The following is a 57,671-nucleotide window of genomic DNA, read 5'->3' as shown; positions in this document are numbered from 1 at the left end:
AATCAGAACGCAATACAGTCATGTTATTGATATTTTGCCCACAACGCTTGATATTCTTGGAGTTAAAGCGCCAGAATCCATTAGGGAAATTAAGCAGGATACTATTCAGGGATTTTCCTTTTACAATTCTTTGAATGATGCAAAGGTAGCTTCGTCTCATAAAATTCAGCATTATTACATTTTTGGAGCAAGAGCTATTTACAACGATGGCTGGAAAGCAGCTGCGGCTCATCATCCAAATTCGATTGAAGTAAAAGAGGCCATAAACGACAAAACAAAATCGGGTCTTTTAAATGCTGATTTCGACAAAGACGTTTGGGAATTATACAACATCAATGAAGATTTTAATGAAAGAAAAGATTTGGCTAAAAAACATCCTGAAAAACTAGCCGAACTAAAAAAACTATTTGATGAACAGGCCAGAAAAAACAACCTGTATCCACTCATTGACTGGTCTGATGTATATCAAAGAAAAATACACCAGACAAAAGCTACCGAAGGACAGTCTGCAACAGAATTGTTATATAAAGCAAATAAGTAAAATCATCCTTTTTGAAATCAAAGAAAAATGAAATTAGTATGGACTGTTATTTATCTGGTACCCTTGTGGATTTTGATGGGTATTTTTTCTATAATTCGTTTCTTAAAAAAAACAGATCAATAAGCCTGTAAAGAATAAAATAAATAATAGTTATTGCTAATTCCTGACTTTATAATTCGTATAAAAACTACAATAATAAATTATACCAAATACATAGAAGTAAAAGAATATTTAATAAAATCTTTTAAAATATAAAAAAATGAAAAAATTTAAGAATTACAGTAGAATCAAAAGTCCAACAAGAGGGCTTTTGATTACAGCATTGCTGGCTGCTCAGTTTGGCTTTGCACAGGAGAATCAAAATACAGAATTTAAAGGGGTTGTTGGTAAAACATTAGCAGATTCAAAAGAATATTGGCCTGATCCTGTAAAAGCACCAAAAGGCGCTCCCAATGTAGTCTGGATTTTACTGGATGATGTGGGATTTGGTGCTTCCAGTGCTTTTGGCGGATTAATAGAAACGCCAACTTTTGATGCTTTGGCAAATAACGGATTACGTTATACTAATTTTCATACAACTGCTATTTGTGCTCCTACCCGTGCCGCTTTATTGACGGGAAGAAATTCAGGAAGAGTTCACGTTAGCGGCTTTTCTCACACGATTTTATCTGCAGGTTTCCCGGGTTGGGATGGTAGAATTCCATCTGATAAAGGAACAGTTGCTGAGATTTTACGTGAAAACGGTTACAACACTTTTGCAGTAGGGAAATATGGTGTAACTCCGGATGAAGATGCTACGGATGCAGGTCCGTTTGACAGATGGCCAACAGGAAAAGGTTTCGATCATTTCTATGGCTTCTTAGGATCACAAACCGATCAGTACAACCCTGATTTGGTAGAAGATCAGACGCATATAAAAGGAGACGGACGCCATCTGAACGAATTAATTACAGATAAGGCAATCAGTTATATTCAGAAACAACAAAAAGCGGCTCCCGGAAAACCGTTCTTTTTATACTATGCACCCGGAGCAGCTCATGCACCTCATCAGGTAGCAAGGGAATGGAGTGATAAATACAAAGGAAAATTCGACGAAGGCTGGGATGTTTATCGTGAAAGAGTTTTGGCTAACCAAAAGAAACTGGGTGTAATTCCTGTCAATGCCGTTTTACCAGAACGTAATCCGCTAATTGGGGAATGGAAAAAATTAACTCCGGATCAAAAGAAGGTATATGCCAGATTCATGGAAGTGTATGCAGGATTCCTAACGTATACCGATGCTGAAATTGGAAGAGTTGTAAAGTATCTTAAAGAAACCAATCAATTTGACAACACTGTAATTTTTGTGGCAATTGGTGATAACGGAGCCAGTAAAGAAGGCAGTCTGGTGGGTACTATCAACCAAAGCCTTTTTGCTCAGGGTACATCTGACGAAAAAAATCTTCAGGATAATTTGGCCAACATCGGCGAGATTGGAACTCCTCAGGGACGTAATACCAATTACCCTTTAGGCTGGGCGCAAGCAACTAATGCACCGTTTAAAAACTGGAAACAGGATGCTCAGTCAGAAGGTGGAACCCGTAATCCTTTGATTATTCACTATCCAAACGGAATTAAAGATAAGGGCGGAATCAGAAATCAATACAGCCATGTAAACGATATTCTACCTACTACGCTTGATATTGCAGGAATTAAAGCTCCGGAATATATCAAAGGAATTAAGCAGGATGTAATTCAGGGTTCTTCCTTATATACTTCTTTAGATAATGCTAAGGCCGAATCGTTACACAAGGTACAGTACTACTATATTTTTGGAAACAGAGCCATATACAAAGATGGATGGAAAGCAGCCGCGGCACATCCGGATCCGTTTACCTTATTGAAAACTGCAGGTAAAAATCAGACCGCTGCAGCAAACAGTTTTGATAATGATGTTTGGGAATTATACAACTTAAACGAAGATTTTAACGAACGTAATAACCTGGCTAAAAAGTATCCTGAAAAATTAGAGGAACTTAAAAAACTGTTTGATGAACAAGCCAAAGAAAATAATGTGTATCCGTTAATTGACTGGCAGGATGTACTGGGCAGAAAAATTCACAATAGCGGAGCTGACAAAGGCAAAAACCTTCAGGAGTTGATTAAAGAAGCTACAAAAGGAGGAAGTGGCAGTTCGCATTAGTAAAAGTAGGATTTAGGTCTTTACTACCAAATAAAGACCTGAATTTTCAAAAGGTAAACAATGAAAAACTTTTGATATAACAGAAAAGTAAAACAAACATTCTGCTGTCTGGCTGAGTCCATTCGACTTCGCTCCGGATAAACTTAATCGAAGCCTTTCATTAAAAAATTCAATAAAATAAAATTCTACTAAATCCATAGAATTATTAGTTTTATTTTTAAATTTATCATTCTGATTTTCAAGGAAATTAATCCCAATTTATAAAACATAATAAAGTATTAAACAAAAAAAATTGAAACACATGAAACTAGTAGATTATCAAATTATAGGTAAAAAGATTGTCGTTGGGGCGATTCTTTTTTTGATTCCGCTTGTGATTTTGGCAGGTGGCTTAACATTAATCAATCAATTTTTAAAATAAGAAATCATGGCAACAGTTCAAAATTCAAACAAAAATCTGACAAGAGATTTAAGTATCAGTCTTTTTATTTACACGCTGCCTGTGTTGGCAATTTATCTGTATTTTAAATTGAGTAACAACATTGTAAGCGAATCGCACATTGCGTTACCGGCTTTTCTGGAATTTGCAAAACCTGCTTTCGAAAACATCAGAACCTGGGGATTAACCGTTTTTATGATTGTGTTGGGAGTTATCGAATTTACGGCAGGTTTATACGATGATGAATGGACAGGCGAAGAACGCAAAATTGACATCGTAAGTTTCCTTGCTCCAAAATTAATTTTACCTGCGGTTATTTCCTTTTTCAGCCTACAGGTTTTACCGGTTTTGATTCCCAATCTTGAAAACGCACTTTCGTGGGTTCCGTTTTGGGGAGGCTTTTTCTTAATCGCTGTTGCGGATGATTTAACGCAGTACTGGTACCACCGTTTACACCATCAGGTTCCCTTTTTATGGCGTTTTCACAGAACGCATCATTCAGCTCCGTACATGGGAATGGCGATGCTTTCGAGACAAAACTTTATTTACACGATCTTTTTCTCTCAGATTTACTTAACAGCCACTTTAACCTTCTTAGGTTTAGGGCTTCCTGCTTTGTTTGTATTGGTTATAAAAAGCATCATCACATTAACGGCACACTCCAGTATTGCCTGGGACAAACCGTTTTACAAATACAAAGTTTTACATCCGATTGCATGGGTTTTAGAACGTTTAATTTCGACTCCGGCTACACACCACGCGCATCATGCAGATACAAGCGGAGACGGTGTTGGTCATTTTAAAGGCAACTTCGGAAACATGTTTTTTATCTGGGATGTCATCTTCGGAACAGGTTTAATTACCAGACAATTTCCAAAATCGTACGGAATCAAATCCTACAAGCAGGAAGAATGGTACGCACAGTTTCTTTGGCCGATATTCAAATCTAAAAAAGAAGGAAGCGCACTGGCAGAGGGAGTTCTTTCTGTACCCTTAAAACATACTCCGGTTGTTGAAAATCAGCCTGTACTAGAAACCGTTCAATCCTGATATCATGAAAAATAAAATATTTAAAAACAGCATCTCTGCCCTAACCCTTTTTGTAACAATTATTGGTTTTGCACAAAATAAAAGTTCAAATACAATCTCGCTGGATGTTTATTACAGTAAAATTCAAAATGAGAAGAACCCACAGATAATTGATGCAAGAGGGCCTGAAGAATTTGCCCTGAACCACATTAACGGAGCGGTAAATTTCAATCTGGAATCAAAAGATTATGCCAAGCAAATAGCAAAATTAGATAAAACAAGACCCGTATTTACCTATTCTATCGGAGCCGGAAGAAGTGTGTGGCTTGCAGATGATTTATTAAAAAAAGGGTTTAAGGAAGCGTATAGTTTAGAAGGTGGAATTGCCAACTGGATTGGCAACGGAAATCCTTTTTATGTTAACTCCAAAAGCAAATTAACACTGGATGAATACAATAAAATCATCGCCGATAATAATACCGTTTTGGTGGATATCGGTTCTAAATATTGTGCTCCGTGCAAAAAAGTAAAACCTGTTCTGGAAACCATCAAAGCTGAATACGGAGAGAAGGTAAAAATTGTCGAAATCGAACTGGAAGAAAGTCCGCAGGTAATTGCCGATCTAAAAACTGTAAAAGTATTCCCTACCCTGATTTTATATCAAAACGGTCAGATTATTTTCAAAAAAGAGGGATTCTCAGATTTGAAAAAAGATGTTGATGTCATTTTGGCTCAGAATAATTAATAAAAAAGAAAGAAACCAGAGATGAATGTCAACCTGAACAGAGTCGAAAGCTTTTTAGTTGTAAAGGGCTTCGACTAAGTTTATCCTGAGCGAAGTCGAATGGACTCAGGCTGACAATTGTTTTAATTCATTAACAACATAAGGTAATGAAGTTTGTTTGTTTGTTTGTTTTTTTGCTATCCTGCAGGGTGTCCCAACCCTGCAGGTTTATCAATTTAAAACTTTCAAAAACTGCTATATAAAAAACCCTTCCTGTTTTAAATACCACAATATGGCAATATCCAAAAAAACTAAAAAAATCGTTTTTCCCTTTTTGATTCTACTCCTTATTGCTTCCGTTTTTTTGTTTTGGCCCATCAACACAGACGAAACACTGATTAAGCCTGATGAAAAATTAGCTGAAGGAAAAACTGCATTTCTGTCTCAAAAAGACACTTCCAAAACTTCAGAAAAAAAACCAAACATTATCATTCTCCTTGCTGATGATTTGGGCAAATATGACATTTCACTGTACAGAGGAAAATCAACCCCGACACCTCAAATAGATTCTTTGGCTGCATCGGGAGTGACATTTACAGACGGTTATGTTTCCTCATCCATTTGTTCTCCTTCGAGAGCCGGTTTACTTACAGGCCGTTATCAGGAACGATTTGGACATGAATATCAACCCGGAGACCGATATCCTAAAAACAATCTGGAATATTATGCCTTCAAATATCTGATTAATACCGATAGCTGGAGATTAAACCCAAAAATTGAATATCCAAATGATACTTCAATCGCTACCCAGGGTTTGCCCCAGTCTGAAATTACCTTTGCTAATCTGGCTAAAAAACAAGGTTATAATACTGGTATTATCGGAAAATGGCACTTGGGGCATACCAAAGGTTTTTTTCCACTGGACAGAGGTTTCGACTATCATTACGGGTTCTATCAGGCGTTTTCGCTTTTTGCTCCCGAAGATGACAATCCGGATATTATCAATCATCATCATAAGGATTTTACCGATAAAGTAATTTGGGGAAAGGGCCGTGTCGGAATTGGAAAAATTCGCAGGGATACTACCATTGTTGAGGAAAAAACTTATTTGACTGAAAAATTTGCGGATGAAGCCGAAGCTTTCATTGAAAAAAATAAAACAAAACCATTTTTATTATATGTGCCGTTTAATGCACCACACACACCTTTTCAGGTCCGCAAGAAATATTACGACCGTTTTCCGAATGTAAAAGACGAAAACAAACGGGTGTATTTTGCCATGATCAGCGCTTTGGATGATGCCATTGGAAGAATCAGGGCCAAAGTAAAAAAAGAAGGTCTGGAAGAAAATACCCTGATTATTTTCGCCAGCGACAACGGAGGTGCCGATTATACATTTGCTACTACAAACGCACCATTAAAAGGAGGGAAATTTTCTCATTTCGAAGGCGGAATCAATGTTCCGTTTGCACTTTCGTGGAAAGGAAAAATCAAACCACACACCGTTTACAAAACACCGGTGAGCTCATTGGATATTTTCAGCACCATTGCAGCAGTAACGCATTCTGGTTTGCCAAAAGACAGGGTTTATGACGGGGTCGATTTAATTAATATAGTCAATAACAATAAAATTGCGCACCAAAATTTATACTGGCGTTCCGGTGATGCCAAAGCCATCAGAAGCGGAGACTGGAAACTGATCATCAGCGGAAAAACACATGAAAAATGGCTTTATGACTTATCAAAAGACAAATCTGAAACTACTGACCTGGCACAAAAAAATCCGGCAAAAGTAAAAGAACTTCAGACTGCTTTAAAAGACTGGGAAAAAGAACTCATAAAGCCCTTATGGCCTAATTTAACTTACTATGAATTCAATTTTGGCTCTCAAAAATACTTTGTCGATTTGTAAAGTTTAAATACATAGAAGCATACTCTTTAAATGTAAAAAAGTCGTTTTACCTGTTTAAAAAAACACAAACAAGCCTCAACTCAACCAAATCTTAAAAAACAATTCAATTCATTAAAACCAATGTTAATTAAAACAAAACAACTTAGCCTTCATGAAGACTGGACAGTCGTACTTTTAGGTTTCTTAATCATCGGAATTTCGCTGTTTGTATTTCTTCCTGAAGTCCCGGTATTCAAATGGTCCAATGGTTCCGACTTACTGGCAGATGTATTTGCTGTCGGAAATCTGCAAGTTCTGTTGGTTCAGTTTATTTACCTGACTGCTATCGGAAGTATTGCTGCTTTTTTAATTGGTAAATCCGTAAAAAACTTTTTATTAGTTTTCCCAATCGTCTATCTGTTAACTGTTTTAGCTTTGATTGTAGCAGGAAATACTTTTATAAAAGGACTCAATTTAGAAGCCGTAATTTTTAGTTTGGTTATTGGTCTTACAATCGGCAATTTTTTCAAACTGCCGGAATGGTTTCGTTCTGCACTTTCTACAGAAGTTTTTGTAAAAATCGGATTGGTTTTATTGGGAACCAGCGTCATTTTTTCGGATATTCTGAAAGCAGGTTCTTTAGGATTAATTCAGGCTTTAATTGTGGTATTATCCGTTTGGTATTTTGCTTTCTGGTTATGTAAAAAATTAAAAGTAGATGATGAATTGACCATGATGATTTCAAGTGCCGTTTCTATCTGCGGTGTTTCAGCAGCTATTGCAACTTCGGGAGCTATTAAAGGAGACTCTAAAAAACTCTCGTATGTAATTTCGATGGTATTGGTAACGGCCATCCCGATGATGATTTTCATGCCGATTATTGCTCAATATTTTAATTTCCCTGAAGAGGTTACCGGAGCATGGCTGGGAGGAAGTATCGATACATCAGGAGCTGTTGTAGCATCGGGAACACTGGTTGGAGAAACGGCACTGAAGATCAGTACGATTGTCAAATTCTCCCAAAATGTTTTATTGGGATTAGCTGCTTTTGCCATCTCCGTATATTGGACATACACTCATAATAAATCTGCTGAGGCTGTTGCTTCAAAACCAACCTTAGGCGTTATTTGGGAACGTTTTCCAAAGTTTGTAATTGGTTTTGTTTTGGCTTCAGTCGTATTCTCTTTCCTGCTTACTTCTGAAACAAGAGATACTGTAAAAGACAGTCTGAAAAATATTCAGGGAATTTGGTTTGCCCTTGCTTTTACAAGTATCGGTTTAGAAACTAACTTTAAGGATTTATTCAGTAACAATAGTAAAAAGCCTTTGTATGCTTTTTTAATTGCTCAGTTTTTTAATGTGATCATCACGCTAATTATTGCTTTTTTATTGTTTGGAAAATAATTAAGAACTATAAAAATTTCCTTTTCAATGATTTATTAATAGTTTAAAAACTACAGAAAGAAGAGCGTCTAATACTTAAATCGGTATTGTACGCTCTTTTTTATTTCAAAAAAACAAAACAATCTATTTAAAATCAATGATTTAAAATCATATTTACATTTCTATCATTCGCTTCTTCTCCACTATTTCAAAAAAAAAAAATAAAAAAACTTTTGGATATCATTATATTAAATTTAACTTTGTCTATAGGATTACTAGAGTTATGAATTTTATCGAAAAAACAATTATATTTTGAAAACAACAGTTAGCCCAAACCATTATATTCTTCTTAAAAAATGCACTTATAATACTTCCTGTTGTATGTGCAAATGTTGCTAAATCTTCACGATTTCACATCTAACCAATTGTTATTTCTAATTGGATTTAACATGGAATCATTACCATCAAAAGTTTTTATTGTAAATACCACGCTGTTTGCTTCAATTTTACAAGCAAAAAAGCATGTTGAAATATATTCAAAAATAAATTTTAAACTAAAATAACATGAAAAAAATGTACAGCAACTGCTAAGAACAAAATATTTCTGCGGCAACGGAAATACCAGGATTAAAGAAAATTTATCGCTAAATCAAAGGATTAACAGAGAGTTTAAAAACAAACTTTCAGGATTCCTTTTATAATTACCAAAACTACGTAATGAAAAAAAATATTAACATCCTTTTATGGATTAGCATTTTATTGATTTCAGCCGGAATTAATGCCCAAAATACCCAAGCCACTATTAACTCTACACTCAACGGAACTGTTATCGATCAGGTTACCAATCAGCCAATTCCGGGAGTTAACATTCAGATTAAAGGAACCACACACTCAGCAGTAACCGATTTAGACGGAAAGTTCTATTTCCAGACCGGTCAAAAATTTCCATACATACTGATTGTAAGCTATATTGGTTATGTTACTGCAGAACACACTGCAAATACTGATTTTGTTCAGATATCCTTAAAAGAAGACCGTAAAGAACTTGATGAGCTTGTTGTCATCGGTTACGGAAGTACGACCAAAAAAGATTATACAGGTGCTGCCGAAACCGTTTCTTCTACAGCATTAAAAGCAACCCAAAGAACACTCGAAAGTTCGCTTCAGGGATCTGTAGCGGGTGTAAATGTAACCCAGACTTCGGGTCAGCCGGGTGCCAGTTTAAGTATCAGAATTCGCGGAGGAAGTTCAATCCAGGGAGGAAATGAGCCTCTTTATGTAGTGGACGGTTTCCCTCTTTACAATTCAGATTTTACAGCTGGAGTACTGAGTGGTACGCCAACCAACCCGTTATCTTCCATAAACCCTGCAGATATTGAGTCGATTACGGTTTTAAAAGATGCTTCTTCTACAGCTATTTACGGATCAAGAGGCGCTAACGGAGTTGTAATCATTACCACTAAAAAAGGTTCTTCAAATGCTATGACAGTAAATTATGATTTTACACTTGGCCAGCAGGAAGTACGCAATAAAGTGGATGTTCTGGATGCAAAGGGTTTCGCCCGACTTAGAAATGCTGCTCTTTATGATACAAATCCAGCTTTAGGACAAAACCAATATTTAAGTGAGGCGCAAATTGCCGCATTAGGAAAAGGAGTTGACTGGCAGGAAGAAGCATTTCAAAAAGGACTTGTACAAAACCACCAGTTAAGCATTTCCGGCGGTAACAACCAAACCAAATATGCTGTTTCCGGAAATTATTACAATCAGGAAGGAATTATAAAAAATACCGGTTTTGAAAGGCTGAGCGGAAGAGTCAATTTGACTTCAAAAATAAGCAGTAAAGCAAGATTTGGTTTGAATCTTACTATTGCAGAAACAAAATCAAAAGTTGCTCCGGCAGGTTTGATCACTTCTTTACTAAGCATGCCTCCTACTGCCACTATTTATGAGCCGGATGGAAGCTACACTTTGCGTAATCCGTTTGAAAATATCTTTGCAAACCCAATTGCAACCTTAAACGAACGCAAGAATGAGGCAATTACAGATCGTATCCTGGGAACTATTTACGGAGAATATGACATTTTGAAGAATTTGGTTTTCAAAGTATCTTTTGGAACGGACCTTATTTTCAACAAAGAGAAAAGTTACCTTCCTTCCTCTATTTATGAAGGTTTGATTACCAATGGAGAAGGAAAAATCGGTACAGCAGATTCTAAAACCTGGCTAAACGAAAACACATTGACCTACTCTAAAGTTTTTGCAGAAAAACACAGTCTGAATGTTCTGGCAGGTTATACACAGCAAAATTCGGTAAGGGAATTTGTGACGGCAGGATCACAGCAATTTGTAAACGATGTGACCTATTATTACAGTCTGCAAAGTGGAAATGTAGCGTTAATGCCTACTTCCGGAGAAAGTACCTGGGCTTTAAATTCGTATTTATCAAGGGTTAACTACAACTATAATTCAAAATATTTCCTAACGGCAAGTTTAAGAGCCGATGGTTCCTCTAGATTTGGAAAAAACAATAAATGGGGTTACTTCCCTTCTTTTGCAGCAGCATGGCAAATTAGCAACGAGGATTTCTTTTCTCCCGTAAAAGATGTTATTAACAGCTTAAAAATCAGAAGCAGTTACGGAGCAACCGGAAATCAGGAAATTGGGGAATACCAGTCGCTTTCAACATTAAGCAGCGTAAAATACCTATTCGGAGATCAAATCTTTACCGGTTTTACACCAACGAGAATCTCAAATGACGATTTAGGATGGGAACTGACCAATCAATTTGATGCAGGTGTTGACGTTGGTTTTTTTGATGATAAATTAAACCTGACTGTTGATGTTTACCGCAAAACAACGAAAGATTTACTATTGGCTGTTCAGATTCCGTACACCACCGGATTTACATCTTCTCTGCAAAACTTTGGTACCGTACAAAATCAGGGTATTGAGTTAGGAATCAATACAGCTCTTGGAAATACAGCGTTTTCATGGACTTCGAATTTTAATATTTCATTCAACAGCAATAAAATTATAGCTTTAGGAAATGATGCTGAATTCTACACTTTCGGAAATTATATCCTGAGAAAAGGAGAATCATTAGGAACTTTTTACGGAGCTGTAACCGATGGGATATTGCAGACAGCGGATGTTGGCACAAAAGGAGTTTTTACAGGAAATGCAACTCCTAAAGCAGGTGATCGTTTGTACAAAGATATAAATGGCGACGGCGCCTTTACAACCGCTGCAGACAGAACCAGTATTGGAGATGCACAGCCTGATTTTATATTTGGTTTCACGAACAATTTTACCTATAGAGGTTTTGAATTATCGACACTGATCAATGGATCAGTTGGAAACAAAATTCTAAACGGAAATGCGCAGGCTTTAGAATTATATAATGGTCAGCAAAATGCTTCTACAAGTGCTTTGGATGCCTGGACGCCAACAAATCCAAGTACGACAACGCCTCGTGCCAAACTGGATCCGGCTCCCGTTTTTTCTAACCGATTTGTTGAAGACGGCTCTTTTGTGAGAATCAAAAACATCACACTCAGTTATAATTTGCCTAAAAAGGCGGCAGAAAAACTGCTTCTGACTTCTGTTAAATTCAGAGTTGTCGGAGAAAACCTTTTCACTTTCACCAAATACACAGGATTTGATCCTGAAGTAACGAACGGAACCACAATTTCTCCGGGAACAGATACAGGAATTTACCCTGCATCCAAAACAATTTCGGGAGGTTTAATTGTAACATTTTAAAACGATACATCATGAAAAATATAACACTATATAGTCTATTACTTATTTTCAGCCTTAGTTCTTGTAATCCTTTGGATGAAAATCCAAAAGCCTTTATAGGTACAAGTAATTTTTACAATACAACAGAAGATGCTGATGCCGCCGTACTATCAATTTATAACGCAATTAACAGCACCACTCATACGCTTTACAATCGACTGATTCAAATCTCCACCGAAATGGCAACTGATGATTATGAAGCAGGTCCAAGAGCCAGAAATGCGCATGTTAGAGCTTTATCAAACTTGACACATGATGCTTCAAACGACCGTATGTTAGAGATTTGGCGCCAGAGTTATGACGGAATCAACAGGGCAAATGTCGCCATTGACAAAATCGCTAAAAATCCGAATCTGAATTCTCAAAAAGATATCGACCTGATTAATGAAGCAAAATTTCTAAGAGCTGTATTGTACTTCAATATTGTGAGATGGTTTGGAGATGTTCCGTTGGTTTTACACGAAACTACTTCACTTACTCCGGAAGCAATAAATCCTCCCAATACTCCGGAAGCGGATGTCTATGCACAGATTGAAGCCGATTTGATTGATGCTGAAGCTTTACCGGTTGTACAGCCAATTAAAGGAAGAATCACTTCAGGTGCTGCCAAAAGTTTATTGTCTAAAGTATATCTGACCCAGAAAAAGTGGCAAAAAGCGGCCGATAAAAGCAAAGAAGTTATCGATAGTAAAGTCTATGATCTATTTGAAAATTTTGCCGATGTATTTAATGTAGCCACCAAAAACGGCAAAGAGCATATTTTTTCGGCACAGTTTAAAGGGCTTACCAACTGGAACGGAAATATGCTTGCTTCAACTGCCGCTCCTACTTCGGTTCCCGGAATTGCAGGAGATCAGGCCGATGCTCTGCATACTGCCGGTGGTTTATTTCAGGCTTTCGCCGAAAATGATAAACGTAAATACATCACGTTTGCAATTGAATTTGTGAGTCCAACAGATCGAAAAACGTATAAAGTAGCACCACATTTCAATAAATATTTTGATCCCACAACTCCTGCATCTCCTGGACAGTCTTCGAAAAACACACCAATTATTCGATTTGCAGAAATATTATTAATTAATTCTGAGGCTTTAAATGAACTAAACGGTCCAACTACAGAAGCCTTTGCAGGAATAGACCGTGTGAGACAAAGAGCCGGAATTGATTTGCTGTCGGTAACTTCTCCTTCAATCAACAAAGACGATTTCAGAGAAGCTGTTTTTGAAGAAAGAAGAAAAGAACTTGTTTATGAATACCAACGCTGGTTTGATCTTTCGAGAAGAGGTCCGGATTATTTTGTTGCCAGACTAAAAGCGGCAGGAAAAACCAACGCACAGCCTAAACATGTTCACTTCCCGATTCCACAAAGAGAACTGGATCTGAATAAAAATTTGAAACAGGTTCCGGCGTGGAGAGATAAAGTGAATTGATCGCAAAAAGACTACACAAACAAAACAATTAATATAAAATTACAATAAGATGAATCAAAAAAGAATTACAACTTTACTTTCAGCCCTGCTGATCGGGGCATTAGGATCTTATCAACTGAGTGCGCAAACCAATTCGTCAAAACCAAACGTGATCCTGATTATGGTGGATGACATGGGTTATTCCGATTTAGGAAATTATGGATCGGAAATTAAAACACCTAATCTGGACCGTTTAGCTACTGAAGGAACACGTTTACGTGAGTTTTACAACAACTCCATCTGTGCGCCAACAAGGGCTTCACTTTTAACGGGACAGTATCAGCATAAGGCGGGTGTTGGATATTTTGACGTAAACTTAGGATTGCCGGCATATCAGGGGTATCTGAACAAAGAATCTTTAACATTAGGAGAAGTTTTCCGTTCAGGTGGTTACAGTACTTTAATGTCCGGAAAATGGCACGTAGGTTCAGAAGATAAAGCACAATGGCCAAACCAAAGAGGTTTCGATAAATTTTACGGAATCTTAAAAGGGGCTGCCAATTATTTTAATACAGATGGTCTTCCTTTTGGAAAAAGCCCTTATCCGGTAGCCTTAATCCGTAATAATGAAGAACTCCACCCAAAAGCTGATTCGTATTATTTTACAGATGAAATTGGTAACAATGCTGTTCAATTTCTGGACGAACAAAACAAAGAGAACAAACCTTTTTTCTTGTACATTGCTTTTACAGCACCTCACTGGCCATTACAGGCAAAACCTGTTGACATTGCCAAATACCGTGGGAAATTTGACGAAGGCTGGGATGTTTTAAGAGAAAAGAGAATCAAAAAACTGAAAGAAAACGGCATTTTATTAGCAGACCAAACCATTGCTCCAAGAGATCCTGAAGTACCGGAATGGAATAAACTGACCTATGACGAAAAACAATTCTGGAAAGCCAAAATGGAAGTTTATGCCGCAATGGTAGACAATATGGATCAGAATGTCGGAAAGGTTCTGGACAAATTAAAAGCCCTGAAAAAAGACAAAAACACACTTATTGTTTTCATCTCAGATAATGGCGCACAAGGCGGTTTCAACACCTACAATCCGTTGAGAAGAGGGTTAGTGAAAAATGACGGACCAATTGGAACTTCAGGCTCTTTTGACTATCAGGAACAAAACTGGGCCTATTTGTCTAATACGCCATTGCAGGATTATAAAAACAATATGCACGAAGGTGGTTTCAGTTCTCCTTTCATTGCCTGGTATCCATCCAAAATAAAAGCCGGCAGAATTGATAAAGGGACAGGACATCTTATTGACCTTGCTCCTACTTTTTATGATTTAGCAGGAATTCAGTATCCAAAAGAATTAAATGGTGTAACCTCAAATCCGCTACCTGGAAAAAGTTTACTGCCGGTTTTAATTGACGGTGCTTCAGAAGTGAACAGAGGTGCTCCGATATTCTGGGAAAGAGCCGGAAACAGAGCCGTAAGAGATGGCAAATGGAAATTGGTTTCGATATCACCTTCTTACCAATGGGAACTTTATAACCTTGAAAATGACAGAGGCGAAACTAAGGATGTAGCACAACAAAACCCGGGAATCGTAAATGAGCTTTCTGCCAAATATTTTGACTGGGCAGACAAAACAGGTGTTGTGGAATACAGTAAATTCAAACAAAAAAATGAACTGATTCCGGGAGCGGCTGCTAAAAAATAACTTACAACGCCTGGAAGATTCTTCTTTTTGAGGCAATACTTTTTAAAGACAGGATAAGTGTGAATCATTTACATTTATTTCCTGTCTTTTTAATTTAAAAAAAATAAACACCAAAAACCTGTAAACAAACACATTACAGTTAAAAAACGAATGCTTTAATTCGTCTCTCCTTATCGTTGATTGAAGAAAATTAAAAAAACATTTGGTTTTTACAATATTAAATTTAACTTTGTCTATAGAATTAGTAGAGTTATAAAATATCAAAAAAACTACACTTTGAAAACAACGACAAACACAGCAAATTTTAATCTCCCTAAAAAGTATATTTATAACACTTTTTGTTATATGTGCTTCTGTTGTTAAAACTCTCTGCCCTTTTATTTTAAATTGATTAAAAAATCAAAAACATAAAATAAAAATTTCATTTAAGATTACCTGTTTGATGGTCTTGATGCAAGATTTTGTATTCAGATAAAAATCATTATGTCATAACACTAAAATAATATAACAAAACTAAGCTGGTCAGTTGCTACATGCAAAAAGCTGTTAACTCTAAAACGATCTAATTATGAACTCTTTTTATCAGGAAATAGCAAATCAACATCAGAACTTATTGATTCTGCCTCCAAAAAAATTAATTCATCATTTTATTGATGAGTTGTTTTGTGTCTTATTTTCAACAACTTCAAAATCATTAGGAAACGTGACTATCATTGAAGGTAAATTCACCGAATTAGAGATTCAGTTCAATGAATTAGTATTGGATTTCTCTCCCGAAAGTGACCAAAGTAATCTGCAAACCAAAACATTTTTTGAAGCGTTGCCGACTTTACATAGAAAAGTAATAGACGACGCCAGAACTATTTTCTCAAAAGATCCTGCAGCTAAGACATTAGAAGAAGTTTTATACTCTTACCCCGGTTTTTTCGCCATTGCGATTTATCGCTTTTCACATCAGCTTTGGGAACAGAATTTGAAACTTCTGGCGCGAACCATTTCTGAATATGCTCATATTAAAACCAGTATCGAAATTCATCCCGGAGCGCAGATTGGAGATGATTTTGCCATCGACCACGGAACCGGAATCGTAATTGGCGAAACAGCCGTTATTGGTAATAATGTACAAATCTATCAGGGAGTAACGCTTGGAGCACTAAGTGTAAAAAAGGAAGAAGCCTTTATCAAAAGACACCCAACGATTGAAGACAATGTGATTATTTACGCCAACAGTACTATTCTTGGTGGACAGACAACCGTAGGAAGGGATTCAATCATTGGAGGAAATGTCTGGCTTACCTATACGGTTCCTTCAAATTCGGTAGTGTACCATAAAAACGAAATGAAAATCAAGGATAATAATCCGTTTCCGGAACCTATTTTTTATTCGATTTAAAAATTTTTAAACCATATAAGTTCATTTAAAAGTAATGCCTAAAAAAGTTTTTGTTTCACGATTGCACAACAGACTAAAACTAAAATGAACTTATATCACTTATATGGTAAAAAACAACCAAAACCAAAATCATGAAATATCAAAATATATTAGAAACCATAGGCAATACGCCACACGTAAGGCTAAATAAACTTTTCAAAAACCATCAGGTTTGGATTAAACTGGAAAAAACAAACCCGGGTTCGAGCATCAAAGACCGAATCGCACTGGCCATGATTGAAGATGCAGAAAAAAAGGGGCTTTTAAATCCTGATTCGGTTATTATTGAACCTACTTCAGGAAATACAGGAATTGGACTGGCACTTGTGGCTGCCGTAAAAGGATACAAAGTGATTTTGGTCATGCCGGAATCCATGAGTCTGGAAAGAAGAAAAATAATGAACGCCTATGGTGCAGAATTTGTTTTGACACCACGGGAAAAAGGAACTTCGGGAGCTGTTGAAAAGGCGCATGAACTTGCTGCAGAAATCCCAAATTCATTTATTCCTTTACAATTTGAAAATCCGGCGAATGTTGCAATTCATGAAAAAACAACTGCTCAGGAAATCATTAAAGATTTTCCAGATGGAATTGACTATCTGATAACAGGTGTTGGAACTGGCGGGCACATTACCGGAGTTTCCAAAATTTTAAAACAGCATTTTCCAAATTTAAAAACCTTTGCTGTCGAACCTGCCTTATCGCCTGTTCTAAGTGGAGGCCAGCCTTCTCCCCACCCGCTTCAGGGCATTGGCGCCGGATTTATTCCGGGTGTTTTTAATGGAAAATATATTGACGAAATTATTACGGTTGAAAAAGATGCTGCTTTTAATTATGCGAAAAAAATAACCCGTGAAGAAGGAATTTTTTCAGGAATTTCAACAGGAGCTGTGCTCTCGGCCGTATCTCAGAAACTGAAAGATATTCCTGAAAATGCTGTGATTCTGACTTTCAATTATGACACTGGCGAAAGATACATCTCTATTGATGAACTGTATTAATGCTTTTAAAAACCTAACATGCTAACATTCAAATAATTAAAATTAAAATATTCATAGATTATTTTTAACATAAATTTACTCATAAAACATAATAGCAAATAAACCAATCAATTAACCTTTAAAAATTAAATTATGGCAGAATTAAAAAAACAACAGACCGCATTAGGCGATGTAGCAGCAAGACAACTCGCAATTGCTACACGTTCAGTTCCTCAAATCGGAACTATTTCACCACGCTGGCTAACACACCTTTTACACTGGACACCTGTAGAATCAGGGGTTTATCGTCTAAATAAAGTAAAAGACGGAAGTCATATAGAAGTGGATTGCTCGGCAAGAGACGAAAGAATCTTACCAAACACTTTTGTGGATTACATCGATAATCCAAGAGAGTATAATCTGGCTGCTGTTCAGACCATTGTAGATGTTCACACACGTGTTTCTGATTTGTACAGCAAACCATACAACCAGATTACAGAGCAGTTACGTCTGGCAATTGAAACGATTAAAGAACGTCAGGAAAGTGAATTAATCAATAACAAAGATTATGGCTTATTAAGCAACGTAGCTCCTTCTCAAATTATAAAAACCAGAACAGGTGCGCCAACTCCTGATGATTTAGACGAACTATTGACAAAAGTGTGGAAAGAGCCTGGTTTCTTTTTATTACACCCGTTAGCTATTGCAGCTTTTGGACGTGAGTGCACACGTCGTGGTGTTCCGCCTCCTACTACTTCTTTATTTGGATCTCAGTTTTTAACCTGGAGAGGTATTCCGCTTATTCCTTCTGATAAACTTCCTATTCAAAACGGTAAATCAAAAATCATTTTATTGCGTACAGGTGAAAGCCGTCAGGGCGTGATCGGATTGATTCAGCCTGGATTACAAGGCGAACAGTCACCTGGATTATCCGTTCGTTTTATGGGAATAAACGAAAAAGCAATTGCTTCTTATTTAGTATCGCTTTATTGCTCATTAGCGATTTTGGTTGATGACGCTATAGCAGTTTTAGAAGATGTAGAAATAGGAAAGTATCATGAGTACAAATACTAACAACAACGGTTTGTATGACGTAGCAGATTTACAGCACATAGCCAATGAATTGTTTAAAGCCCTGCCCAATGAATTTCCAAAAGAAATTTCACTGAGTCCGGACCATAACGATCATCCAAAAGCTACTAAAGTTGTAGAGACGCTATTGAGTACAGGGAATCTGGCCGAGTTTACGCCAAATACCAGTTTACAGAATCCAACAACCGCCTACCCTTCTCATTCACCTGTGAGTGGTCTTGGAGTATCGCCTTCTGTTGGAAATTATGCAAACACAGGTGTTGCCGGTTTATACCCTGTTACGGATCTGGATACTGTTTTCCCTAACGACAAAAATTTCAACATTAATAACCCAAATACAGGTTTTAGTGATGTTAATTTAAAAGGAAGCAGCAATGACAATAATCCTTTTTCATCTTTTGCTTTGAATGACAATTATCTGCCTTTTCAAACGCAGAGTTCCTCTTTTGAAAGTGAATTGAGAGAAGCATTGGCAAGTGTCAACACGGCATTCGGAATCCAGCCTGCTTTGACATTAAACCCGGCAGAAGCGCAGAATTCGTATTATTTCCTTGAAAATAATCCTTTTGCGTTTGACAAAAAGAACTCGTTTCCAACAGCAGGTAAAGGAAGTTCTTTTCATGGAATTCATCAGTTAAAAAGTACTCCTTTTGATGCTAATCTGATCAAAAAGGACTTTCCGATTCTAAGTGAAAAAGTAAACGGAAAACCATTGATTTGGTTTGATAATGCTGCAACGACACAAAAGCCAAAATCGGTAATTGATCGTATTGCTTATTTTTATGAGCATGAAAATTCGAATATACACCGTGCAGCACACGAATTGGCTGCAAGGGCTTCAGATGCGTACGAAGCAGCAAGAGAAAAGGTAAAAACGTTTCTAAACGCTGGTTCTATAAACGAAATCGTATTTGTTCGCGGTGCTACCGAAGGAATCAATCTTGTCGCACAAAGCTGGGGCGATAACAATCTTTCAGCCGGAGATGAAATAGTCGTAAGTAATTTAGAACACCATGCCAACATTGTTCCATGGAAACGATTAGCTGATAAAAAAGGCTTGAAATTACGAGTGATTCCGGTTGATGATGACGGACAAATTCTGTTAGACGAATATGCTAAATTACTGAATTCAAAAACTAAAATTGTTGCTTTTACACAGGTTTCAAACGCACTCGGAACTGTAACACCTGCCAAGAAAATGGTCGAAATGGCACAGGCTGTTGGAGCCAAAGTTTTACTGGACGGAGCGCAATCTGTTTCACACATGAAGGTTGATGTTCAGGACTTAAATGCTGACTGGCTGGTTTTTTCCGGTCACAAAATATTTGGTCCAACAGGGATTGGTGTTTTATACGGAAAAGAAGATTTGCTAAACGATATGCAGCCATACCAATCGGGTGGAAACATGATTCAGGATGTGACTTTTGAGGAGATTAAATACCACAAAGCACCAAATCGTTTCGAAGCCGGAACCGGTAATATTGCTGATGCTATTGGTCTTGGAGCTGCTATTGATTATGTTACAAAAATCGGTATCAACGCCATTGGACAGTACGAACATTATTTGTTAGAGTACGCCACGAAACTTCTGAAAGAAATTCCGGGTGTTCGATTAATAGGAACTGCTGCTAATAAAGCGAGTGTACTTTCTTTTAATTTACAAGGCTATTCAAATGATGAAGTAGGCCAGGCTTTAAACAAAGAAGGAATCGCTGTAAGAACCGGTCATCATTGTGCTCAGCCTATCTTACGCCGTTTGGGAGTTGAAACTACGGTTCGTCCTTCACTGGCTTTTTATAACACGACTCAGGATGTCGATAAATTTATTGAGACTTTGTGGGAACTTAAAAAAGTTAGATTTTAATAAAACAGAGTTCATGACTCAAACTCATAATTGTTTTTTTTGATATTTTAAGCAATTATAGCCAAAGCGATTGTTTTCGGACAATCGCTTTTTGATTTTATATAACTAAGTAAGAAAGTAAATTCTAAGATGCCAAAGCAATTTCTAATGATACTGCTGTTCTCGACAAGGTAAGTGGATCTGAATATCCTAAGAAAAAAACATCCAATATTTCCTGAAATACAGGATCGGCATTTTCTACCTGAGAAAAAAGAGTCATTGAAGAACGTAGCTTTCTCGCATCTAATTCTCCAAGAATAGCCTCAATTGATTTTGTTTTATATTCTAAAAGAACCTTGCAAATTTCAATTAAATGTTTCGCTAAGATAGGATGATTTAGAAAATCTTCTGCTTCTTTAAGATCAGCAAGAGCATAATATTTCGCTAGCGTGCTTTTTCCTAAACCTTTTAGCTGCGGGAAAATAAACCACATCCAATGCGTTTCTTTCTTCCCTTTTTTTAATTCGGAGTAAGCAGTAAGATAAAGTTTGTTCTGTGCATCTAAAAAGCGTGTTAAATCATTATTTGCGTAAGCCATTTTGAAATAATTTATAAGGTTAAACAAAATTTTAGGTCTTGTTTTTAAAGTCCTCCAAAACTACTCTGCTTCTCAGCTTAGAAATTTATATAATTATTAAAATTACATTATATAATTTCAATTTACATAAAACAAAACAGCTGCGAAAAACAAGTAATCGCAGCCGTTTTTAGCCTATTATGACAGAAAGTAAATTTTAATTTTTGAAATCATTCAATGATTTATCAATGATGGCAAGGCACTCCTTAATTTGATCTTCTGTAATGACTAAAGGCGGAGCCAGACGAATTTTGTTTCCGTGAGTTGGTTTTGCCAATAATCCGTTATCCCTGAATTTCAGACAAATTTCCCACGCCAGATCTGATTCTTCATCACAATTAATTACGATGGCATTCAATAAACCTTTACCACGAACCAGTGTAATCAAATTGTTACGTTCAGCAATTTCATTTAATCCTTTTCTTAAAATGATTCCCAGACGTTCTGCATTTTTAGCCAGTTTTTCATCTTTTACCACTTCAAGGGTTGCAATCGCAACAGCAGCCGCAACCGGGTTTCCTCCGAAAGTAGAACCATGTTGTCCCGGTTTAATTACATTCATGATTTCGTTATTCGCCAAAACCGCTGAAACCGGATAAACACCACCGGAAATTGCTTTTCCTAAAATCAAAATATCAGGCTGTACGTCTTCGTGATGAACCGCTAAAAGTTTCCCTGTACGCGCAATTCCGGTCTGTACTTCATCTGCAATAAACAATACATTATGTTTTTCGCAAAGTGCTTTTGCTTTCGCTAAATAACCTTCAGACGGAACATAAACTCCGGCTTCTCCCTGAATTGGTTCCACCAGAAAACCGGCTATATTTTTTGATGATTCCAGTACTTTTTCCAAAGCCTCCAGATTGTCATATTCAATTTTTATAAAGCCTTCTGTAAAAGGACCGAAACTCTTACGGGCGCTTTCATCATTCGAAAACGAAATGATGGTTGTGGTTCTTCCGTGAAAATTATTCTCGCAAACAATAATCTGTGCCAGATTTTCATGAATTCCTTTTACTTCATAAGCCCATTTTCTACAAAGTTTCAAAGCTGTCTCTACCGCTTCGGCACCCGTGTTCATTGGCAGAACCTTATCAAAACCAAAATAATTGGTTATGTATTCTTCGTAATTTCCTAATTTATCATTGTAAAAAGCACGGGAAGTCAAAGTCAGCTTTTGCGCCTGATCTACCATTGCACCCACAATCTTAGGATGACAGTGTCCTTGGTTTACCGCAGAATAAGCCGAAAGGAAATCATAATATTTTTTTCCGTCCACATCCCAGACATAGACACCTTCTCCTCTGTCTAAAACTACAGGCAGCGGGTGATAATTATGAGCTCCGTATTTATTTTCTTTCTCTATTAAAGATTCTGATTTAGACGAAAGAATTTGTTTTGTCTGTTCCATGATTTTCAGTTTTTTATCTTTTACAAAATTAATTATATTATTTTATTTTACAATAAAAATCAATACTTTTGACTTTAATTTAGTCATTAAAAGTCAATATTAAAAAATAAAGCCGAAATAAAAGTCAATATTAATTTCAAAGAATATAAAAATGGATTCATTAGACGAATTTGACATCAAAATTATCAAAGAACTGGAAAAAGACGGAAGAATGGCTTTTTCTACAATCGCAGCAAATTTGAAAATCTCAAATACGATGGTACATCAACGTGTCAATCGCCTAACAGAACAGGGAATTATATCCGGAATTAAACCTTTGGTAAACGAAAAAAAAATGGGCTACGACTGGGCTTCCTTTACCGGAATTACGCTCAATAAAGATTCAGATTCAGAAAGAATTATTGAAGCCTTAAAAGCCATTCCGGAAATTACGGAGTGTTATTATGTTACAGGCTCCTTTACACTTTACGTAAAAATTATAGCCAAAAACCACGAACACATGCGAAACGTTCTTTACGAAAAAATAGACCGGATTTCAGGCATTGCCAAAACTGATTCTATTATAGAACTGGGTTGCGCTTTTAAGCGTAATATTGTTCTTTAAATCTGATAAAATTTTCATTTATTTTCGGATATTTGTTTTAAACTTAACATTTATGAAAATAATATATTTATCAATTCTTGGAATACTATTGAGTACCACTACTATTTTTGCACAGTTGAAATCCGTAAAGTATGCCGATGAGAATCAGGTTTTGAATGGTTTATCTATTAAATCTGCTAAAAAAAGTAGTCAAAATCCGGGCATTTTACTTTTACCTGCCTGGTTAGGGATCGACAAAGCTTCTAAAGATATTGCCGAAAACCTATCAAAACTGGGCTACACTGTTTTTATAGCTGATATTTACGGAGAAGGAAATTATCCAACAAATACTTCTGAAGCAGGAAAACAGGCAGGATACTACAAAAAAAATCATGAAGCGTATCAAAAACGTATTCAGTTAGCTTTAGATCAATTAATAAAATCGGGTGCAAGTACCGATAATATTGTGGCTATTGGTTATTGTTTTGGAGGAACAGGAGTTTTAGAAGCTGCCCGTGGACATTTGAATGTAAAAGGCGTTGTTTCTTTTCATGGAGGTTTAGGCAAAGATACTGCAAGGCCTTCTGAAACTATCACAACTAAAGTCTTGGCTTGTCATGGTGCTGATGATCCCTTTGTTTCAAAGGAAGAAATAACTGCTTTTCAGCAGGAAATGCATGATACTAAAGCCGACTGGCAAATGATTTATTATGCAAATTCGGTACATTCATTCACAAATCCTGAAGCCGGAAACGACAACTCAAAAGGCGCTGCCTATAATGCCATAGCTGCAAAACGTTCTTTTGAACATTTACAGCTTTTTTTGAATGAGGTATTAAAAAAATAATTCTCTTATAAAATCTAAATGAAAAAAATCACAATCCTATTATTAGTTGTTTCTGCATTTTCGTGTAAAAACACCCAGAATATTGCCTCAAAAAACAATTCGGATCCTTCTAAATACATTGAAAAAATCTCTGAGAAAAACTTAAAAGAAATGCTTTATGTAATTGCTTCAGATGAAATGGAAGGTCGCGAAACCGGTTCTAAAGGGCAAAAAAAAGCGGGACTTTACATGATTGAACAATATAAAAAAAATGGAACTCCGTTTCCAAAAGGCGCTACAGATTACTATCAGCATATTCCGGCATCTTACTTAAACGCAAGACGCAATGAAAACTTACAGGATTCAGAAAACATCTGGGCCTATATTGAAGGTTCAGAAAAACCGGATGAAGTTTTGGTAATCTCTGCCCATTATGATCATGTGGGCATTCAAAATGGTGAAATTTACAACGGTGCTGATGACGATGGCTCCGGAACAGTAGCTTTATTAGAAATGGCGAAAGCTTTCGCAAAGGCTAAAAAAGAAGGACATGGACCAAAACGTTCTGTTTTATTCCTGCACGTAACGGGCGAAGAACATGGCCTGCACGGTTCTCGCTATTATTCTGAACATCCTTTGTTTCCAATTGCCAACACAATTGCCGACATTAATATTGATATGATTGGTCGTCGTGATGTTGAACACGCCAAAACAAACAATTATGTATATGTTATTGGAGCGAACAGATTATCATCTGATTTACATAATGCTGTAGTGTCACAAAATGAAAAATACATAAAAATAGATTTAGATTTTAAATTCAACGATCCTAAAGATCCGAATCACTTTTATGAGCGTTCTGACCATTACAACTTTGCAAAACATGGTATTCCAGCGGTTTTCTTCTTTAATGGTGTTCACGAAGATTACCACGGTAAGGACGACATAGCAGAAAAAATCGAATACGATGCTTTAACGAAAAGAACAAAATTAGCCTTCGTCGTTGCCTGGGAACTGGCAAATGGAGCCAAAAGACCGATAGTTGATAAAAAATAGATTTCTATTTTAGATGCTAAGGCTCAAAGTTGCAAAGCTTCATAGGTCTTGGAAATCTTAAATCATAAAAAAAGGATGAGTTAAAACTACTCATCCTTTTTATTTATGTATCTAAAATCAGAAGCTTATTAAGTTTCTAAAACCTTTACAACTTTGAGCCTATGAACCTTTGTACCTCACTAATCATTCATAGAAATCAAAAACTCTTCGTTATTTCTGGTTTTCTTGAAACGGTCGTTTACAAAATCCATAGATTCTACCGGATTCATATCAGACAGGTATTTACGCATAATCCACATTCTTTGCAATGTCTTCTCATCTAATAATAAATCATCGCGACGTGTACTTGATGATGTAAGATCAATGGCAGGAAAAATACGTTTGTTGGCAATTTTACGATCCAGTTGAAGTTCCATGTTACCGGTACCTTTAAATTCTTCAAAGATAACCTCATCCATTTTAGAACCGGTTTCTGTCAATGCTGTCGCAATGATACTCAACGACCCCCCGTTTTCTACATTTCTTGCAGCTCCGAAGAAACGTTTTGGTTTTTGAAGCGCATTGGCATCAACACCTCCACTCAAAACCTTACCAGAAGCCGGCTGAACAGTATTGTAAGCTCTTGCCAATCGCGTAATAGAATCAAGAAGAATCACGACATCGTGTCCACATTCTACCAGACGTTTAGCTTTTTCAAGTACTATATTGGCGATTTTTACGTGTTCCTGTGGTTCTCTGTCAAAAGTTGAAGCGATAACTTCTCCACGTACACTTCTTTGCATATCCGTAACTTCCTCTGGACGCTCATCAATCAAAAGAACGATTAGATAAACCTCAGGATGATTCGCTGCAATCGCATTGGCAATGTCTTTTAGTAACATTGTTTTACCTGTTTTCGGTTGTGCGACTATCATACCACGCTGCCCTTTTCCGATTGGAGAAAATAAATCGATAATTCGGGTTGATATAGAACTGCCTTTTTCGGCTAATTTAAATTTTTCTGAAGGAAAAACAGGTGTCAGGTGTTCAAACGAAACTCTGTCGCGAACTACCTGCGGATCGTGACCATTAATTTTAAGAACACGAACCAAAGGGAAAAATTTCTCGCCTTCTTTTGGAGGACGAACAACTCCCTTTACGGTATCTCCCGTTTTAAGACCAAATAATCTGATTTGCGAAGTTGACAAATAAATATCATCAGGAGAGGCTAGATAATTATAATCTGATGAACGTAAGAATCCATATCCGTCGGGCATCATTTCAAGAACACCTTCACTTTCTATAATTCCGTCAAATTCAAAGTCTGAATCCCTGAAGTTATTATTCTTTTTGTTTTTATGATTTGGATTCTGGTTTCCGTTATTCCCATTACCATTCCCGTTTTGATTTGGATTCTGATTCGGGTTCTGATTTTGATTCTGGTTCTGGTTCGGATTTTGTTTTTTATTCTGATTAGGATTAATCTTTTTAATCGAAGCAGTTCCTTCAGCTTTTTCAGCTTCGGGAGTTGAAGTCTGAACAGTTATTTCTGTTTCTTCCGCTTCTTCAGTACTTTCTTCTTTTACTGTTTCTTTCTCTTTCTGCAAAGCAACCTTTTTCTCGTATGCTGATTTATTAAACTTAACGATTTTTGGTTCCTTTTTCTCTACTTCTTTGTTTTCAGCAACTTCCTCAACTTTTGGTTTCGGTTGAATTTTAGTATTTGGTTTTGAAACAGCCTCAGGTTGTATCTTCTCCCGTGGTTCTTCCACTTTATCAAACTCTAAAACAGGAGCATTTTTGCTGGATGCTGCCTTTTTAACAGGGGCAATTCTTGCTCTCTTTGGTTTTTCATCAACTATTTCTGCATGTGCAACAGCTGGCACAGGCGGCTCTGAAGTCGTTTCCTGATGCGCTAAAATCTGACTGATCAAAGTATCTTTTTTGACACCATTAAACTTTATAGTTTTAGCTAACTTAGCTATTTCTTGAAGCTCAGAAAGCTTCATTTCTTTTAATGCAGAAATATCAAACATGAATGTTCTATGAATTTAATTATTTTAAAGGAAAATACTGTAAAAAGAATAGGTAGATAATTATTTTGAATTGACCGCAGTATGAAGTGCTTACGGTATTATGATGCAATAATACGAATAAAATTTTATCATACAATAGTATTTATAAAAAAGAAAATATATTTTTGTAAAACAATTTTAGGTCATGATACAACGAATTCAAACCATATATTTACTGCTCACCTTTTTGGTAACCGGAGTTTTGCTTTTTTTTGTTCCTCTTTGGACAATAAATGGGAAACCGTTTTATTTTATGCAGGATCAGGTTTATACTGTATTGTTAGGTCTAAGTACCATGTTAACCATTATCAGTATTATATCATACAAAAAAAGACAAAATCAGTTTGTCATGGGCAGACTGAACATCATATTAAATTTAATTTTATTAGGATTATTTGTTTACCGTTCACTAAATTTATCTGGAGAAGCAGCTACTGCTTCTGAGAAAGGTATTGGGATGTTTCTTCCTATTGTTGCTATCGTGTTATTAGTTCTAGCTAATAAGGCCATCAAAAAGGACGAAGATCTTGTAAAATCTGTAGACCGTTTGAGATAAACCTATAAACTTAGTTTATTGCGCGAAGAGAACCCGAATTGTATGATTCGGGTTTTTTTGTGTAAAATTCGCTACATTTACTATCAAACAAAGAAAATAAATTTCAGAAATTCGATATTATAAGTAGAATTTTCATAATTTAGCATTTGTTATTTCAATTTATTTATGACACATAAAATAAAAATACACTTAGCTGATGACCATTTAGTACTTATTGATGGATTGACAAATTTATTAAGTACTGTTTCTGAATTCGAAATTGTAGGCTCATCCTCTAACGGGTTGAATATTTTTGATGAAGTAACAGCTAATAATGCACACATCCTGGTACTGGATCTGAGTATGCCCGAAAAAGACGGTATAGAAGTCTTAAAAGAGTTTCATCAAAAAGGATACCCTTGCAAGGTTATCATTTTATCCAGTTATGATGATTTAAAAATTATCAGAGAGGTAATGAATTTAGGTGCCAGCGGGTATCTTACAAAAAAATGTGCAGGTGAAAATATAATTGAAGCCATTGAAGTGGTTAATCAGGGAGAAGAATATTTTTGCAATTCAGTACGAGAAAAAATCTTCAACACTTTTACAGAAAACAATCCTAAATTAAACAAAACTTTTATCACTCAAAATTCCATTTTAACATCACGTGAATTAGAAATTGTAACTCTAATTTCACTTGAATATAGCGGAAAGGAAATTAGTGAACAATTGTTTATCAGCACCAATACTGTAGAAACACATCGTAAAAACATCATGAAAAAGCTACAGACAAAAAATACTATTGGACTGGTTAAATATGCTATCAAAAATAATTTAATTAAGTCTTAAATTATTTCTTGCCCAGACAATCCTTCACTTTAAGCTATAACAATATCCAATTCAAAAAACATTCATCAGAAACACGGTTAATTTATAGATTAAAATAAAAATCAGTTTATTATTCAGAAAGCAATTCACTAAATTATTTGGTAACTTGATTTTAAAATTTATAAACAGTATTTTTATCCCCTAATTTTTTAATATGTTGGTTTTTCGCAATTTTATAACTGCCTTTCTGATATTACTTTTTTGTATTCCTGTTACAAGCCAAAAAAAGAGTTTTACAAAAATTGAACTACTAAAACTTTATAACGAAGCTACAGGCAACCTTCATAAAGAAAATTACGAAAAATCGTTAATACAAGCCAGATTACTTTTAAATCATTCACTTCTATCACATGATAACAATTTAATTGGAAAAGCGTATAATATAATTGCCGCTAATTTTGACGGGATATCCGAACCTGAAAAAGCCTTGTTTTATTATCAAAAAAGCCTAATATATGCAGAAAAATCTAATGATTTAGAACTTCAAAACTGGCTTTACAATAACATTGGTAATATTTATTGCTTTGACAAAAATAAATACGAAAAAGGAGTTTCTTATTACATACGATCATTATACTACAGCAGAGCAATTAAGGATTCCTCACAAGTTTTTTTTACCAAACTTAATATTACCTGGGCTTATTTTGACATCGGGCGCTTCGCTGAGGGGTATCCTTACCTAAATTACATCAATAAGTACAAGAATAAATACGGCATGAAAACAACTATTGCCGTTACTGACATGCTTAATGGAATGTATTATTCTTACAAAAAAGATAATCTAAAAGCGGATTACTATTTCAAAAAAGGAATAAGGAATGCCATAAAATATGATGAAAAAACCGACTTATCTTTTATACATCAGGAATATTCAAAATTTTTATTCAAAAATAAAAATTTTGAAACTGCATACAAAAACCTAAGTTCTTATCAGCGAATAACTGAAGAAATCAGTCTTGAAGAAAAAGCCAGAAAAGCAAAAATTGCAGGAATTAATCTTGAAATCGATGAATACAAACGGGAAATTGACAAAATGGGGATTGAAAGCAAAAAAAGAGAAAAATTATTTCATTCTGAAAGCGCCCGTAAAAACAAGATGACCACTATCATCTTATCCTTGTTTCTAATCAGTCTTATATTATTTTACTTTTTTTATCAAAATACAAAACTTAAACAAAAAAACAGAATTAAGGATATTCAGAATAAAATACATCAAAATATAATCAATGCCAGTATTGACGGACAAGAAAATGAACGAAAAAAGATTGCTTTGTTTTTGCATGACACCATTAGTGCTTCTTTATCATCGGCAGGAATGCACTTAAATGTTTTTTTATCCCAACACGCAAGCCTTCCTCCTGAAATTACTAAAACAAAATTAATTTTAGACGAAACCCATGATAAAGTCAGAGACCTTTCACATGATCTTATCCCTACCTTATTGGCACGTTTTGGATTATTATATGCTCTTGATGATTTATGTGAAAAATACTCAAATTCAACTTTACATTTTGAATACCTCAATACCATCCCAATAAAGAAAAGATATACTGAAAAATTCGAAACAAGACTCTATTTTATCATTTCAGAACTTTTAAATAACATCATAAAACACAGTGAGGCCAGTAAAGCTAAGGTTTCATTAATTGAGAACAATAATGAAATGATTATTGAAATTACTGATAACGGAAAAGGATTTGATATTAACAAGTTTAATTTTGTTGAAGGATTTGGCCTTAATCAAATTAAAGCAAGAATAAATAATTTGAATGGTCAATTTGATGTTAAATCAAAAATCAATGAAGGAACTTCTGTTATGATTAGTGTTCCTCTAAATGTTTAAACGAATCTCTTTTCAGCTTCAGATATTGTTCAAATGTCAAAAATCTGAATTCATATTTTTACAAACTAAAAAAAATACTTTTCGACCTGAGTTCGATTATTCAATAATTTGTTATTTATTAGATATCCTGCAAGATTTTCTCAGCCTTTTTAGGTATGAATACTGAGGATAAGATCCCTGCAAGGTCTCAAAAAAAACCTTGCAGGAACATTAACTGATATAATTTTAGACATCAACTTTTCCTCCTTTATCAATTTTTGTTTCTTCTTCATTTTCTTCTTCTGTATTCTTTTTTTCCTCAGCATCATCATCTGTAAAAAGAAAAATTGTTTCTTCTGATTTGAAGGAATCATTTACTTCGTCTACTTCTAAAAATCTCTTTGACATAATTTTTGGTTTAAATTTAGTTAATACTTCTGAATCATTTTTTAAAGTTTAAAAACGCCGTGAATTCAAACTTTTCATAACAAATATAATATTAAATAGTTACACAAAAACAACTTTTTTTTAGTAAGAATAAATTTATCATTACATTTGAACAAATGTTAAAAAAAATGCACTTCAAACTATCATAAATGTATATTACCCGAGTTATTTCATTAATTGTTATACTAGTTTGTTTCAGTACCAGCACTTATTCTCAAGATAAACAGCTATCCAAAGATGGTATTGAAAACTTATTAAACGATGCTACCCAAAATTTTAAGCTTAAAAACTACGAGAAGTCTTTGACAAAATCGAGAAGTGCATTAAAGTATGCCATTAAAATCAATGATAATAATTTAATCGGACGGAGTTACAATTTAATAGGAGCGAATTTTGATGATTTATTCATGCTTGATAAAGCATTAGGTTTTTACATTAAAGCATTATATTACATTAATAAAACAGACAACAATATATATAAAGCTAAGATTAACAACAATCTGGCGAATATTTATTTTTTCGATAGAAAACAATACAACAAAGGTATATACCATTATGAAAAAGCTCTTGAGCACAGCAATATTTCATCTGACACATCTGTAATTTATTTTAGAAAACTTAATATTACCTGGGCCTACTTTGAGATTAATAATTTTAACCGTGGATTACAATATTTAAAATTTCTAAATCAATTTAAACAATATGGAAATGAATCTACAGAGGTTACGTTAAATATGCTAAACGGCGTATATAATGATCATATAAATGATACTGTAAAAGCAAATTCATACTTTTTAAAAGGGATTGAATCAGGCAATAAGAATCATGAAAAATTTGATTTATCCATAACACACAAAAAATATGCTACTTTTTTGTTTAAAAACAAAAACTACAAAAAAGCTTATGAAAACATATTAGAGTTTAATCGTCTTACCAATGAAATTACTGATTTAGCAAAACAGAAAAAAACAAAATTGATTGGGGTCAACCTTGAATTAGACGAATTTAAACGAGAAGTTGATAAAATAGAAACAGAATACAAAAACAAACAAAAATTATTGCAGGAAGAACAGTCCCGTCATAAAAAAATCTTTACCATAATTGTTGTTTTATTTCTTATTATAACGGTTCTTTTTTACTTTTTTTATCAATATACAAAACTGAAACAAAAAAACAGGATAAAAAATATCCAAAATAAAATACACCAAAATATAATTAATGCCAGTATAGACGGACAGGAAAGTGAACGTAAAAAAATTGCCTTGTTTTTGCACGACACCATCAGTGCCTCCTTATCATCAGCAGGAATGCACTTAAATGTGTTTTTATCCCAAAATAGCGTTGTACCTGATGAAATCATAAAAACTAAGTTTATCCTGGACGAAACACATGACAAGGTAAGGGATCTGTCCCATGATCTCCTGCCTACACTTTTGGTTCGTTTCGGTTTGTTATATGCTTTGGACGATTTATGTGAAAAATACTCAAATTCGAATTTACACTTTGAATACCTGAATACTATTTCAAACAAAAAAAGATATACAGAAACTTTTGAAACGAGACTTTATTTTATCATTTCAGAACTTCTCAATAATATTATCAAACATAGTGATGCCACCAGGGCTGAAGTTTCGTTGTCAGAAAACACTAATGAGTTAGTTATTAAAATTACTGATAACGGAAAAGGTTTTGATATTAAGGATTTTAATTTTGTTGAAGGATTTGGCCTTAATCAGATAAAAGCCAGAATAAACAATCTGAATGGGCATTTTAATGTAAAATCAAAAATAAACGAAGGGACCTCTATTAAAATAACGATTCCCATTAATTAGTAATAAAAACTAGTGTTTTGAGTTAAACTCTCTTATCAATCTCTATAATTTCAAGATCTTTTATTTTGTCTCCTTCAATTACAAAGCGCAGCATCGTTCTTACCTGATGAAAACCACTTTTTCCAGCTGCTCCCGGATTCATGTGTAACAGATTATTTTTTTTGTCAAACATTACTTTTAAAATATGCGAATGCCCGCAAATGAATAATTTGGGAGGATTGTTTTGCATTTCTTCCTTAATAGCAGGATTATATTTTCCGGGATATCCTCCTATGTGCGTAATCCAAACCGAAACTTCTTCGCAGAGAAAACGATTGTGGAGCGGAAATTCTAACCGTGCCTGTGCATCATCGATATTACCATAAACGCAGCGCAGCGGTTTTATTTTTTTTATGGTATCTGTAACATGCAAATCACCAATATCTCCCGCATGCCATACTTCATCGGCTTGGGCGACATATTTTAAAATAGTATCATCAATATGACTGTGAGTATCGGAAAGAAGGAGGATTTTTTTCATTCTGAGAAACTAAGATTCTGGGGTACTAAGATACTGAGATTTTCAATACTATGTTATTCAACAAAAAAATCCGATTGCCTTTACAATCGGATTTTTATATTTATAGGACGATTCAGTTAGGCTTACTGCTTTACATCTCTACATTATATCCTAAAATAAATTATTGCTTTTTAGGACTTTGGCTTTTTAACGTCTTTCAGATCTTTCGTGTCTTTAGTATCCATCATTTCCATTAGTTTCAAACCCAATAAACCGCTGATAGAACCATCAGATCCTCCGCTTCCGGAAATTAATACGTCCGGAATAACTTTGATATTTCCTTTACCAATTTCTTCGGTCACTTTATAACGGGTAAAGTTATCTCCACCCATTGCACTCACCTGAAGCTGATACGCTTCAGCTGTTGATTTACCAATTGCCATAATCTTTTCGGCTTCAGCTAAACCTGTTTTTGAGATTCTTTCGGCTTCTGCACTGGCATTTAGTTTAGTTGCTTCGGCCTGTGCTCCTGCTCTGGCTTTTGTAGCCTCGGCTTCAGCATTTGCACGCATTTTTGTAGCTTCAGCTTCAGCGTTTACATTCAGTTTCAAACTGGTTGCATCCCCTTCTGCTTTTTTCACGGTTGCATCGGCAGTTCTTTGTGCGATTTCAACACTCTGAGAAGCACGAACAATCTCTTTCTGCATATCTGCAATGGCAGTTTCTTTTTCCATACCCTGGCGCTGTTCCTGTGCCATTTTTTGGGTTTGATACGTCTTTTGTTCTTCTTCGGCTAATTTTCTATCCGTCAAAGTTTTCATCAACGAATCTGGCGGAACTATGTCACCAATTAAGGTATCAACTGCATTTACGTTATATTCGTCAAGAACTAATTTTATATGATTTTTAGCAGATTCCTGACGCTCTTTTCTGGTTGTCAGGAAGGAAATTACATCGCTGTCCTGAGCCGAGTTTCTAAAATAGTTACCAATAGTAGGCTCTAAAACCTGAGAAACCAGATTATTCATGCTTCCAAAACGCGCAATTACTTTTGGTGCTTCAGCTGCAGGAACGTGGATAATCTGTGCTACATCCAGATTAAAAGGAAAACCATCTTTTGAACGAACTGTAATTGTAGAAAGATTCTTGTCTAAATCATGCGATTCGCTTCGTGCGTTTGCCCAGTTTAAAACTAAGTTTGTAGTAGGAACCGGCTCCAGTTTTGTGGTATATTTATTCAAGGCATATTTTCCCGGTCCAAAAGGTTCCATCCAGACACCTCGCTGTCCTTTTGAAACTATATTTCCGTGTTTAAAAGTGTCCCCGGTAACATCCTGACCATCTTCACCAATATACGAAATTACTACACCAACATACCCAATCGGCACATCAGTCATTGGGTTTTGTTCAATTAAAATTCCCCATGTATTGATGTAATAAGAACCTGCCAGCATAACCTGAGGCTGTAAACCACGATTTCCGCCATGTTCAAGAAACTTATCAAAATCCTGAAAGTTATTATGTCCTTCGACAAATTTACCTGCAATCTGCCCTTGCGGGATCGGCTCTCCATCAAGTGCCGTTACGATACCAATCATGTTTTCGTAAATCTTGATTTGATCTGCAATTACAATTTCGAACAGGAAAGTATTAATACGATACGACCCTGTAGTAATAAAAGCCGTCTGACGCCCTTTTTGACCTCCATTGTTCAGGAAAGCTGTAGCATCCTGAAAATTGTCACTTTCTACTTTTCTGGCAAGGATTCGTCCGGTTGGAATTTCCTTTCCGTCTTTACTTAAAACCAATCCGATTTTACCTTCCGGAATAAGTGTAAATCCGGTCATATCGATTGAATATTGCCAGATCCACATTCCCCAGTACAAACCCGGAGCCAATGTTTGTGCCTGATAACCCGCTTCGCCTTTTGTGGCAATTATACGCCCATCCGGCAATGATTTGTCTGTACCAAACAGAACGAATTTTTTGGTCACTAAACCAATTCTGTCTTCTGGAACGATAACCATTCCGAAGAAAACACGCAAAATAAATTTGTAAAAAACAATGGCAAATAAAATTAAAATTATCCACCAGTAAGAAGTAATTTCATTCATGATTATTAGTTATTTAGACTACAAACATAACAGAAATATTTCCTGTTAAAATTAAAAATTTTTAAAATTAACTTTTTACAGGTTTTACTACTAAATGTTAAAAAAACACTCTTTTTAAAACGTTGGAATTTCAATTTTCTGACACTTTTTTTTGCTGTGTCAACTGTGGTTTGCATTTTGGGTTTTAACAGTTTTTAGACATGGCTCAAAGCGACGGAGAAGCAAAGGGATAAAGGTTTTGTTTTTCAGATTTTTTATTTCATTACTATTTTTCATCAATCACGTTAGACGGACTGCAGTGCGTCTCTACAGAATAAGCATAACGGAAAACCTTTGCTCCTCTGAACCTTTTCATCTTTGTTCCATAAAAAGAAAAAAACCTTTGTACCTTTGCACCTCAGAACATCTGCACCTTAAAATGAGATATTTTATTCAATTTGCTTATAACGGAACCCATTATCACGGATGGCAGTTTCAGCCCAATGCCCCTTCAGTACAGGAAACTTTAAACAAAGCACTTTCTGTTTTACTGAATTCTACAATAAATGTGATGGGCGCCGGAAGAACTGATACGGGAGTTCATGCTTCTGAAATGTACGGACATTTTGATTTTGAAAATCCTATTGAAGTTCCTCTTTTGGTGCACAAACTCAATTCGTATTTACCGAAGGATATTGCAATTTTTGATATTATATTGCTGCATGATGATGCGCATTGCCGATTTGATGCCACTAAAAGAACCTACGAATATCATATCAATACGCTTAAAAATCCATTTTTAGAGGGATTAAGCTGGTATGTAAATCAGAAACTGGATGTGGATTTAATGAATGAGGCTGCACAGATTTTACTGAAACATACCGATTTTCAGTGTTTTTCGAAAGTAAATACCGATGTTAACACATTTGACTGCACGGTTTTTGAGGCGTACTGGAAACAGGAAAAAAGCAAACTGATTTTTACCATTTCGGCAAATCGGTTTTTACGAAATATGGTTCGGGCGATTGTCGGAACTTTAATTAATATAGGTTTACATAAAATTACACTGGCAGATTTTGAAAATATCATTGCCAGCAAAAGCAGAGAAAAAGCCGGTTTTTCGGTTCCGGCACATGGACTATATTTAACCGATATTTATTACGATTATTTATAGCTATAGGCTACAGGCTATAGGCATTAAGCTATAAACTTTGTGCATAAAGCCTAAAGCTCATAGCTTAAAGCTTAAAAAAATAAATGAAAGCAAAAGCATTTGATACCGGATTATTCAAACGGATTTTAAAATATACAAAACCTTATAAATGGCGCTATTACGGCGTTATTCTTTTTGCAGTATCCTTATCGGTTTTTGCTGCACTTCGCCCCTATTTATTGAAACAAACCGTTGATGGTTATATCAAGACACATGACATACATGGTTTGATGATGTATATTATTTTGATGGGCGTTGTTCTTCTAATGGAAGTTTTCTCTCAGTTCTATTTTGTCTATTGGGCCAACTGGCTTGGACAGGATATTGTAAAAGATATTCGGAACAAACTTTTCAAGCATATCTTAAGCTTCAGGATGAAGTATTTTGATTTGGTTCCGGTTGGACAATTGGTTACCAGATCTGTTTCGGATATTGAATCTATTGCCCGTATTTTCAGTCAGGGATTGTTTATGATTATCAGTGATTTGATGAAGATGCTTGTTGTACTGATTTTTATGTTTTACATGAACTGGAAACTCACCTGGATTGTGGTTGTTGCCATGCCAATTCTGGTGTATATTACCCGAATTTTTCAGCGTAAAATGCAGGTTGCTTTTGAAGAAGTACGTACACAGATTGCCAATATGAATTCATTCGTTCAGGAACGTGTGACGGGAATGAAAATCGTTCAGCTTTTTAACCGTGAAAAAATCGAGGCTGAAAACTTTAGGGAGATAAACGATAAACATCGAGTTGCCTGGATAAAAACGATTTTATACAACTCTATCTTCTTCCCGATTGCCGATATTATTTCGTCCATCACTTTAGGATTGGTTGTGGTTTTTGGTGGATTTAAAATTTTGAATGGAGATAACTTTACGACTTTTGGAGATTTATTTTCGTACACTATGTTCATCGGAATGTTGTTTAATCCGCTGCGTCAGATTGCGGATAAATTTAATGAGATGCAATTAGGAATGATTGCTGCCAATCGTGTTTTTGATATTATCGACACTCAGGACCATATTCAGGATACCGGAACACTGGAGGCACCCGTTTTTCATGGAAGCATAGAATTTAAAGAAGTTCGTTTTAGCTATATTCCCGAAGAAGAAGTTATAAAAGGTATTAGTCTGTCTGTCGCTTCAGGTCAGACAATCGCTATTGTGGGTTCAACGGGAGCCGGAAAATCGACCATTATAAACTTACTGAATCGCTTTTACGAAATTAATAGCGGAACGATTTTTATCGATGGGGAAAATATTGAAAATTATACCCTGGCATCATTACGTAAACAAATTGCTGTAGTTTTGCAGGATGTATTTTTGTTTGCCGATACTATTTATAATAATATTACTTTGCATAATCCGGAAATTACGCGTGAGCAGGTTATAGATGCTGCTAAAAAAATTGGCGTACACGATTTTATCATGAGCCTGCCGGATAATTATGATTTTGATGTAAAAGAGCGCGGTGTCATGCTTTCATCCGGTCAGCGACAATTGATTGCTTTTTTACGTTCGTATGTGAGTAATCCGAGTATTTTGATTCTGGATGAAGCTACCTCATCGATTGACACCTATTCTGAAGAATTAATCCAGCGTGCTACCGAAACTATTACCAAAGGCAGAACTTCAATTGTTATTGCCCATCGATTGGCAACTATTGTTAATGCGGATAAAATTGTAGTGATGGACAAAGGCCTGATAGTTGAACAGGGAACACATCAGGAGTTGTTAACTAAAGCCAATGGTTATTATAAAAACCTGTACGACTCGCAATTTTCTGTTGCTAATTAAAACTCCTATTTATATATACTTCTTTTGAAATTTAGATTAAAAAAAATAACATCCAGACGAGCATTTTTTATATACGTTGCATTCACAATTTTAGTTACGGTTTCTTCTGTTTACATTTTAAGTAAATTAATTACTGATCTTACTGAAGAAGCAAATGAGGTACTAGCTCAACGCAACTTTATTAAGAAACAGGAATTCATGTCGCAGGAGTTTTCAAAACTGTTGGAGCAGGAAACCCCAATAAAGCATGTTTTAAAAATTAGTAATCCCGAGAATTTATCTTTTAACTTAAAGGTTTTATCATCGATACAGACGACCAATTCTTTCATCGTAAATAACTGGTTTCAGATTAACGATGAAAAAATTCAGTTTGGAACTGATTCTACTGCTACTCAGACAGAAATTAATGATACTGAAAATTTTGTTCTTCAACATAAAAATGCAAACTATATAAGTACAATTGTTCCTTTTGGAAAGGAATGGATCTGGCGGATTTACTTTAAACTAATTTCTAAAAATCATACAACTGTCCGTTTTGGTTACGACATCAGCCTAAAAAAACTTCACGATTATTTTTCTAAAATAGACAAGTCCAGGTCGGCTACAAATTATGCTTTCATTTTTGATAAATCAGGAAGATGTATTTATCACCCGGAATCTGATTTTATAGGAAAAAATATTTATGAGATTTCTTCTACCAGATCAATTGACACCATTTTTACTAAAAAGCAGGATTTTGTAAAAAGAGTTACGTTGTCTGAATATTTAGGACTGGATGTTATCCGATTTACAAAAAAATTAGACCTTAAAAATTCACATTGGTTTATATGTGTTAATTTTCCAAAAAATGTTGTTGACGAAAATGTGACATCGATAAAAAAATATTCGACCTGGATTTATTCGATTACAACTGTAATGTTATTGCTGATTTTCTATTTGTTCTCGTATGCAAACAGACGTGCCTACAAAGAAAAAGGAATTGCGATTAAAGAAAAGAACAGACTGCTTGTTGAAAATGAAAAAATTGTAAAAGAAAAAGCGCTGATTCAGTTGCAGCAATTAAAAGAGCAAATAAACCCGCATTTTTTGTTTAATTCGCTCAATTCATTATATATGCTAATGGTAATCGATGTTAAAACTGCGCAGAAATTCACTCTGAATTTATCCCGCATTTACCGCTACTTAATTGACCCGCCTGCCAAAAACATAGTAAGGTTAAAAGATGAATTATTATTTATCGAAAAATATATCTTTTTACAACAAACCCGTTTTAAAGAAGAATTGTTTTTTTCTATAAAAATTGAAGACGAAACAGCTTTGGGAAAATTTATACCGTATCTGGCTTTTCAGGTAGTTGTCGAAAATGCTATTAAGCATAACATGGCAACACAGGAAAATCCTTTGACTACACATATTTTAATTCAGAAAGATCAGGTTATTATTAGTAACAATCTTCAAAAAAAGGTTCACAGAGAACCCAGCGCTAATTTTGGCTTAAAATACCTGTCAAGTGTCTATACATTTTATTCCAGAACCAATTTTGAAACCTCAGAAAAAGAGGGCAATTTCGTATGTATTCTGCCATTAATATCCATTCACTCCGAAAAATAAGCCATTCACTCCCTTTCCTTTTTTATTTGAGTACGAAAGAAATATTTTCGCGCTAAAATTAACCTAAAATTAACAACAAATGAGGGAAAAGGCATTCCTGCATCATGTAAAATTATTCTGTTTATTAATTTTATTATTATTCATTCCTGTGACTGTTCTTTCACAAAAGAAAAAGAAAAAAGACACAGAGACTGAACTCATAAAAAAAGATTCTACTGACTCCAAAAAAGGAAAAAAATACAGTGACCTTATAAAAAAGGGTACAATTAAAAAAGGACTATTCAATATCATTCAGGTTAAAACCGATGTGTATTTTGAAATTCAGGATAGTTTGTTTAAAAGAGAATTTCTGGTTGTAAACAAATTATCACAGGTCCCTTTTCAAATCAACGAATCCGGATTAAACAAAGGAATGAATTACGAAAACAAAGTAATTTCCTTTTATAAAGATACTATTGCAAAGAAAGTTTGGGTTAAATCGTATGTTCCTAAAGTTTCTTCTCCTAAAGAAGATGCCATTACAGCATCTGTAATTGATAATTTCTCTGAATCTATAATCGAAGTTTTTGACATTGAAACCAAAAACAACGATTCGAGTGCAGTGGTTATTAAAGTAAACAAGATTTTCGACGGAAAACAAAAAAGTTTCAACGATGTTTTGAACAACATTGGTCTTAGCAGTTCTGTTAAATCTGAACTTTCCTATATCGAAGCATTAAAATCTTTTCCTAAAAACATTGTTGTAAAATCGCAGCTTACAACTTCAATCAGTGAGGGTGGACCGGCGTTACCGATTACGCTTGGTGTGACAAGTAATATTATTTTATTGGATAAAACTCCAATGAAACCACGTTTTTCTGACAACAGAATTGGTTATTTTACTGAAAAGCATTGGTACTTTGCCGATGCACAGCAGGCAATGCTTGAAAAAGAATTGATTACCCGCTGGCGTTTAGAACCAAAGAAAGAAGATGAAGAACGTTATTTGAAAGGTGAATTAGTAGCCCCTAAAAAGCCAATCGTGTATTATATTGATCCATCGACCCCAAAGCAATGGAGAAAATATATCATTGACGGTGTTCACGATTGGCAAGTGGCCTTTGAAAAAGCAGGATTTAAAAATGCTATTATAGCAAAAGAACCTACTGAACAAGATTTAGATTTTGACGTTGATGATGTACGTTATTCGGTTATTACGTATGCTGCATCTCCAAAAGCGAATGCTATGGGACCATCTGTGGTTGATCCAAGAAGCGGTGAAATTATCGAGGCCGATATTATCTGGTGGCACAATGTCATGACTTCGCTTCACAGCTGGATGCGTATTCAGACAGGGGCAATCGACCCAAAAGCAAGAGGAAACAAGTTTAGTGATGAACACATGGGCGAAGCGATTCGTTTTGTATCGTCTCACGAAGTAGGACACACATTTGGTTTAAAACACAACATGGGTGCTTCTTTTGCTTATGATGTTGAATCTTTACGTTCTAAAGAATTCACGGCAAAAATGGGCGGCACTGCTCCTTCTATTATGGATTATGCCCGATATAATTATGTAGCACAGCCTGAAGATAACGTAACTGTAATTACTCCAAAAATTGGTGAGTACGACAAATACGCAATCGAATGGGGTTATAGATGGTACGGTCCAAACGAAAATGAAACGGCAAGACTAAACGAAGCTATTACAAAACATCAAAACGACCCGATTTATTTTTATGGTGAGCAACAAGGCGCTACAATTGACCCTCGTTCACAGTCTGAAGATTTAGGAAACGATGCTGTAAAAGCAAGCGAATACGGTTTGAAAAACTTAAAACGTGTTGTAGATAATATCTTAAACTGGACGTTCGATAAAGATCAGTCTTACTACGAAACCGGTAAACTATATATTGAAGCTATCGGACAATGGCAAACGTACAATGGTCATGTATTGACCAATATTGGCGGTATTTACTTAAACACAACGGTTCACGGCGATAACAAACAAAGTTATGTTCCGGTTCCTGCAGCAATACAAAAAAGAGCTGCCGATTATTTAGCTAAAAATGTACTTACGATTCCGCAGTGGTTGTTTTTCAATGACATTACAGACAAAACAAATCCGCTGAAAGATTCTCCTCTTGGGCCTTATGAGTACACGCCATACACACTGTCAAGAGGATTACAATATGATGTTATCTATAGTTTATTCAGTGATGATCGTTTGCTTCGAATGACAGAAAATGAGTTATACCAGCGAAATAAAACCAATGAGAAAGTTTTTACCGTAAATGAGTTGTTTAAAAAAATGCATCAGAATGTATTTTTAGGAACTATCCAAAACAAATCACTTACTATTCTGGAGCGTATGACACAAAAGAATTATGTAGATGTTTTAATTGTTTCGACAAATAAATTATTTGAAAAAACGGATGCTAAAAAATCAATCCAAATACAGGAAACATTACAAATGCCTCATTTATGTTCTTTAGACGATGCACATATGGCGAGAAACATTAATAATTCTTTCTTAAAAAGAGTTACAGAAGTAACTTCAGATAAAAAAGGAGAATTGAGTAAAGTACTTCAGTTATTAAGAATTAAAAAAAGTACCGGAGATCAATCGACCCAAAATCATTACCGCGATTTAATACAACGAATCGACAAAGCTTTGAATACCACAACCTTTTAATACATAACACAATTTCAAAAACATGAAAAAAATTTTACATGCCTTACTGCTGTTCCTGGCCATTGCAGGATACTCGCAGGAAACCCGAACCATTACGGGAATAATACTTGACGAGAGTGATAAGTCCCCTATTCCGGGAGCTTCTATTTTTGTCGAAAACAATTCGATTTCCAACAAAACTTCAATGGCTGGAATTATCGAGAGTTCAACTATTGGAACTACTACTGATTTTGACGGTAAATTTCAATTAAGAATAGCAAAAAATGTAACTTCCCTGAGAGTAACTTTTATGGGATATGTTTCTTACACTTTAGATCTTTCTGCCCAAAAAGATTATACGATCAATTTAAAATCTGAAACAGCAAAACTTCAGGAGGTTGTAGTAACCGGTTATCAAAAAATCGAGAAAAGAAAACTTACTGCTGCCGTTACCAAAATTGATATGGCCGCGATTCAGCAAACAGGGGTTTCGAGTATTGACCAGTTATTGGTGGGACAAATTGCCGGTGTTGCTGTAAGTACACCATCCGGAGCGCCTGGAGCGCCTGCCAGAATCAGAATCAGGGGTACAGCTTCTCTTAGCGGTACACAAGATCCGTTATGGGTACTTGACGGATTGCCATTAGAAGGAAATGAAGTTCCTAAGAACTTTGACAAAGATAACATCGATGTATTAAGCAACTACTCTATTTCTGGTTTAAACCCTGATGACATTAAAGATATTACCATTTTAAAAGATGCCGCTGCAACAGCTATTTATGGTGCACGTGCTGCAAATGGGGTAATTGTTGTTACTACTAAAAAAGGTAGAGCGGGTAAAATGGTTGTTAATTTTAACACCAACGTATTTATTACACAAAGACCTGACTTTGCTAAATTAAACTTAATGAACGCAAGTGAAAAAGTTGATTTAGAACTTAACATGGCAAGTCGTTCTGATTTGACTTACAGAGACTCAGGCGGAGAAATTGCCCGTATCTTAAACGGATCAAATGAATTAGCAGCTTTCAGATCAGGCGGATTCTCTTCTTTGAGTCCTGCGACACAACAATCTATCAATGATTTAAGAAATAACAATACAAACTGGGGTAACTTATTATACCAAAATGCAGTGAATACACAGCACGGTTTGAGCTTATCAGGCGGTGGAGAAAAATCGGATTACTATTTCTCTTTAGGATACTACGATGAAAAAGGAACAACGGTTGGAACTGGTTTCAAACGTTACAACTTAACCTTAAAAAATAACTTTGAAATAACGGACAAATTCAAAGTTGGTGTTGGTATTTTTGGTTCTGAAAGCAAAAATATTTCTTACTTAACAGATTCTTATGCATTTACAAGCCCTTCAACTTATTCCAGAAATGTAAATCCATATTTAACTCCATATAATGCTGACGGAAGTTATAAATACGATGATGATATTGTAGGTTATTCAGAGCGTAAAGTACCTTTTAACTTTTTAGAAGAAAGAGAAAATACTTCTCACGAATTAAAGACAAGAGCTGTAAAAGCTTTATTAGATGCTGAATACAAAATTACTCCGGATTTAAAATTAACTTCTCAGTTAGGTTTACAATTAGATAATTCAGCCAGCGAAAAATTTGCTGGTAAAGACACTTATTATACCCGAAACCTAAGAGAAAAATCCAGTTATTTTAGCGGAGGAAATCAGCAATATTTCCTTCCGGTTGGTGGTGTTATTCAAAATTCAAATACAGATTTTTTTCAATACAACCTGAAAACAATGGCGAATTTCTCTAAAAAAATAGGAGAAAAACACGAAATTGAAGCCATGGTTGGTAATGAGTTGAGAAGAAATTACGCTACAACTGTTTCAACTAAAGGATTTGGTTTTGATGAGAATAATTTAACTACACAGCAAATTGTTTTCCCAAATTCAGGTTTTGCAAAAGAATCAGATTGGATAGCATACGCCAAAGCTAAAAATGAAAATGCATTTGCTTCTTTCTTCGCAACTGCTTCGTATACCTACAACAGAAAATATAGTGTATTTGGAAGTGTCAGATATGATGGTTCTGACTTATTTGGTGTAGATCCTAAATATAAATATTTGCCCCTTTGGTCAACATCTGCTTCATGGGCAGTTTCTGAAGAAGATTTCTTAAAAGACAACTTAACATTATCTAACTTAAGACTTCGTGCTTCTTACGGTTTACAAGGAAATATTGACAAAGGCACTTCGCCTTTTGTAGTAGGTAAAAACAGTACAACGATTATCCTTCCTGGTCAGACAGAACCAACAATTGTTGTTGAAAGTCCTCCAAACGATAAATTACGTTGGGAAAAAACTACCAATACCAACATTGGAGCCGATATTGGGTTATTTAACAATCGTATCAGCATTGTGACTGATTTGTACGGAAGAAAAAGTAAAGACTTAATTGGTTTAAGATCTCTTCCTTTAGAAAACGGTTTTGAATTCACCAACATGAACTGGGCACAAGTAAGTAATAAAGGTTATGAAATCACTTTATCTACAAAAAATATTGATCTTCCAAATTTTAAGTGGAATACTAGTATTAACTTTTCTCACAACAAAAGTAATATTGATCGTATAGAGGTTCGTGATACAGATTATTTACCAAACAGAGAAGGTCGCCCTGTAAATGCTGTTTTTGGATTTAAAACGAAAGGAATTGACGAAAACGGATATCCTTTATTTGTAAATAAAAAAGGAGAAACAGTAAATTCTCAAACATTCTTTGGCTTATATGATCCTTTTGCTGACTTTTTCCCAGGAGAACTTACACAATCAAATCTAACAGCAAGTGAGTTCAGAGATTTGTTTACTTACTTAGGTGATAGAGATCCTAAATTTACAGGAGGTCTTACAAATACTTTCAAAGTTCATAATTTTGATTTAACAATTGCGGCTTCATTTAATATCAAACAAACTGTAACAAGAACTCCTCCTTATAACGGAACATTAGTAGACAGAGGACAAAATTACAGTAGAGATATTTTAAATGCATGGTCTTCAACTAATACATCTTCTAACTTACCAGCAATTAATGGTAAAGATTCAGGAACAGGAGACTCTTACATGCCATATTTATGGTATTCTGGCGGAAATCAAATGCCTACCTTAAATTATTTAGATACATGGGCTAGTGAAATGAGTTATATGAGATTAAGCAGTATGCGTTTAGGTTATACATTCCCTAAAGCATTTACAGATCAAATCAATATTGCGAGCATCAGATTCAATGTTGAGGCAAGAAACTTATTCGTAATTAGTTCTGATTACAAAGGTTACTTTGACCCGGAAACTTTCGGAAACATTTATGCACAACCAGTTCCTAAGTCATTTACTTTAGGATGTAATGTAACTTTCTAATACAATTAAAGATGAAAAAATTCTCAAAATATATAGTACTTTTCGTTGCAGCCATTGCAGTAAGCAGCTGTGATGATTATCTGGACATTACTCCGGTTGGGCGAGTTATTCCGGAAACATTAGATCAATTTCGTGCAGTTTTAACACAAGGATATACTGTTTATCCAGAGCATAAATCATTGACAGCAGTTCGTACAGACGAATTAACAATGAATGAGTTTAGTGATGAAATCAACGTTTATAAAGATATTTATACCTGGAAAGATACTAATCCGGATCGTATAACAATTACGTTCCCATATCAGGATTTGTATACTGTGATTTTTTACACAAACGTTATCATTAACGAAGCGTCTAAAAAATTAGCTGAATCTCCAGAAAAAAATCAATTAGTTGGAGAAGCTTACGCTTTAAGAGCTATGGCTTATTTTGATTTGGTTAACCTTTTCGGGAAACCTTATAATGCTGCAACAGCTGGTTCAGATAAAGGAATTCCATTGGCTTTAGAAATAGATTTAGAGCAAGCCTACGTTCCTCAAAGTGTTGAAGTAATTTACAACCAAATTATTTCTGATACTGAAAAAGCTAAAGATTTTATTAACGTAGATTCTCAGGTAACAGGTAAAAATTACCGTTTCTCTAAAGTGGCATTATACAGTTTAGAAAGCCGTATTTACTTATACCAGCAAAAATGGCAAAAATCATTAGATGCTGCAAACAATGCTTTAGCGATCAAAAGCAATTTAGTTGATTTAAAAAAAACTCCTGTTTTTGCAACTAAATATGATTCCAAAGAATCTATTTTAGCTCTTGAACTTACGTATATAAATGGACTAAAAGGAGCTTCATATGCTTCGCCAGAATTAATTGCAGCTTACAACAAAACAACTGATTTACGTTTTCCTCTTTACTTTTTAGCAAGCGGAAGCCGTTACAGAATCCTAAAAGCAGGAAATGATGAACAAAAATGTTCATTCAGAACTTCTGAATTATATCTGACAAAAGCTGAAACTTCATTAAAACTGAATAATATTTCTGATGCTAAGACAACAGTTTTAAGTTTTATCAAAAACAGATATACTGCTGCTGCTTACACACAGCTTGAAAGTGATGTTAATGCTATGAATGCTGCTGATTTAACAAACTTCATCTATGCTGAAAGACAGCGTGAATTTGCAGTTGAAGGACAGCGCTGGTTTGATTTGAGAAGAACATCTCAAAAACAAATCGTTCACACATTTGACGGTGACACTTACACATTAATCCAAAACGATCCGCGATATACCATTGTTTACCCTGCAAACGCGAGATTAAACAATCCCAATCTATAATACCTATTAAATCCCAAAAAAAGGTCCAGTTTTGCACTGGGCCTTTTTTATTTTTAAAAATGTTGCAAAAAAAGCAGAGTCAACTATATTTGCAAAATATTTTAAGGCTTAAGATGAGCTTTAAATTTATCTCAAAAATAAGATGAAAATTGCAATCGTTGAAGATGAATATCTTGCTTCCAGTTATTTACAATCCATTTTAGAGCATCAGGATATTTTACAAATAGCTCAGACTACCGTTTTAAAATCTGTAAAAGAAGCTGTGGCATTTTTTAACGAAAATAATGTCGATTTAGCTTTTATGGACATTCATCTCGGTGACGGAAAAAGTCTTGAAATTTTTGAGAAAGCCAGAGTTTCCTGCCCGGTTATTTTTATCACCGCATACGATTCTTATGCCATTTCAGTTTTTAAGCATTTTACCATTGATTATCTTTTAAAACCTTTTGAAGAGCAGGAACTTTTAGAAGCCTTAATCAAGTTCCAAAAAATCAAAGACAGTTTTAATACCGATGCAACCCTGCAGTCGCTTGTTGCAATAGAAAGCCCTGAAACATCTAAGATACAACGTCATTTTTTAGTCAATTATGGCTATAAACTAATATCAGTAAACGAAGCCGAGATCACTTATTTTGCTGCATCCGGAAAACATTTATTCATCTATCTCAAATCAGGAAGCAGCTATTTGTACAATAATACACTAACCGATATTATAAATAATCTGGATCCGTTTATTTTTTTCAAGATTAATCGAAAATACATTGTAAACCGAAATAGTATAAAAGAGGTCGTAAAACACTCCACTCAAAAAATCGAATTGATTCTTACTGTTCCGGCAGTCGAAAATGATCCCATCATACTTAGCAAAAAAGAAATAAATAATTTTAAAAACTGGCTCGATCAATAGCTTGAGAAACTTTTTAACCTAAAAAATACCTAAGTAAAAAATTTTAAAGAGGTGAATTAATGTTAATTTGAGGTTTTCAACGTGTCTAAAGTGCTGAAAAATGTTTCAAAAGTTAAAAAAGCGTTATAAGAATCATAAAATTCACACTTCATAATCAAGCAGATAGCTTTTTTTTCTTTGAAATTGTATCTTTGAGATAACTAGAATTTCAAATGCAAAAGAACATGCCACAGATTAGATTTTATCCAAATGAAGAATTCAAAGAAATAGAAATTAATGAGTCCTTACAATTTAGATATGCCATTTCAAACAAAGGAAGACTGATTAGCTTTACAGACGATATACAAAACGGACGCCTTTTAAAAGGAGGTTTGAGTGACGGATATCCCACCTTTAGGTTTAAAGTCAGACAAGATGATAAAATTGTCAACAAATACCTTTTTCTTTACAAATTAGTTGCCCAGTATTTTATTCCGAAACAATCAGAAGAACAGACTTACGTACTTCATTTAGATTACATTCGAAATAATGATGATGTGAACAACCTTCGCTGGGCTACCAGAGAAGAAATGATTGCACACAGCCGTAAAAGCCCGCATGTTATTCAGGCAAAAAAGAACCTCATTGAACATAATATAAAATCAGACGGCAGAAAGTTAACCACTACAAAAGTAATGCTTATCAAAAAAATACTAGCCCGCCCTGAGCAAAAAACACGACTTAAGATGATTGCCAAACAATTTGGCGTAAGCGAAATGCAGATCAGACGCATTGCCAGCGGTGAAAACTGGGGACATGTAAAAATTTAATGGTGAATTGTTAATAGTATTATTAATGATATCACGCTGAGCAAAGTCTAAGAGCTGTAAAAGTTCCTGGACTTTGTTTTTTCTATACACTTCATTTTTCAGATTTATCTTCAAAATTTCCACTTACAGTTCATAATTCACAATTTGCAATTAACAATTCATTAGATTTCTGTGAAAAAGCCAAAGCACTAAGCGGTAAAAATAAATTTTTGAACTGTTTTTTAAAATAAATCCTTAAATTCGCAAGCACAAAATAATCGTGAATATTTGGAAATGAAGTTTCGGAAAATAAGCCTCAATTTCAATAGTAAAACTAAATAACCAAAAAAATGACACGAGCGTTAGCGACTGCATTTTTACAAATAACAAATAAACAAGCAAAAAATGAAATACGACGTTATTGTTTTAGGAAGTGGTCCCGGCGGATATGTAACAGCCATCAGAGCATCACAATTAGGCTTTAAAGTAGCTGTAGTTGAAAAAGAAAACTTAGGTGGTGTATGTTTAAACTGGGGATGTATCCCAACAAAAGCATTACTAAAATCGGCTCAGGTTTTTGATTATCTAAAACATGCTTCAGATTACGGTTTGACAGTTTCTGAGTTTGATAAAGATTTCTCTGCAGTAGTACAACGCAGCCGTGGAGTTGCTGAAGGAATGAGCAAAGGAGTTACTTTCCTGATGAAAAAAAACAAAATCGACGTTATTGAAGGTTTCGGAAAACTAAAACCGGGAAAAAAACTTGACGTTACAGACAAAGACAATAAAGTTACAGAATATAGTGCAGACCATATCATCATCGCTACAGGAGCTCGCTCTCGTGAGTTACCAAACTTACCTCAGGATGGTGTAAAAGTAATTGGTTACCGTCAGGCAATGACGTTGCCAACACAGCCAAAATCTATGATTATTGTAGGTTCAGGAGCTATCGGAGTTGAGTTCGCTCATTTCTACAACTCAATGGGAACTGATGTTACAATTGTAGAATTTATGCCAAACGTAGTACCGGTGGAAGACGAAGATATTTCAAAACAATTTGAAAAATCGTTGAAAAAAGCAGGTATCAAAGTAATGACCAATTCATCTGTTGAGAAATTAGATACTTCAGGAGCTGGTGTAAAAGCAACTGTAAAAACAGCCAAAGGAGAAGAAATCCTTGAAGCTGATATCGTACTTTCTGCGGTTGGAATCAAAACAAACATCGAAAATATCGGTTTAGAAGAAGTGGGTATTGCTGTAGACCGTGATAAAATCTTAGTGAACGCTTTCAATGCAACCAACATTCCTGGTTACTATGCCATTGGAGACGTTACACCGGGGCAGGCTTTGGCTCACGTAGCTTCTGCTGAAGGAATCAACTGTGTGGAGAAAATCAAAGGTTTACACGTAGATCCAATTGATTACGGAAATGTTCCGGGTTGTACGTATGCAACTCCTGAAATTGCTTCTGTTGGTTTGACTGAAAAGCAAGCTAAAGAAAAAGGATACGAATTAAAAATTGGTAAATTCCCGTTCTCAGCTTCAGGAAAAGCAAAAGCTGCCGGAAATGCTGACGGATTCGTAAAAGTAATCTTTGATGCTAAATACGGAGAATGGTTAGGATGCCACATGATTGGTGCAGGAGTTACAGACATGATTGCTGAAGCTGTTGTAGCCCGTAAACTGGAAACTACAGGTCATGAAATCCTTAAATCTATCCACCCTCACCCAACTATGAGCGAGGCAGTTATGGAAGCTGTTGCAGATGCTTATGGCGAAGTAATTCACTTGTAATACATACTTAAACTATATATAATTTTCAATTTCAAATCCGATTTGTGCAAACAGATCGGATTTTTTTATGGCATGCCCCGCAAAAAAAGCGGGTCGGGCTATTCGCTAAATCTTTTGTTCCGTTTCTCTTCACAAAAAATACCGCTGCTATCCCTCATGCGGCATCGGGTTTCATAATTTATTTACTCTTTTAAGTACTAAAAATGGCTACCAAATCAAGAATCCTTTTAATGATTTATAAGAAATTACCATATATTTGATAACAATAAAATCTGATGTTTTTCAGACATAGCACCCCAATTTGATGGATAAGTCTGATGTTGTCAGACATATATACGAGTTACCTGCTAGTTAAGACGAACTAGATGATAAAAATTTAATTAGATTTAAAGGAAATAAAAGTTGAAAAAAATAAAAATTATTTTGGCTGTTTTTATAGCCGTGTATTCTTATAATCATTTTTTTACTAATGGTATGCTAATAGGTAAATATGTCAATCGGAATTATGGAGATGATTTCATTGGCAATATTCCTCATATTGCCGACACTTTACTTTTAAAAGAAAACAATCAATTCGAAAGTCCATATTATGGAAAAGGAACTTACAAATTAAGTTATGGTTTTGGCGGAACAAGAATTGAACTACATTATGGCGATGACTATTCTTCTACAAATATAAAGGGAGAAAAAGTTAGTGTGCCAAATAAAGAAAGCTTCGAAACATCTATAAATAGAATTTGGTTTATAGGAAATCCTCAAATTTCATTATTTGAAGATTTAAACCAATATTATGAAAAAATAGAATAACCAGCAGGTAACAGCTACAACGGATTTGGGTAATTGGCTTAATTGAAAGATGGTTTTGTATTTGGATGATTTGTCAAATCCAATAATTGCTACATTAACCAGACTAATTGGGTTGTTTTCCACATTTCGTTTACAAAATTTAGATATTGTAGCCTATATACTTTTCTTATTCGTAAACCAACTAATGTATTGACAAATTAATTGTAGCGCCCCAACACCAAAAAAAGTTAGTTTTAGACATTTTGATTTCAAGTAAAGAAAACTTACATTTGCCCATATTGAGTTACTCTAACTCTACGTCTTCCGTGACGATGTTTTAGCAAATCTTTTTGCAGGCAAAAACGGCATCATAATCTTAAAAAAGATAATGCAATGCTAATTTATGCCTTTAGATTTTTAAAACAGAAAATTCCCCCGTAATTCTGTTTTCACACAATAATAATCTCATATTGAGATTAGACTTCAATTATTTTTCAAAAAAATTAAATTTCTAAATAAAAATGACAGTAATAATTATTGGTGCTGGTATTGGGGGACTTTGTCTTGCACAAAATTTAAAAAAAAATGGTATAAATGTTCAGGTATTTGAACGAGATGCAAGTGCAAATCAAAGACTACAAGGCTATCGCCTTCACCTTGACGCTGATGGAATTTTGGCTATTAAAGAATCTTTGCCTGAAAAGCTATTTCAATTATTTGAACTTACTTCTACAAACCCACTTCCATACACAACCATTTTAGACACAGAGTTAAAATTGAGCAAGCGATTTCCTATTGACAGTTACAGCAAAACTGAGCATCACGTTGAAACAGGCATTGCAAAACATCTAAATGTAAATAGAGCCACATTAAGGGAAATACTATTAATGGGATTGGAAGATATTTGCCATTTTGGAGCAAAATTTGACCATTATAAAACAGATGAAAGTGGAGTAACTGCATTTTTTGAAGATGGAAGAACCGTAAAAGGCGATATGCTAGTTGGTGCAGATGGAGCAGGTTCAGTAGTACGTAAACAACGAGCACCTGAAGCAACATTTATGGACTCTGGCGCAAGAGCAATTTATGGACGAATTAAAATTGACGAAGCGCAAAAGGTTTTGCCAAGTTTGTGTATCGCAGATGTTTTTACTGCGGTATCAGATGTTCGCAAATTAATTTTAGGTGTTGGACCAATTATTTTTCCTGTTCGTCCGGAACTTGCATCTCAAAGCATAGGAATAGACAAAACATTAAATCCACAACATGATTATGTGGGCTGTATAGTTTCAGGACGGAAAGATTTTTTTGGTTCCAACGATGCAGAAATTAGAAAGAAAACAAGTGATGAATTACAACAGTTGGCTATTGATTTACTAAGTTCCTGGCCAAGCGAAGCGTCTTCTGTTCCAGCAGTTGGCGAAAAGGGTTCTTTCTTCTACATCGAAATGACTTCCAGTATTCCTTTCAATTTACAACCACACCCAAATGTTACACTTTTGGGGGATGCCATACATACTATGACACCAAGTTTGGGCAGAGGTGCTAATGTTGCTCTGAGAGATTCAACTATACTTTCTAAAGCTTTGATGAAAGTAGTCAATGGAGAGAAAGAGTTAGCCACTTCTTTAAAAGAGTATGAAACAGAAATGACAGAATATGGATTTAATGTTGTTAGACATTCTGCTGAAATGGGTACAAAACTATTAGGACAAGACCCACTTCCAAACTAAAATTAAGATAAAAATTTCTATGGTCGTACGGCTTTGTCATACGACCATAATTTAACCAAAAAATATTCAACGGGAAAACAACGAACCACTAACAGCTACAACAGATTTGAGCAATTGACTTAATAGGAAGTTGGTTTTATATTTGGAATGATTTGGCAAATCCGAAGAATGGGCTTAATTTAGTCCCAAACCCGCTGTGGTACCTATCATTTTAAACTCAACACATAAGAAAATGAATAAAATCAAAAATATATTGACAATTTTATTTTTTAGTTTGACTGTTATTTCTTGTGAACAGACAAAAACAAAGTCTATACCCAAAGCAAAAAATAATGTTTATACAAAAAAAGTCGCTATTGACAAACCTGGTTTTGAATCAAAAAGCAAAATTGAAACATTAACTTTAATCTACAATGCGATTTCTTGCACTTGCGCACAATGGAGTGAAACTCGTTTTAACAGTATCGCTGACAAGAAAATATATTATTGGCTAGAACCAGCAACCCAAAAACTAATAAATGCTAATAAATTATTTAATGGAGAAGATTTGCCCGTAATAATAAAAGTTACAGGACAAATTATTAGTGAAAAAGGATTTCCAAAAAATCAGAATTTAACGAAAGTTGGACAAGAAGAAGCAGGCAAAGTTTTTAGATATACAAAAATCGAGGTAATTAAAAACGGACAAAAGAAAAACGATAGGTAACAGCTACAAAAGCTTTGTCAATTGGCCTGGTTGTTTTACAGTTAAACAATTTATCGACAAAAGAATATTAGCCAATAACGCTAAACCATATGGCGGTTTACCTCTTGAATCAGGTATTTTATGGTTAGAAAAACTTTTACCAAATCAGAAAGAAAAAGTCCAGAAAGTTTTAGAAATAGTAATTGAAGAAAACAGAAAAGAAATAGAAAACCTTAAACATCGTTAACAGCTACAACTAATTTTGACACTGATAACAAGTCAGTTGACAAAAATTACTTTTATTCAGTAAAATTTAATCCGGCATGTAAAACCAGCCGGATTTTTTTATACCCTTATTTTACTGCCGGTAATCTTTTTTAATAACAAAAAAATATTAAAAATTTCATAGAAAAAACTTTTATGATGTATTAAAATTCTTATTTTTAGTCCTGCAAAAAATATCGTATGAAATTACCCTTTATAGAAATAATTGAAGCCACAACAAGCAACCCAAATTTGTTAATGTGGAAATTCCATGATGAAGACAAAGAAATAAAAAACGGAGCAAAACTAACGGTTCGTGAAAGCCAGCAGGTAATGCTGCTGAATGAAGGTCAGCTTGCGGATGTATTTTTACCCGGACTTCACACCCTTTCAACAGAAAACATCCCTATCCTGAGTACCCTCAAAGGATGGAAATACGGATTTGAAAGTCCGTTTAAAGTGGATGTTTACTTTTTTAATACACATCAGTTTATCAACAACAAATGGGGAACTCCGGCTCCTATCCTGCTCCATGATCCGCAATTTGGACAAATCAGGGTTAGGGCTTTTGGAAGCTTTGATATCAGGATAATTGATGTTGCCAAATTCTTCCGTCAATATGCCGGTACTTATGAACAACTTACTATTTTTGAACTCCAAAACCAATTAAGGGATTTTGTAGCTCCAAAGTTTGGAGAAGTTCTGGCAAATGAAAACATCACCATTACAGATGTCGCCGGAAACATTACACAATTAGGTCAAAAAATAGAACCCTATCTTAAACCTTATTTTCTTCAATTCGGAATTGAATTGACACAGTTTGTCATTACAAGTGTAACCCTGCCCGAAGAAGTTACGGCTCACTACGATAAAATAACGAATATGAATATGGTAACCGATATGGATAAATTTACCAAATTCAATACCGCAACTGCAATTGGTGAAAAAGGAACCGCAATGCATGATGCAACCCAAAATGCCTTAAGCATGGGAATTCTTTTAAACCAGCTGCAGCAAAACAAAGAAACTCCAAAAGAAGAACCAAAGGACGATTTGACTTCCAAACTTCAAAAACTGAAATCATTGTTTGATGCCGGTTTAATCGAGGAAGATGAATTTAAAACTAAGAAAACCGAATTATTAAGCCAATTGTAATGGAAGAGAAAAAAGTGACTTCGTTTCTGGATAAATTAAAAGAAAAGGCTCAAACACAATCCAATTATGGTGGCGAAACTGAAATTACAGATGCCCAAATGAACCTCAGAGACTGCCCAAACTGCGGTGCCGGGAGAGCAAAACATGATGGTGTAACCCATTGTGCCTATTGCGGATTTGAGTTCATACAAGTAAAACTTACAGACGGATTTTACATCAAAAAGGAAGACAATTCAATTTAAAAAACAATATAGTGTTCGGATTATTTAATAAACAAAATAATGAAGAAACTGCAATCCCCGAGTGGAATGCAGAACTTCAGGAGTCACAGCAAAGATGGTTTGCTTTTTTAGAGAAACTGGAGGTCAAAATGGAAGAGCTGGCAACTGCTGCTATCCCGGAATTGAAACAGCTTTTAGAAGAAGATGAAGACCTTTATAAAAGAACTTTTCACAGAGTATATGCAGGAGTTAGAGGCCAATTAAACAACATCAGAGAAAAAGCCAGAGATACTTACGAAGAAAAAATAAACTGTATTTATTACGATCTCAATTCTCAGGTTTCTGTCTTAAGCAAAAATCATGATTTACTTTCTGATTTTAGAACAGCCTGCTCCGACCGACATAATGAATTTGAAAGAAAATTTGAACATTGGAGTGATCAAATCGAAAAAACTCAGGAACGTGACCTCGAAATTGAGTATCAAAAAATTCTCAATGAATTTGAAACTATTAAGGATAAATTCAGCTGCAAACAATGTGGAGGAAATATCACTATTGATAAGATTTTTTTAATAGAAACTTATATATCATGCCCTTATTGTCAATCGCAAAACACTTTTGCACCCAGCACTCAGGCCAGAATGTTACAAAATATTGCACGGGGTCTTGCAGAACAAAGAACAGTTCATTTGTATGAAGCTTTTGAAACTGAAAACAACAAAGAACGCGAATTGTATCACCAGCGTCATGAATTAAGCCTCAGCAAAATACATCAAACAGACAGTAGAGTTCTAAATGAGATCAATACCAAAATGGATCAGCTGGAAATCGACAGGCAAAATGTAATACAAAATGCCCCAAAATTATATCAGGTGTATTTAAGAGCGATGTATGACGAGTGGAACAAAATCACACCGGATTTAAAAGAGCACAACGAAAAAATGTATCAGAATCAATTACACTACAAATAAATTAATAACCTTAAAAACAGAAAAATGTTTAAAAAACTTTTTGGATCCCTAACCGGAGACAACACACAAGAAAATCAAATTGATGCGCAAACGCAAACTTCAAATGATGAGTATGAAAATGAGTATGAAAACGAATATCAGGAAGTAGAATACGATCCTGAAACTTTGCACGGAACTCATTACGATGTTGAAGATTTTGACAATGAAGTAGAAACAAGAGCCGAAGCCTGGATTAAAGATGAGCGTGAAAGCGGCGAAAACTTACAGGAAAGTGACATTAAAAGCATTTACACGAATTACAGAAGAGAAGTGTATACAGAATGGAATAATTGTGATTCTGACCAAATGATTCGGTTTGAAAATGCTAATTCATTAAAATACAGCGGCATTCAAACTTCAGGATTTGTAAAAGTTGACGATAACAATCCGTTTCTTGAACCTGTACACGGTATTTCATTGAGAGATTATACTGCGATGTGTTTAAAGATTAGCGCCGGAGTAGATTATAATGAAGTTTGCAGAGCAATGGGTATCGAATCTGTAATCTGGGAAGAATTAAATACCATCTGGCCACAGCGTATGGGTGAAGATACTTCGTTTACTGTTACAACTTTATTTGGACAGTATTATGCAGAAAACGTTACGGTTCCACAATTAGAAAATGTCAAGGCAGAAGTCTCAGAAGAAGGACTGGCTAATCTTGAAAAAATCAAAACAGACCGTTATTTCTACGAAGAACTTGCCGGAGCGAGACAGGCCGCCTACGAATACGGAATCGACGGAGCACAATGGATTCTGGATAATTACGGAATCAACCTTGCCGATTTCCAGTCGGTTGCCATGCAGTGGATGACAGAGCAGAATCAAAACTGGAACTCAGAAGAAATTGTCAGATTTTCAGATTACCAACAAGAAAAACAAAAAGAATATGCCGCAAAATTCGCAGCAGAACAAGGCGGGAATATTGCTGATGATGTAGAGTTCTAAATCTTTTTTAAACCAAAAAATGATCCGTTTTGTGAAAGCAAAGCGGATTTTTTATTAATACCGTTTTCACAAAACACTTCAAATTATGAGGACAATTATTATATATTTGGTGAGAAAATAAATAAGCTTAAAATAATACCAATACATTTTAATGAAAAAAATATTCTTATTTGCAATACTCTTTACAAGCCTTATTTCATTTTCACAGACATGCGATACTCTGCAGCTTTTGA

General features: G+C 35.1%; 43 protein-coding genes (2 of these 43 cut by a window edge). 37 read left to right on the top strand and 6 right to left on the bottom strand.

Going from position 1 to position 57,671, the window contains the following annotated elements; all coding sequences use genetic code 11:
* The 13 genes from JE46_RS13235 to JE46_RS13170 form a co-directional block, all read left to right on the top strand.
* Positions 1 to 541: the end of an arylsulfatase gene (locus JE46_RS13235; protein ID WP_031455772.1), read on the top strand. 1,364 nt of this gene lie to the left of the window's left edge; only the last 541 of its 1,905 coding nucleotides appear in the window; the start codon falls outside the window, past its left edge; it ends in the stop codon at positions 539 to 541.
* Between the two features lie 259 nt (positions 542 to 800).
* Positions 801 to 2,723 (top strand): arylsulfatase, encoded by a 1,923-nt coding sequence (locus JE46_RS13230; RefSeq protein WP_031455771.1) that lies wholly within the window; start codon positions 801 to 803, stop codon positions 2,721 to 2,723.
* A gap of 427 nt (positions 2,724 to 3,150) precedes the next feature.
* Positions 3,151 to 4,212: a sterol desaturase family protein gene (locus JE46_RS13220; protein WP_031455769.1), complete on the top strand. Its 1,062-nt coding sequence runs from the start codon at positions 3,151 to 3,153 to the stop codon at positions 4,210 to 4,212.
* A gap of 4 nt (positions 4,213 to 4,216) precedes the next feature.
* A complete protein-coding gene (locus JE46_RS13215) occupies positions 4,217 to 4,936 on the top strand; it encodes a thioredoxin domain-containing protein (RefSeq protein ID WP_031455768.1) in 720 nt (239 codons plus the stop codon).
* Between the two features lie 271 nt (positions 4,937 to 5,207).
* Entirely contained in the window at positions 5,208 to 6,827 is a 1,620-nt protein-coding gene (locus JE46_RS13210; protein ID WP_031455767.1) for a sulfatase-like hydrolase/transferase, read from the top strand.
* Positions 6,828 to 6,947: 120 nt separating this feature from the next.
* Positions 6,948 to 8,210 carry a YeiH family protein gene (locus JE46_RS13205; RefSeq protein ID WP_031455766.1) on the top strand — a complete coding sequence of 421 codons (1,263 nt, stop codon included), beginning with the start codon at positions 6,948 to 6,950 and terminating at the stop codon, positions 8,208 to 8,210.
* A gap of 696 nt (positions 8,211 to 8,906) precedes the next feature.
* Positions 8,907 to 11,954, top strand: coding sequence for a SusC/RagA family TonB-linked outer membrane protein (locus tag JE46_RS13200; RefSeq protein ID WP_031455765.1), 3,048 nt, complete (start codon positions 8,907 to 8,909; stop codon positions 11,952 to 11,954).
* Between the two features lie 11 nt (positions 11,955 to 11,965).
* Positions 11,966 to 13,423 carry a RagB/SusD family nutrient uptake outer membrane protein gene (locus JE46_RS13195; protein WP_031455764.1) on the top strand — a complete coding sequence of 486 codons (1,458 nt, stop codon included), beginning with the start codon at positions 11,966 to 11,968 and terminating at the stop codon, positions 13,421 to 13,423.
* Positions 13,424 to 13,472: 49 nt separating this feature from the next.
* Positions 13,473 to 15,128: an arylsulfatase gene (locus JE46_RS13190; RefSeq protein ID WP_031455763.1), complete on the top strand. Its 1,656-nt coding sequence runs from the start codon at positions 13,473 to 13,475 to the stop codon at positions 15,126 to 15,128.
* A 568-nt stretch (positions 15,129 to 15,696) separates the two neighbouring features.
* A complete protein-coding gene (gene epsC / locus JE46_RS13185) occupies positions 15,697 to 16,521 on the top strand; it encodes a serine O-acetyltransferase EpsC (protein WP_031455762.1) in 825 nt (274 codons plus the stop codon).
* 131 nt (positions 16,522 to 16,652) lie between these two features.
* Positions 16,653 to 17,561 carry a cysteine synthase A gene (gene cysK, locus JE46_RS13180; RefSeq protein WP_031455761.1) on the top strand — a complete coding sequence of 303 codons (909 nt, stop codon included), beginning with the start codon at positions 16,653 to 16,655 and terminating at the stop codon, positions 17,559 to 17,561.
* 132 nt (positions 17,562 to 17,693) lie between these two features.
* Positions 17,694 to 18,614: a family 2A encapsulin nanocompartment shell protein gene (locus tag JE46_RS13175; protein WP_031455760.1), complete on the top strand. Its 921-nt coding sequence runs from the start codon at positions 17,694 to 17,696 to the stop codon at positions 18,612 to 18,614.
* The gene (locus JE46_RS13170) at positions 18,598 to 20,496 is read left to right on the top strand and encodes a family 2A encapsulin nanocompartment cargo protein cysteine desulfurase (protein WP_031455759.1); all 1,899 of its coding nucleotides are present in this window, start codon (positions 18,598 to 18,600) and stop codon (positions 20,494 to 20,496) included. The genes JE46_RS13175 and JE46_RS13170 overlap by 17 nt, the downstream gene beginning before the upstream one ends.
* A 124-nt stretch (positions 20,497 to 20,620) precedes the next feature.
* Here JE46_RS13170 and JE46_RS13165 read toward each other — a convergent pair whose 3' ends face one another.
* Positions 20,621 to 21,073: a DUF1810 domain-containing protein gene (locus JE46_RS13165; protein WP_031455758.1), complete on the bottom strand. Its 453-nt coding sequence runs from the start codon at positions 21,071 to 21,073 to the stop codon at positions 20,621 to 20,623.
* 196 nt (positions 21,074 to 21,269) lie between these two features.
* Positions 21,270 to 22,523, bottom strand: coding sequence for an ornithine--oxo-acid transaminase (rocD, locus tag JE46_RS13160; RefSeq protein WP_031455757.1), 1,254 nt, complete (start codon positions 22,521 to 22,523; stop codon positions 21,270 to 21,272).
* Between the two features lie 151 nt (positions 22,524 to 22,674).
* Between rocD and JE46_RS13155 the strand changes: the two genes are divergently transcribed.
* Genes JE46_RS13155 through JE46_RS13145 form a run of 3 tightly spaced genes read left to right on the top strand, consistent with a single transcriptional unit; the run spans position 22,675 to position 24,988 of the window.
* Positions 22,675 to 23,127, top strand: coding sequence for an Lrp/AsnC family transcriptional regulator (locus JE46_RS13155; protein ID WP_031455756.1), 453 nt, complete (start codon positions 22,675 to 22,677; stop codon positions 23,125 to 23,127).
* 52 nt (positions 23,128 to 23,179) lie between these two features.
* The gene (locus JE46_RS13150) at positions 23,180 to 23,953 is read left to right on the top strand and encodes a dienelactone hydrolase family protein (protein WP_031455755.1); all 774 of its coding nucleotides are present in this window, start codon (positions 23,180 to 23,182) and stop codon (positions 23,951 to 23,953) included.
* A gap of 18 nt (positions 23,954 to 23,971) precedes the next feature.
* Positions 23,972 to 24,988 (top strand): M28 family peptidase, encoded by a 1,017-nt coding sequence (locus JE46_RS13145; RefSeq protein WP_031455754.1) that lies wholly within the window; start codon positions 23,972 to 23,974, stop codon positions 24,986 to 24,988.
* Between the two features lie 179 nt (positions 24,989 to 25,167).
* Here JE46_RS13145 and rho read toward each other — a convergent pair whose 3' ends face one another.
* Positions 25,168 to 27,003 (bottom strand): transcription termination factor Rho, encoded by a 1,836-nt coding sequence (gene rho / locus JE46_RS13140; RefSeq protein ID WP_031455753.1) that lies wholly within the window; start codon positions 27,001 to 27,003, stop codon positions 25,168 to 25,170.
* Between the two features lie 184 nt (positions 27,004 to 27,187).
* Here rho and JE46_RS13135 point away from each other — a divergent pair, with 184 nt between their 5' ends.
* From JE46_RS13135 to JE46_RS13125, 3 genes are all read left to right on the top strand, one after another.
* The gene (locus tag JE46_RS13135; RefSeq protein WP_031455752.1) at positions 27,188 to 27,598 is read left to right on the top strand and encodes a DUF4293 domain-containing protein; all 411 of its coding nucleotides are present in this window, start codon (positions 27,188 to 27,190) and stop codon (positions 27,596 to 27,598) included.
* A 165-nt stretch (positions 27,599 to 27,763) separates the two neighbouring features.
* Entirely contained in the window at positions 27,764 to 28,426 is a 663-nt protein-coding gene (locus tag JE46_RS13130) for a response regulator (RefSeq protein ID WP_031455751.1), read from the top strand.
* Positions 28,427 to 28,619: 193 nt separating this feature from the next.
* On the top strand, positions 28,620 to 30,308 hold the full coding sequence (locus JE46_RS13125; RefSeq protein WP_031455750.1) for a tetratricopeptide repeat-containing sensor histidine kinase: 1,689 nt from the start codon (positions 28,620 to 28,622) through the stop codon (positions 30,306 to 30,308).
* 225 nt (positions 30,309 to 30,533) lie between these two features.
* Here JE46_RS13125 and JE46_RS24050 read toward each other — a convergent pair whose 3' ends face one another.
* The gene (locus JE46_RS24050; RefSeq protein ID WP_157505922.1) at positions 30,534 to 30,695 is read right to left on the bottom strand and encodes a hypothetical protein; all 162 of its coding nucleotides are present in this window, start codon (positions 30,693 to 30,695) and stop codon (positions 30,534 to 30,536) included.
* A gap of 188 nt (positions 30,696 to 30,883) precedes the next feature.
* Here JE46_RS24050 and JE46_RS13120 point away from each other — a divergent pair, with 188 nt between their 5' ends.
* Entirely contained in the window at positions 30,884 to 32,566 is a 1,683-nt protein-coding gene (locus JE46_RS13120; RefSeq protein ID WP_031455749.1) for a tetratricopeptide repeat-containing sensor histidine kinase, read from the top strand.
* A gap of 22 nt (positions 32,567 to 32,588) precedes the next feature.
* Here JE46_RS13120 and JE46_RS13115 read toward each other — a convergent pair whose 3' ends face one another.
* Together JE46_RS13115 and JE46_RS13110 are read right to left on the bottom strand one after the other, a co-directional pair.
* Complete coding sequence (locus JE46_RS13115; RefSeq protein WP_031455748.1) at positions 32,589 to 33,086, bottom strand: metallophosphoesterase family protein; 498 nt, start codon at positions 33,084 to 33,086, stop codon at positions 32,589 to 32,591.
* A 170-nt stretch (positions 33,087 to 33,256) separates the two neighbouring features.
* A complete protein-coding gene (locus JE46_RS13110; protein ID WP_031455747.1) occupies positions 33,257 to 35,179 on the bottom strand; it encodes an SPFH domain-containing protein in 1,923 nt (640 codons plus the stop codon).
* Between the two features lie 418 nt (positions 35,180 to 35,597).
* Here JE46_RS13110 and truA point away from each other — a divergent pair, with 418 nt between their 5' ends.
* The 17 genes from truA to JE46_RS13025 all read left to right on the top strand — a co-directional run.
* Complete coding sequence (gene truA / locus JE46_RS13105; protein ID WP_031455746.1) at positions 35,598 to 36,332, top strand: tRNA pseudouridine(38-40) synthase TruA; 735 nt, start codon at positions 35,598 to 35,600, stop codon at positions 36,330 to 36,332.
* Positions 36,333 to 36,415: 83 nt separating this feature from the next.
* The gene (locus JE46_RS13100; protein WP_031455745.1) at positions 36,416 to 38,170 is read left to right on the top strand and encodes an ABC transporter ATP-binding protein; all 1,755 of its coding nucleotides are present in this window, start codon (positions 36,416 to 36,418) and stop codon (positions 38,168 to 38,170) included.
* Positions 38,171 to 38,194: 24 nt separating this feature from the next.
* Complete coding sequence (locus JE46_RS13095) at positions 38,195 to 39,781, top strand: histidine kinase (RefSeq protein WP_031455744.1); 1,587 nt, start codon at positions 38,195 to 38,197, stop codon at positions 39,779 to 39,781.
* 79 nt (positions 39,782 to 39,860) lie between these two features.
* Entirely contained in the window at positions 39,861 to 42,455 is a 2,595-nt protein-coding gene (locus tag JE46_RS13090) for a zinc-dependent metalloprotease (RefSeq protein WP_031455743.1), read from the top strand.
* A 22-nt stretch (positions 42,456 to 42,477) separates the two neighbouring features.
* Positions 42,478 to 45,816, top strand: a complete 3,339-nt coding sequence (locus JE46_RS13085) for a SusC/RagA family TonB-linked outer membrane protein (RefSeq protein ID WP_031455742.1) — start codon at positions 42,478 to 42,480, stop codon at positions 45,814 to 45,816.
* An 11-nt stretch (positions 45,817 to 45,827) separates the two neighbouring features.
* Complete coding sequence (locus JE46_RS13080) at positions 45,828 to 47,147, top strand: RagB/SusD family nutrient uptake outer membrane protein (protein WP_031455741.1); 1,320 nt, start codon at positions 45,828 to 45,830, stop codon at positions 47,145 to 47,147.
* 142 nt (positions 47,148 to 47,289) lie between these two features.
* The gene (locus JE46_RS13075; protein WP_031455740.1) at positions 47,290 to 48,054 is read left to right on the top strand and encodes a LytR/AlgR family response regulator transcription factor; all 765 of its coding nucleotides are present in this window, start codon (positions 47,290 to 47,292) and stop codon (positions 48,052 to 48,054) included.
* 224 nt (positions 48,055 to 48,278) lie between these two features.
* The gene (locus tag JE46_RS13070; RefSeq protein WP_031455739.1) at positions 48,279 to 48,863 is read left to right on the top strand and encodes an NUMOD4 domain-containing protein; all 585 of its coding nucleotides are present in this window, start codon (positions 48,279 to 48,281) and stop codon (positions 48,861 to 48,863) included.
* Positions 48,864 to 49,247: 384 nt separating this feature from the next.
* Complete coding sequence (gene lpdA, locus JE46_RS13065) at positions 49,248 to 50,636, top strand: dihydrolipoyl dehydrogenase (RefSeq protein WP_031455738.1); 1,389 nt, start codon at positions 49,248 to 49,250, stop codon at positions 50,634 to 50,636.
* Positions 50,637 to 51,038: 402 nt separating this feature from the next.
* Entirely contained in the window at positions 51,039 to 51,443 is a 405-nt protein-coding gene (locus JE46_RS13060; protein ID WP_031455737.1) for a hypothetical protein, read from the top strand.
* A gap of 500 nt (positions 51,444 to 51,943) precedes the next feature.
* Entirely contained in the window at positions 51,944 to 53,155 is a 1,212-nt protein-coding gene (locus JE46_RS13055; protein WP_031455736.1) for an FAD-dependent oxidoreductase, read from the top strand.
* Between the two features lie 232 nt (positions 53,156 to 53,387).
* On the top strand, positions 53,388 to 53,861 hold the full coding sequence (locus JE46_RS13050) for a hypothetical protein (protein WP_031455735.1): 474 nt from the start codon (positions 53,388 to 53,390) through the stop codon (positions 53,859 to 53,861).
* Positions 53,862 to 54,305: 444 nt separating this feature from the next.
* Positions 54,306 to 55,259, top strand: coding sequence for an SPFH domain-containing protein (locus tag JE46_RS13045; RefSeq protein WP_031455734.1), 954 nt, complete (start codon positions 54,306 to 54,308; stop codon positions 55,257 to 55,259).
* Positions 55,259 to 55,501 (top strand): hypothetical protein, encoded by a 243-nt coding sequence (locus JE46_RS13040; RefSeq protein ID WP_031455733.1) that lies wholly within the window; start codon positions 55,259 to 55,261, stop codon positions 55,499 to 55,501. The genes JE46_RS13045 and JE46_RS13040 overlap by 1 nt, the downstream gene beginning before the upstream one ends.
* 11 nt (positions 55,502 to 55,512) lie before the next feature.
* Positions 55,513 to 56,451 (top strand): hypothetical protein, encoded by a 939-nt coding sequence (locus JE46_RS13035; RefSeq protein WP_031455732.1) that lies wholly within the window; start codon positions 55,513 to 55,515, stop codon positions 56,449 to 56,451.
* Between the two features lie 24 nt (positions 56,452 to 56,475).
* Positions 56,476 to 57,438 carry a DUF6620 family protein gene (locus JE46_RS24505; protein ID WP_031455731.1) on the top strand — a complete coding sequence of 321 codons (963 nt, stop codon included), beginning with the start codon at positions 56,476 to 56,478 and terminating at the stop codon, positions 57,436 to 57,438.
* 151 nt (positions 57,439 to 57,589) lie between these two features.
* Positions 57,590 to 57,671: the beginning of a hypothetical protein gene (locus tag JE46_RS13025; RefSeq protein WP_031455730.1), read on the top strand. 893 nt of this gene lie beyond the right edge of the window; only the first 82 of its 975 coding nucleotides appear in the window; the start codon lies at positions 57,590 to 57,592; the stop codon falls past the right edge of the window.

This window comes from Flavobacterium chungangense LMG 26729 (assembly GCF_000735715.2).
GTDB lineage: Bacteria > Bacteroidota > Bacteroidia > Flavobacteriales > Flavobacteriaceae > Flavobacterium > Flavobacterium chungangense.
The sequence above is the reverse complement of the archived record's forward strand: the minus strand, read 5'-3'. Positions and strand labels throughout refer to the sequence as shown.

What these genes read in the sequence shown, in the direction of transcription:
- JE46_RS13230 (WP_031455771.1), top strand. Translation starts at nt 801, where the DNA reads ATGAAAAAATTTAAGAATTACAGTAGAATCAAAAGTCCAACAAGAGGG.
- JE46_RS13220 (WP_031455769.1), top strand. Translation starts at nt 3,151, where the DNA reads ATGGCAACAGTTCAAAATTCAAACAAAAATCTGACAAGAGATTTAAGT.
- JE46_RS13215 (WP_031455768.1), top strand. Translation starts at nt 4,217, where the DNA reads ATGAAAAATAAAATATTTAAAAACAGCATCTCTGCCCTAACCCTTTTT.
- JE46_RS13210 (WP_031455767.1), top strand. Translation starts at nt 5,208, where the DNA reads ATGGCAATATCCAAAAAAACTAAAAAAATCGTTTTTCCCTTTTTGATT.
- JE46_RS13205 (WP_031455766.1), top strand. Translation starts at nt 6,948, where the DNA reads ATGTTAATTAAAACAAAACAACTTAGCCTTCATGAAGACTGGACAGTC.
- JE46_RS13200 (WP_031455765.1), top strand. Translation starts at nt 8,907, where the DNA reads ATGAAAAAAAATATTAACATCCTTTTATGGATTAGCATTTTATTGATT.
- JE46_RS13195 (WP_031455764.1), top strand. Translation starts at nt 11,966, where the DNA reads ATGAAAAATATAACACTATATAGTCTATTACTTATTTTCAGCCTTAGT.
- JE46_RS13190 (WP_031455763.1), top strand. Translation starts at nt 13,473, where the DNA reads ATGAATCAAAAAAGAATTACAACTTTACTTTCAGCCCTGCTGATCGGG.
- epsC (WP_031455762.1), top strand. Translation starts at nt 15,697, where the DNA reads ATGAACTCTTTTTATCAGGAAATAGCAAATCAACATCAGAACTTATTG.
- cysK (WP_031455761.1), top strand. Translation starts at nt 16,653, where the DNA reads ATGAAATATCAAAATATATTAGAAACCATAGGCAATACGCCACACGTA.
- JE46_RS13175 (WP_031455760.1), top strand. Translation starts at nt 17,694, where the DNA reads ATGGCAGAATTAAAAAAACAACAGACCGCATTAGGCGATGTAGCAGCA.
- JE46_RS13170 (WP_031455759.1), top strand. Translation starts at nt 18,598, where the DNA reads ATGAGTACAAATACTAACAACAACGGTTTGTATGACGTAGCAGATTTA.
- JE46_RS13165 (WP_031455758.1), bottom strand. Translation starts at nt 21,073, where the DNA reads ATGGCTTACGCAAATAATGATTTAACACGCTTTTTAGATGCACAGAAC.
- rocD (WP_031455757.1), bottom strand. Translation starts at nt 22,523, where the DNA reads ATGGAACAGACAAAACAAATTCTTTCGTCTAAATCAGAATCTTTAATA.
- JE46_RS13155 (WP_031455756.1), top strand. Translation starts at nt 22,675, where the DNA reads ATGGATTCATTAGACGAATTTGACATCAAAATTATCAAAGAACTGGAA.
- JE46_RS13150 (WP_031455755.1), top strand. Translation starts at nt 23,180, where the DNA reads ATGAAAATAATATATTTATCAATTCTTGGAATACTATTGAGTACCACT.
- JE46_RS13145 (WP_031455754.1), top strand. Translation starts at nt 23,972, where the DNA reads ATGAAAAAAATCACAATCCTATTATTAGTTGTTTCTGCATTTTCGTGT.
- rho (WP_031455753.1), bottom strand. Translation starts at nt 27,003, where the DNA reads ATGTTTGATATTTCTGCATTAAAAGAAATGAAGCTTTCTGAGCTTCAA.
- JE46_RS13135 (WP_031455752.1), top strand. Translation starts at nt 27,188, where the DNA reads ATGATACAACGAATTCAAACCATATATTTACTGCTCACCTTTTTGGTA.
- JE46_RS13130 (WP_031455751.1), top strand. Translation starts at nt 27,764, where the DNA reads ATGACACATAAAATAAAAATACACTTAGCTGATGACCATTTAGTACTT.
- JE46_RS13125 (WP_031455750.1), top strand. Translation starts at nt 28,620, where the DNA reads ATGTTGGTTTTTCGCAATTTTATAACTGCCTTTCTGATATTACTTTTT.
- JE46_RS24050 (WP_157505922.1), bottom strand. Translation starts at nt 30,695, where the DNA reads ATGTCAAAGAGATTTTTAGAAGTAGACGAAGTAAATGATTCCTTCAAA.
- JE46_RS13120 (WP_031455749.1), top strand. Translation starts at nt 30,884, where the DNA reads ATGTATATTACCCGAGTTATTTCATTAATTGTTATACTAGTTTGTTTC.
- JE46_RS13115 (WP_031455748.1), bottom strand. Translation starts at nt 33,086, where the DNA reads ATGAAAAAAATCCTCCTTCTTTCCGATACTCACAGTCATATTGATGAT.
- JE46_RS13110 (WP_031455747.1), bottom strand. Translation starts at nt 35,179, where the DNA reads ATGAATGAAATTACTTCTTACTGGTGGATAATTTTAATTTTATTTGCC.
- truA (WP_031455746.1), top strand. Translation starts at nt 35,598, where the DNA reads ATGAGATATTTTATTCAATTTGCTTATAACGGAACCCATTATCACGGA.
- JE46_RS13100 (WP_031455745.1), top strand. Translation starts at nt 36,416, where the DNA reads ATGAAAGCAAAAGCATTTGATACCGGATTATTCAAACGGATTTTAAAA.
- JE46_RS13090 (WP_031455743.1), top strand. Translation starts at nt 39,861, where the DNA reads ATGAGGGAAAAGGCATTCCTGCATCATGTAAAATTATTCTGTTTATTA.
- JE46_RS13085 (WP_031455742.1), top strand. Translation starts at nt 42,478, where the DNA reads ATGAAAAAAATTTTACATGCCTTACTGCTGTTCCTGGCCATTGCAGGA.
- JE46_RS13080 (WP_031455741.1), top strand. Translation starts at nt 45,828, where the DNA reads ATGAAAAAATTCTCAAAATATATAGTACTTTTCGTTGCAGCCATTGCA.
- JE46_RS13075 (WP_031455740.1), top strand. Translation starts at nt 47,290, where the DNA reads ATGAAAATTGCAATCGTTGAAGATGAATATCTTGCTTCCAGTTATTTA.
- JE46_RS13070 (WP_031455739.1), top strand. Translation starts at nt 48,279, where the DNA reads ATGCCACAGATTAGATTTTATCCAAATGAAGAATTCAAAGAAATAGAA.
- lpdA (WP_031455738.1), top strand. Translation starts at nt 49,248, where the DNA reads ATGAAATACGACGTTATTGTTTTAGGAAGTGGTCCCGGCGGATATGTA.
- JE46_RS13055 (WP_031455736.1), top strand. Translation starts at nt 51,944, where the DNA reads ATGACAGTAATAATTATTGGTGCTGGTATTGGGGGACTTTGTCTTGCA.
- JE46_RS13050 (WP_031455735.1), top strand. Translation starts at nt 53,388, where the DNA reads ATGAATAAAATCAAAAATATATTGACAATTTTATTTTTTAGTTTGACT.
- JE46_RS13045 (WP_031455734.1), top strand. Translation starts at nt 54,306, where the DNA reads ATGAAATTACCCTTTATAGAAATAATTGAAGCCACAACAAGCAACCCA.
- JE46_RS13040 (WP_031455733.1), top strand. Translation starts at nt 55,259, where the DNA reads ATGGAAGAGAAAAAAGTGACTTCGTTTCTGGATAAATTAAAAGAAAAG.
- JE46_RS24505 (WP_031455731.1), top strand. Translation starts at nt 56,476, where the DNA reads ATGTTTAAAAAACTTTTTGGATCCCTAACCGGAGACAACACACAAGAA.